Consider the following 57,671-nt stretch of genomic DNA (forward strand, 5'->3'; position numbering starts at 1 on the left):
AGTCTATATACAAAAAGAGCGTGAGAGTCTGTATCTGTTACTCGTCCCACGAATCGAGGCTCTGGCATGTGCCCATCACAGTAGAACGAGCAACGCGGAGCCTCACGCTGTATGATATGATGAGGAGGAGTATGTATCGCTACATGCTCCTACATAGGTATATCATACCCCGAAAGGCGCCTATCGTTGCCTCATTCCCGACTGTGATTTTGAAACTGCCAGATTTCGATCCGTCAAGAACAAGCGCTGATAAACGCTCTTATATTATGTCTGCATCCCGCCACGCTTACCCCATATCGGGACTCCGCGGACGATATGCGTCGGTAAAGTTACAAAATCTTTTGATAACGTCCAATAGATTTTTCACTTCGAAGAGAAAAAATTTGATACTTATACCACGTTTAGGCACTAAAACGATTTTCAAAATCTTAGTGCATGGTTAGTGCCCAAGCTCGGTCTGGAGTGGTCTTTTGGGGGTCTTATTTCGGTCCTGAAACGAAAGGATTAGATACAAAAAAACCTCTGAACTACTTGATAGTCCGAGGTTTCTTTGTGGTCAAAGCGCCCATAGGGCGATAAGTCTTCTTTAGTCCGAACCTTTAGCTCGCTGTAACTTGTTTGCAGCAATAAGTTCGGTAGTACTTGGTGGAGCTGGAGGGATTTGAACCCTCGTCCAAACGTGGAACTAATGAGCTTTCTACATGCTTAGTTTCTACTTGGTTTTCGTGTCAAGACAGGCAAGAAACGACCAATCTCGACCTTATCCTCTAAAAATCTCGGCGATTATCGAGGCTTTCCTCGCCATATTTCCGATTTACCTGCACCACCTTGTCGATCCGTCTCGGAAAAAGGACAATCGGGTGATGTCTCGTTTCCGCAACTGTTGCGGAAATAAAGCTAATCTACTGTACTTCGATTAAGCAGCGAGAGCGTAGTTGTTTTCGCCATTTGAAATTTTGATGTCCCTGATTAAAGAGCGTAGCCATCATTGCTCTGCATGCTTACCCACCACCTCTACACGCTGTCAAAACCGGTCAGCCCCGTAGGATAAGTGAGCATGGACGTACTGTCAAAAAAAGAACTCTTTCTTTAGATGCCGTTCATGATTTTAGCTTACAAATATAGTGAGTTTGGGCGATAAAACAAAATATTAGCTCGTAATTATAGAATATTAACATTTGGGTCGTCTAACGGGCCTGTACATTTGTGTCAGAGCCCTCTCTGCGCAAGCCATTGAAATATGTAGCGGTAAAGTGGTTCGCGGACTGATTTTGCAGAGAGTACGAGGTCATGCAGTCCGCCATCGACACGCACACACGTGACATTCGGGCCGAGTCCGAGACCATATTTCTTAATATCCTTAACATCGAGCACACCGTCTGCCCGATTATGTTCGGGAGACCATTGCGACCCGCTTACGCTTGCCGAGGAATACATCAGGAGGATGGGTACGCGTATGTCGGCCTTCCCGCCGCGCAGGGCTTTCTGGGCGAGGGTGATCGCACGAATCCATCCGGCCGTCACCGGAGGCGACTGGATGAGCTTCCAGTCAGTGCGGTAATCCCATTCGCCGTGATAGCGTTTCAGCAGGCTTTCAGCGTAGGCGTCAGACATTCCCTGACTTATCTTGAAGCTCGGCCATACTTTTCCGAGGAGAGTGATGGCTGGTATCAGCTTCTCTTTCCATCCGAGATTCCAGTCGAGGAAGGGACTGTTGAGTATCAGTGCCTTGACGGCTTCCGGATGGCAACGGCTTTCAAAATAGGCTGTCGTCAGTCCGCCCGTAGAATGGCCGATGAGGATGACTTCGGTGATGCCCTGACGCGCCATGATTACGAGAGCCGAGTCAATGTCCTGAAAATATGTGGTCATGTCGCGGACGTCAAACAGCTTGTCGCCTTCGCGGAGCGAACGCCCGTAGCGACGCAGATCTACTGCATAGAAATCATAACCGTGCTCTACGAAGCGGTTGCCCATCTCGGACTGGAAGAAATAGTCGTTGAAACCGTGGACATAGAGCGCACCGCGTGTCACGGGTGAGCCATCGATATGCTTGGGGGCAAGTTTGCGGATGACGGTCGATACGACCGGTCCGGTATAATCGTCGGGCTGCTTGACCTGACACATTTCGTAGCCGTCGCCCAGAATGTCCGGAAGCCATTTGCCGGTATCCTGACCGAACAGATGGGAATAGAATGTGAGATATATGAGCAGGAAGCAGACGAGTATCCTTGGGATCCTCGTGGTAGAGTTATGGGAATGTATTTCCATAAGGTGATCGTGTGTGTGATTCGGTTGTAAGGTGGAGATGGCCGTAGATGGATATATATTACTCCGGTCAGATCCCTGTCGGCGACAAGGCATCGGGCCGGAGTAGGTTATGGGGGACATCGGATGTTCGTCCTCCATACAGATATGGAGGACGGTAGGACCTACCGATTAATTTGACGTTTCAAGTTCAGGAGCGATAAGCTTGTAGCCTTTGCCGTGGATGTTGATGATCTCGATTGACGGATCGTCCTTCAGGTGCTTGCGGAGCTTGGTGATATAGACGTCCATCGAACGTGCGTTGAAGTAATTATCGTCGATCCAGATGGTCTTGAGCGCGAAGTTACGTTCAAGGATCTCGTTGACATGGGCACATAGCAGACTGAGGAGCTCGGATTCCTTGGTGGTAAGTTTGGTCACCTTATCGTCGATCAGGAGCACCTGCTTCTGAGTATCGAATGTGAACTTACCGATCTTGTACATTGTGATTTCCTTGCCCTTCTTGCCCTTCACGCGGCGAAGAATGGCTTCGATACGGAACACGAGTTCCTCCATCGAGAACGGTTTGGTGATATAGTCGTCAGCTCCGATCTTGAAGCCTTCGAGGATATCTTCCTTGAGTGATTTCGCCGTAAGGAAAATGATGGGTACTTCCGAGTTTACGGTCCTTATTTCCTGAGCGAGTGCGAAACCGTCCTTCTTGGGCATCATTACGTCGAGGACGCAAAGATCATATTTCCCTTTGAGGAAGGCTTTGTAGCCGCTTTCACCGTCGGCAAAAAGGTCAGCATTGAACCCCTTGGCCTGAAGATACTCGCGGAGGAGCATGCCGAGATTCTCGTCATCCTCGCAAAGCAGTATGCGCAAACGATCTTCCATAGTTTCTTAGTTTTTAGTTATTGGTAATGTAATTATGAATTTTGTTCCTACATTGAGCTCGCTATCCACGCTGATCTCGCCTCCGAGTTCGCCCACCATCTTCTTGACGTATGCGAGTCCGAGTCCGAAGCCCTTCACGTCGTGACGGTTGCCGGTGGATACACGATAAAATTTTTCAAAAATCTTCTTGAGATCCTCACGCTTCATGCCGATGCCGTTGTCGCGGATGGTGATCTCTATCTTTTCGCCGTTATGACTGACGTTGCGTGTGCTCACAGTCAGCTGCAGCGGTTCTTCCTCGCGGCGATACTTGACTGCATTGTCGAGCAGGTTGAAGATCACGTTGGTGAAGTGCATCTCATCCACGTTGACGGTCGAGTCGTCAGCATCAAGGACTGCCTCGATGTGACCTCCGTATTTTTCGACTTTAAGTTTGAACGTCGATGTGATGTTTGCTATCAGGACATTGGCATCCACGTGCTGAAGACGGAGAGTGGCTTTCTGACGGTCAAACATTGACATCTGCAACACCTTCTCAACCTGAAAGCGCAGGCGTTTGGTCTCGTCGTTGATCACGGTGGATATGTGGCTGAGCATAGCCGGCGATTTCAGCACCGCTCCGTCATTGAGCATCTGGGCCGCGAGTGATATTGTCGAGATCGGAGTCTTGAACTCGTGGGTCATATTGTTGATGAAGTCATTTTTCATCTCTGTCAGTTTCTTCTGGCGGAAAGCAAGAATGATTGTGCAGAGGAATGTCACTAACAGTATGAACGTGAAGATGAACGACGGGATCATGAAGCGGATCGATCCGAAAATGTAGTCACTCTTGGTCGGGAAATATACCTTGAGGTAATACATCTTGTTTTTCGGATCATTCGGGAAGAGTGTCTGTATGAACATCGAGTTCTCGTCGCTGAGGGTAGGGTGGTAGCCGGCGGAGCGATAGACGATGCCACCGACGCGGTTGACCACCGCGAACTCGAAGGGTATTGTCAGTCCATTGTTGTCAAGTTCCGAGCGCAGATAGCTGCTCACTTCCGCCGAGTCAGCGCGTTCGCTTATCGGGCGGTTGCTTGATTGGGTGATGATATTGAAGATGACTTCATCGAGCAGACCTTTCTGATAAAGATATTTACCGCGCATGATCTCGCGCATTGAACTGCTTGCCTTGGGCTTGTCAATGCTGCCTTTGAGTGTGAGGTCATAGTTGGTGCCGTCGGAAGTGGTGAAGTTGTAATTCATGTCAACCGAGCCGTCGGCATTGGTCCGCGGTATGAACTGAGTGGCCATCGTGGCCATGTCCTCTTCAAGATAATGCTTTGTCTCATCCTGTTCCAGACGGGTGCTGACAGCGTAGAGGGAGCGTTTCACACCCTCGGCGAATTGGTCGTCACGCATCTTCTTCATGTTGTTCATGTACATGATCTGTACATAAAGCAACCCGATGAAGGTGAGGGCCATTATTATAGTCAGGAACCAGATAGTCGATTTTTTCATTATTATATAAAAATATGTGTCCGTGTGTGTAGGCTTTAAGCTTCTTGGCCTCAAGTCTGAACTCTTGTCGGATATTTAATATCTTAACAATTGCGAAGTATAATTGTTGTGAAATTTTTCAAATAAGTTTCAATCGTATTAACAATTTGCGTCAAAATTAACATAAAAATGTGAATAAAACAACGGTTGTTTAGATATATATTGTCTTTAAACCACGGTTGTTGCGCCTTTTAACTATTTATAATATTTTGGATTCCAATAAATTTAAGTAAAATGAGTGAAAATGTCCGTCCGAACCATTACGGTCAGACCTGCGTTCTAATACCGTAAACTAAATATGTAATAGAAATATCAAAAACATAAAAACAACTTATATTATTATGCAAACAATCATCAATCAGGAAATCCCCCAGTTCGCAGTCGATGCATTTGTTGACGGCGACTTCAAGACAGTGACCGATGCCGATCTCAAAGGCAAGTGGTCCATCCTTTTCTTCTATCCTGCGGACTTCACTTTCGTGTGTCCGACCGAGCTTGTGGATATGGCCGAGAACTATGACAAGTTCAAGGAACTCGGAGCTGAGGTCTATAGCGTCAGCACCGACAGCAAATTTACCCACAAGGCTTGGCATGATGCCAGCGATTCCATCAAGAAAGTGAAGTTCCCGATGCTTGCCGATAAGACCGGAGTCCTGTCCGAATATTTCGGTGTGCTCAATCCCGATGACTTCATGTCATATCGCGGTACGTTCGTGATAAATCCTGAGGGAAGGATCAAGATTGCCGAGGTTCAGGACAACGGTATCGGACGTAATGCCGAGGAGCTTCTCCGTAAGCTTGAGGCAGCGCAGTTCGTGGCCGAGCACGGCGATCAGGTATGCCCCGCCCGCTGGAAACCGGGCAAGGATACCCTCAAGCCCGGTATTGAGCTCGTAGGCAAGATCTAAAGCATTTTGTAGAAAGCTTTTACTTGGAATTTATTGGTAAAACGAATCTTCCGGTTATATCACTCATCCGGCATCATGCTTGGTCAGGTCCAAGAGTGCCGTATGTGAAAAGTGCTCAGCGGTCGTGCTCCTTTCGTCAGGGGCATGGCCGCTGATTCCTTTTGGCAGGTCGGGTGGGGTGGCTTATTGTCAAAACTTTAATGTCGAATAATAGCGGATTATTTTTGATGCTTATGCCTAAATTTGTAACTTTGCACAATGGATGACCGTAAATCTGTCACCACTCACCTTGAATAAAAATTACAATATTTATTATGGAATATCATGAAATAGGCAAAACCGGCATGAAGGTGTCGGCCCTGAGTTTCGGAGCGTCGTCGCTCGGCGCAGTGTTTCACGACATCAACGAACCCCGTGCGCTTGAGGCAGTCCACGCTGCTGTGGATGGAGGTATGAACTTCATAGACGTGTCGCCTTACTATGGACATTACAAGGCGGAGACTGTGCTCGGCAAGGCATTGCGTGAAATCCCCCGTGATAAATATTACCTCTCGACGAAGGTCGGACGCTATGGCAAGGATGGTGTCAACACGTGGGACTATTCGGCCAAGCGTGCCAAGGAGAGCGTCTATGAAAGCATGGAGCGTCTCGGCATTGACCATATCGATCTCATCAACGTCCACGATATCGAGTTCGCCGATCTCAATCAGGTTGTTAACGAGACACTCCCCGCGCTTGTCGAACTCAAGGAGAAAGGTGTCGTGAGTCACGTCGGCATCACTGATCTCCAGCCTGAGAACATAAAATGGGTGGTGGAACATACGCCCGACGGCATGGTGGAGACCATCATGAATTTCTGTCACTATACGCTCAACGATACGCTTCTGCTCGACTATCTCGACATGTTTGAGGAGAAAGGTATCGGTGTCATAAGCGCGTCGCCACTCTCTATGGGACTTCTGTCGCAGCGCGGTGTTCCCGCATGGCATCCGGCCCCCAAGGGACTTGTCGAAGCTTGCAAAAAGGCTGCCGAACACTGTGCCGCCAAGGGGTATCCGATCGAAAAACTGGCCGTGCAATATGCCATCAGTAATCCTCGTATCGCAACCACTCTCTTCAGTTCAGCCAATCCGGACAATGTGCGCCGTAATCTTCAGTATGCCGAAGAACCGATGGACGAGACTCTTGTAAAGGAAGTCCGCGAGATTATCGGTGACCAGATGGGCGCACGCTGGAAAAATTCATAATCAAGATCAGCAATAAGATATATGGAGCACTTCATTATAGACGCTCATGCCCATCTGTGGCTGCGTCAGGACACCGTGGTCAACGGTCGCCCGATCCGTCCGCTACCCAACGGACGTGCCGACTTCATGGGGGAGGAGCGTCAGATGCTTCCGCCGTTCATGATCGACGGACGAAACACCGTGGAAGTCTTTCTCTCCAATATGGATTATGCGCAGGTGGCCGGTGCGGTCATCGTGCAGGAGTTTATCGACGGAGAGCAGAATGAGTATCTTGCGGAGGTGGCCCGGAAGCATCCTGACCGATTCTTTGTCAACGGTATGTGTGAGTTTCGTGAGCCGGGTTTTCTTCCCAAGGCCAAAGAGCTGATGGATGCCGGATTCCGTGGTCTCGCCATTCCCGCCCATCGTCTTCCGCTTGAAGGAGAGAAAAGAGTATGGCTCAACTCCGAGGAGATGATGCAGCTTTTCAAGGAGATGGAACGCCGAGGTGTCATTCTCTCGATCACTCTTGCCGACGGCGATATGCAGGTCGGTGAGATGAAGGAAGTCATTGAGGAATGTCCGGATCTGAAGGTGGCCATCGGCCATTTCGGCATGGTCACCACTGATGGCTGGATGGAGCAGATCAAGCTTGTGCGTGCTAAAAACGTGATGGTGGAATCGGGAGGTATCACATGGCTCTTCAACTCTGAATTTTATCCCTTCCCCTCGGCTGTCAGAGCCATCAAGGAGGCGGCCGATGAGGTGGGTATGGATAAATTGATGTGGGGTTCGGACTATCCACGTACCATCACGGCTATCACATACCGTATGTCCTACGATTTCATTACCAAATCGACAGAGCTGACCGATGAGGAAAAGTATCTGTTCTTGGGCGATAACGCTGTAAGGTTCTACGGCTTTAAGAATCTTCCCGTATTGCCTTACGTCAAGAACATGTCGGAGTAATCTCTCTCCAGATTATAATATTTCTAAAGCATAATCCAACGAATTAAAAATAAAAGAACTAAAATGCAGTCAGTAAAAATTGTAGCTCCCGGTCGTGTAGTTGTCGAGGAGCAGGCAATCCCGGTTCTCGGTCCGGATGAAGTATTGGTCAAGATTCACTACGTGGGTTTCTGCGGTTCGGATCTCAATACTTTCCGTGGCAAGAATCCTATGGCTATTGATCAGGTGATCCCCGGTCATGAGATCGGAGGTACGGTAGAGGAGGTCGGTGCGGCAGTTCCCGCCGGACTCTTCGAGAAGGGAATGAGTGTTACGGTGAATCCCTACACCGCATGCGGTAAGTGCTCTTCATGCCGTCGCGGCCGCCCCAATGCATGTCGTCACAACGAGACTCTCGGAGTGCAGCGTCACGGTGCCATGTCGGATTATATCGCCGTACCTTGGACAAAGATCATCCCTGCGCAGGGACTCACTCCGCGCGAATGCGCGCTTGTCGAGCCGATGAGCGTAGGTTTCCATGCTGTTGATCGCGGTCAGGTTACAGATATCGACACTGTAGCCGTGATCGGTTGCGGTATGATCGGTCTTGGAGCTATCGTGCGTGCTTCGCTCCGTGGAGCTACCGTAATTGCTATCGACCTTGATGATGAGAAGCTTGCTCTTGCGCGTGAACTCGGTGCGACATACTCCATCAACTCTGCAACCTCAAATCTTGCTGATGAACTTGCCCGCCTCACTGACGGAAATGGTCCTGATGTAGTGATCGAGGCTGTAGGTTCACCGTTCACCTATGTTGCAGCGGTCGATAATGTGGCTTTCTGCGGTCGTGTGGTCTGCATCGGTTATGCCAAGGATGACGTATCGTTCCATACCAAACTTTTCGTTCAGAAAGAACTCGACATCCGTGGTTCGCGCAACGCTATGCCCAATGACTTTGCAGCCGTCATCCGCTACTTCCTCGCTGGAGGCCGTGAGAATGCCGAGAAGCTCATCTCTGCGACAGTCACTCCCGATGAGGCCGGTGAGGCCCTCAAGCAGTGGGATGCCAATCCCGGAAAAGTATTCCGCATTCTTGTGAAATTCGCCTGAACCGACGGATTAATATTGCACATATTAGCTTGAAATATAAGAAGATCATGTCAGAAAAACACTTTTGGCATGATCTTCTTTTGTTTATCATAGGGGTAAAAGTCACACTACTTTCAAGCTGATGTTTTCATATTCCGAAAAATGCTTGTAACTTTGTGTTGATGTCCGGCTTTACGGGCAGAGTATCCAAATTGATCTAAAAATCTTATTACCAATGAAAAAATCGATGAAGTCCTTGCTTTTGGCCGCGTGTCTGGTGACATCCGGAACGGCAAACGCGACTACCGAAAACACGGCAAACAGAATTGATGTCTATAAGCAACTCTGCAAGGAGAATATAGGGAAGGACTATAAACAGATGTTTCGTGATGCATCCGGTGGAGCATTAGTTTATCCGTATATAACTCCCGGAAGTCAGGGCTATGCCAATGTGCTTTGGGACTGGGATTCATGGACTTCCGACATTGCACTGCGTCAGATTCTCGAAGAGCGCGGGTCAGCCGAGGATAAGGAGAAAGCCCTCGTTTATGAGCAGGGATGTATCCTTAATTTCCTGCATCATACAGGAGAGGATGGCTATATGCCCATGTGCATTGACAAGGACAGTGATCCTGCCAAGATAAAACCGGCAGATATATATTCGACAAATATGCACAAGCCAGTGCTTGCTCAGCATGCAGCCTTCCTGACCCGTATCAACGGCGGTGATGCCTCGTGGCTCTCGGAAAAGTTCCATGCAATGCAGGGTTTCATTGACAACTATCAGAACCACCACCGCCATGCGGAGACCGGATTGTATTACTGGCAGGATGATCTCGCCATAGGTGTCGATAACGATCCGTCAACATTTTTCCGCCCCAAAGGTAGTTCCGCATCTATTTTCCTGAACTGTCTGATGTATAAAGAGCTTGAGGCGATGGCTTATCTGGCCGGACAGCTCGGCCGAGATGCTGACGCGCAGCGTTACGCGGCAGATGCTGACGCATTGAAAGCCGCCGTGCAGGAGCATTGCTGGGATGAGAAGGATGGGTTCTACTACTCTGTGGATCTGAATCTGCTTCCGGTGACCAACGAGCCTTCTATCATTTTCGGAACAGAAATGGTGCTCCATAGCGGAATGCCACGTAATTATCCCTGCCTGATACAGCGTATAGGTGTTTGGTCCGGTTTCATGACCATGTGGGCGGGAATTGCTACTGAGGAGCAGGCACGACGTATGGTGGCCGAGAATTACAGTGATCCGCGCACGTTCGGTGCCCCTTACGGAGTCCGCACGCTCTCGAAGCTCGAAAAAATGTATAATATGAACGCTACCCACAATCCCTCCAATTGGCAGGGGCCTATATGGGGCATATCCAATTATCTCGTTTTCCGCGGATTGGTCAATTACGGTTTTAATGACGAGGCCCGTGAACTGGCTGATAAGACCGTGACACTTTTCGGTATGGATTATGAGAAAGAGGGAGCATTGCATGAATACTATAATCCCGACACCGGCGAACCTATAATCAACAAGGGATTCCAGAACTGGAATTATCTTGTCCTCAATATGATTGCATGGCTCGAAGGTCGTGAACCTGTGGCCGAATTCTGATTTGAAGTAAAAAATGCCGGGCCGATGATTACAGTTTCATTGGCCCGGCATTTTGTGTGGATATGCAATAATATGTATTATTCCTTAGCTCTGCGCATTCCATAGACGATGATCACGAGGAAGCAGATGAGGGGGAGCACAAACGAGATGTTGACAGCGGGGAAGTCTGCGATCGTACCGCAGTCGATTATGCGTGCCTGAATCGGAGGCAGTACGGATCCGCCGAGAATAGCCATGATCAGACCTGCCGCACCGAATTTGGCATCATCACCGAGGCCGTTGAGAGCGATACCGTAGATGGTCGGGAACATGAGTGACATGCAGGCAGAGACGCCTACGAGACAATAGACTCCCATGCGGTCTTGGAACATGATGACACCGACTGTGAGGATAGCGGCGGCAGTGGCAAGCACAGCGAGCAGACGTCCTGCGTTGATGTAGCGGAGAAGATAGGTGCAGACGAAACGGCTGCAGCAGAAGATGGCCATTGCAATTATGTTGTACTTCTGCGAGAGGACTTCCGCACTCTTTTCATCAAGACCTTCGAGCATGAAAACGCGTGTGCCGTACTGAATGATGAATGTCCAGCACATGATCTGTGCGCCTACATAGAAGAACTGTGCGATCACGCCTTCGCGGTAACGGCTCAGTGAGAAGATGCGGCGAAGCGTACTGAAAAAGTTGATGGAGTGCGACTGATCGCCGTTCTTGGGCATTCGTGTCACCGCAATCACCACAAACATCAGCAATACGACAAGTCCGATGAAGATATAAGGAGTGATGAGCGTGAGAAGATCGGCGTCACGCACGGCTTCAAATTCGGCATCGCTCAACTGTGCGCGTGCCTCGGTCTCCATCGGGTTGAGCTTGGCCTGAATGAAAGTCATGGCTACCCACATGCCCATCAGTGATCCGACAGGATTGAATGACTGGGCCATGTTGAGACGGCGGGTGGCTGTTGCCTCCGATCCCATTGACAGGATGTAAGGGTTACAGCTCGTCTCAAGGAATGACAGACCGCAGGTCAGTATGAAATAGGCGATGAGGAATGGATAGTAGCTTCCGGTAAGCATGGCCGGATAGAAGAGGAATGCCCCGCAGGCATAGAGGCCGAGTCCGAGAAGGACACCTGCCTTGTAGGAGAAGCGGCGTATGAAAATAGCGGCAGGGAAAGCCATGGCGAAGTAGCCGCCGTAGAATGCCACCTGTACGAGAGTGCCGTCGGTCACACTCATGCGGAAGATCTTTGAAAAAGCTTTGACCATCGGGTTGGTGATGTCATTGGCGAAGCCCCACAAAGCAAAGCAACTTGTAATAAGGATAAACGGTACGAGGTAATTGATGCCGTTGGATCGCAGGAGCGACTGCGATTCGGACGATTGAGATTCTTTCATTTATGATATGTTTGTTTTCAGGTGCGGTTAAGGTGAATGAGAAAAGGTAGGTAGAGGCTGGTGGATCAGTCGTAGAGATGAAACACTCTCTCCATCGGCTGCCATTTTTCTGCAGAGGACGCGCCGGGTTCTGCCTGCTGGAATATCGACATGTAGTCTTCCCATTCCTGTTGGCGCGGGAGTGTTGCCAGACGGGTCATGGCTTCGTCAAGGTCAAGATCGGCCGGGACTTCGAGTATCATCATCAGGCGCGTGCCGCGCAGATAGATATCCATTTCAAGTATGCCCACCTCCTTGATTCCGGCGAGTATTTCAGGCCAGAAATTTTCTTCAGCATGACGTTTGCGGTACTCGGCTATGAGCTCCGGATCATCTTTCAGGTCAAGAGTGCGGCAGAAACGTTTCACCGGCACTTTATATTCCTTCATAGGATAACCGGTTTCCTTCTTTTGCATAATCTGGGTGTTGGGGGAAAAAAGAGGTTGTGTCAGAATAATTAAATTTTGCTGGACCTGCGCTTACGTAGGCCGGAATTCATGAATTTAATCCTGACACAACCTCCTTTTATTGTTTGCTTAATGAAAAATTTTTATTTGTAGATAGGACCGTAAGCGGCACATGCGCGGTAGTCCGAACCTTCCTTATCCATGCCGAATGCATTCCAAGCAGCGGGACGGAAGATCTTGTCCTCTTCGACGTTGTGCATGCAGACGGGGATACGCAGGATCGATGCGAGTGTGATGAGGTCCTGACCGATGTGACCGTAGGAAATAGCACCGTGGTTTGCACCCCAGTTGTTCATCACTGAATATACATCCTTGAATGCGTCGCGGTCGGGGCAGAGACGGGGAACGAACCAAGTGGTGGGCCAAGTGGGGTCTGTACGCATGTCGAGCACCTTGTTGATTTCGGGATCGACGTCAGCTGTCCATCCTTCGGCGATCTGGAGAACCGGACCGAGACCTTTGACGAGGTTGAGACGCATCATGGTCACAGGCATACCGCCCTTGGTGAGGAAGTTTGATGAGAAACCGCCGCCACGGAAGTAGTCACGGTCGGCAGGATACCAAGTGGTGGCACCGAGACAGTTTTCAACATCCTTCTCATCCATCTCCCAGTGGGGTTTCATGGTGGGAACACCTTCGGCATCCACTGACTGGCCTGTACCGTCGAGTGTGGTTGCACCGGAGTTGATGAGGTGGATCATACCGCCTGCGGCACGGCCGGTGAGTTCCTTGCCTGTCACACGATATACGGCTTCAGGACTCCAGTAAGTGCGGACATCGCTGAAGAACTGTGCACGGTTAGTGAGGAGGTGACCGAAGAGCATTGCCACTCCGTTGCATGCGTCATTTTCTGTTGCGAATACGAATGCCTCACGGATGCCGTTCCAGTCGAACGAGGTGTTGAGGAGGGCTTCAGTGAAGTCACCGTTGGGATAGAAGTCGGTCCACTGACGCTGACCTTGGAAACCGCCGGCGATAGCATTGTGGCCGAGAGCTTCTTCCTTGAAGCCCATTTCGCGGAGTTTGGGATTGCCTTTGAGGAGGTCGCGCACGATGAGGGTCATCTTAACGACAAATTCCCAGTCAGCTTCCTTCTCCTCGCGGGTCTTTTTCTTTTCGGGACGATTCTTGAAGTCCTCGCCTTCACGGGGCTTGCAGTACTTTTCAGTCCATGCCATCGCCTTGGCGTATTCTTCCTGATCATAGATGCCGAGGGTCATGCGGCGCATGATTTCGGTAGCATCGACTGATTCGGTGCGCATACCGAGATATTCTTGGAAGAAATCAGGGTTGACAATAGAACCTGCGATACCCATTGACACTGAGCCGATGGAAAGGTATGATTTGCCACGCATGAGTGCCACAGCGAGGGCGGCGCGGGTGAAGCGGAGAAGTTTTTCAGCTACATCAGCGGGGATGCTGTTGTCATCGAGATCCTGCACGTTGTGTCCGTAGATACCGAATGCGGGGAGGCCTTTCTGAGCGTGAGCTGCGAGAACAGCTGCAAGATATACCGCACCGGGACGCTCAGTTCCGTTGAAACCCCATACGGCCTTGGGCCAGTGGGGATTCATGTCCATAGTCTCTGAACCGTAGCACCAGCATGAAGTGACGGTGATGGTTGCGCCTACACCTTCGCGCTCGAACTTCTCGGCGCAAGCTGCTGTCTCAGGTACGCGGCCGATAGTGCCGTCAGCGATCACGCACTGCACGGGGCTTCCATCGGGGTAGCGGAGGTTGGCCGCTATAAGGTCGGCCACTGCTTTGGCAAGATTCATGGTCTTGTCTTCAAGACTTTCGCGGATACCACCCTGACGTGCGTCGATTACCGGACGGATACCGATTTTAGGATAAGTGTTCATGATACTGAATAATATGAAATTAAGTGTATTGTAAATTTACTTTATAGATAATATGCCTATTTAGAGGGTTTTATCTTACGTTTGTAACATTGACGGTAGTCACACAGACCGCAGGAATATTCGAGTTTCCTGACATTCTCTCCAAGACCGATGACACCGCTGACTGATTTTATCGGGGTCATGAGACTGGAAGGGGATAGTCTGACCCCGCAGGGTTCTTCTTCCGGAAAGAGTCGGAAGAGCTGCTGCTGTTCCGAGACATGCCATCCGCAGTAACCGGGACTGAAACGGTTGGTGTGATGCCATCCGGCTTTATCGAGAAGCTCCTGCAGTGCTTCCTCCATTCGGTCGGCAGCTTTTTCGGCTATCACGCTTCCGATGGCGTCGGTGATGAAAACTTTCACCATGTCACCATCGGCCATGAGATCGTGTTGCAACTGTTCGAATTCCATTCCGGCCGTTGCGACAAAGAATGCGTATCGTTGCGAGCCACGGAGCTGACGGGAGATTATGCGTCCGATCGAAAAGTCACGTCCCATAGCCGAAAGGATCTTCGAATCAATGTCAAGAGATCCGTCGGTAATGAATACGCAGAAACGCGGGCGGAGCATCGGACGTATCTGGTCGAGCATGCTCATGGTCTCGCCGACGGTCATATCGTCAGGGACAGCCTTGCCGTAGCCCATCTGCTCGTAGATATCCTCCGGCGTGATTCCGAGCTCATCGAAAGTCAGCTCCTTACTGATCATCCGTTGAACTCCTTGAGGGTTTCAAAGAATGCGTCGATGTTGGCAGCCGGAGTGTGGGGCGGAGTGTCGCAACCGCTTGAAAGAACGAAGTTGGGATGACCGCTCATGCGTTCGAGCAGATCGCGTGTGGCTTCCTTCATCTGATCGGGTGTAGCGTCCTTGAACACTGACACCGGATCGAGATTGCCCATTGCGAGAGCGTCAGCAGGGATGTCGCGTATCACCTCGGCCATGTCACACTTATTTCCGAAGTGGTATGCAGCCGATCCTGTAGCAGCCATAGCTCCGGTGCAGTGACCGGTGTTGCCGCAGTTGTGGAGCACGACGGTGAAATAGTCATCCTGAACGGCATCTACAATTCTCTTCACATAATCGGAAGAGAAACGGCGGCAATCCTCGTCGGACATGAGTCCTGCGGCCGGTTCAGCCATGACCACGCCGTTGACACCTGTCTCTTTCAGAGCCTTACAGTAACGGAGGATGTATTCCGTGCATTTTTCGAGTAGCTTGTGAGCCGCTTCGGTATCCTGATAGATGAGGATCATGATCTCCGACATGTCGTAGAGACGACCGGCAAGCGAGAATGGGCCGATACAGCCTCCGAGCACCGGACGGTCAGTGATGGATCGTGCGGCGAGAAGGTTGGCCTTGAGATATTGGGGGACGCGACCGGCTTTGAGCGAGGGGACTTCCAGACGGTCTATGTCATCAGGCGTGTTGAGCAGATGACCGATCACTGCAGGCACTTCATTCTCCGGAAATGAGATCTCAGCTCCGAAAGCCTCAGCCTCGACAGTGAGATCCATGATGACGGTTGCAGCGGCCGTCGGATATTTTTCGGCAAGAGCCATAATGGCTTTGTGGTGGGTATCACCGTCGCTCACAGCTTTGAGGACAGTCTCACCGATTATCTCTATTCCCGGATGGGTCATCACAGGGATGGCCGTCACATCTTTGCGTGCAATTATGTCACGCATCCACCGGGTCATATTAATTTTCATGGTTAGTTACAATATGAAGTGATTGTAAAATCGTAAAACTTGAATGCAAAGATACTCCTTTTCAGCTTAATTCTATATAAATATTTTCCATTTTCAGTGAGAATTTGTACTTTTGCTATACATTATGAGTGCAGTGACACTATTTTTCTGCATGATTAAGAGGATTAAAAATACATTTTTCACCATAAGTTGATACCATGAGAGTTGTAGCAGTGCTTGCCGCCATGATAATTGCATCGGGCATCACTTCAAATTCAGGAAACATATATGTATCGGCTACCGGAGGCAATGACAAGGCCGACGGCAGTGCCGGGCATCCGTTGCAGACGGTCGGAGAAGCTTTGAAGCGTGCCCGCGAATGGCGCAGGTTGAAAGCTCCGGAAGCTTCGGAGGATATACGCATTATCCTCGACGGCGGAATCTACAGGCAGACTTCGCCTCTTTTTCTGCGCCCGGAGGACAGCGGTACGGAAACGTCGGCAACAATTATATGTGCTCCCGAAGGGACGGATGCTGTCATCAGCGGAGGTGTCGAGGTCAAAGGCTGGACACGTGGTTGCGATGACCCGCGAATCTCACCCGAACTGCGCGACAAGATATGGGTGGCGGATGCTCCCCTCGACGGCAACCGTTTGGTGGAGACGCGTCAGCTCTATGTGGATGGTGCGAAAGCTCAACGGGCCTCGCAATTCGCTCCGGGAGTGATGGAGCGCATGGTCGATTTCAATACTTCGGACCGCACGATCACTGTACCCGATCCCAAAACAGATCTTTCGAAGGCCGGTCAACTCGAAATGTTCGTTCATCAGCGTTGGGCCATAGCCATACTCCGCGTGAAGGATATCCGTGAGGATGGCAAGGGTAATGTGATCGTTTCGTTCCATGATCCCGAAAGCAAACTTGAGTTTGATCATCCGTGGCCGCAGCCGGTGATTGACGGAGAGCGCGGCAACTCGTCATACTTCTTTGCCAATGCGCTTGAACTCCTCGATGAGCCGGGAGAATGGTATCAGGATTATCCTTCGGGCCGTATCTACTATTATCCCGAATCGGAAACCGACATGAATGACCGCGAGGTGGTGATACCCCTCCTTGAGACACTTGTCACTGTCGATGGTAGCCGCGAACGACCGGTTAGCAACATCCGTTTCGAGAACGTTGGGTTTGAACATGCCTCATGGCTTCGGCCGTCGCGTGAGGGACATGTCACACTTCAGGGCGGTTTCCGTCTGCTTGATGCCTATAAACTACAGATCCCCGGCCTGCCTGAGAAAGCCGAACTTGAAAATCAGGCATGGATAGTGCGTCCGGAAGCAGCCGTGACCGTGCGCCATGCCGACGGGATAGATTTCACTGACTGCGACTTCCGTCATTTGGGAGCCACAGGGCTTGACTACATTACTGCCGTGAGCAATTCAAAGGTTGAAGGATGTCTTTTTGAGGACATAGGCGGCACGGCCATTCAGATGGGCACTTTCCCCGACGGCGGTTTTGAGACTCATGTTCCTTATATTCCCGCTGTCGGTAGCGATATATGCCATGACATCACGGTGAAATCCAATGTGATCCGCAATGCCACCAACGAGGACTGGGGCTGCGTGGGTATCGGTGCGGGCTACGTGCGCGACGTGGATATTGCCGATAACGAAGTCTCTGATCTCAACTACTCAGGTATATGTGTAGGGTGGGGGTGGACTCCTCTTGAAAGCGGTATGTGCAACAACCGTATCACGGGTAACTATGTCCATCACTTTGCCGGACAGCTCTATGACGCGGGCGGTATCTATACGCTTTCCAATCAGCCCGGATCAGTGATCACAGGTAACCGTATCGACAATCTGATTGATGCACCTTACGCCACCAACAACCGTGCGTTCTACATCTATTTCGATGAGGCTACGGATGGTTATACCGTCACCGGCAACCAGTGTCCCGATCCCGAATTCGGCTATAACCGTCCCGGTCCGAAGCTCATCGTCGGTGACAACGGCCCGGATGTGAAACTGAATCTCAATCTCCCCAAGAAATAATCATTTTCTATCATCATATCTTCTCCTCGACATTTCATGAAATAAATAAGTAAACAACGATAATCATCACAGATGAAACCAACAAATTATCATTTATTCGATTTTCTTGATTTCGATATAGACTTGAAGCGCGACGAGTCGCTGTGGAAAGCCTGTTCACCGACGGCTGTCGAGTGTGTGGATGGCGATATTCACATAACGGTACCTTTCCAGAAGCAGATGCTTGCCAACGATATGGCGGCAGATGAATCGGCTCCCCGTGAAAACCATACTCTCATTCTCCGTCAGTACGGACCTAAGATCACCCGCATTTTCATGGGCTTCGGCGAACTCTCAATGACCGATAAGTCAGAAATGCTCATGCTCAGCGACCGAGTGGGCAAAATGCCGCTCAAGGCAGAATTTGCTGATGGCGAGTGGATCATCTCGACTGAGGCCGACGGTGTGCGTCGTGCTGTCATCAACCTCCGCGAACCGCTCTTAGATCGCTGGAGCGACCTTCTGCCTGATCCGCAGGAGACACTTGACCTCCGTCTTTTCCCCGACGGCAAGCGCGAGATCCGTCTTGCAGCCTACGACCATTTTTCACCTCCCCGTTATGATGCTCTCCCCGTGGCTTACTGTAAGCTTGACGGTGAGAAGGAGCGCGCCACACTGTCGTTCGAATGTAAGCCGGACGAATGTTTCGGCGGTACGGGCGAACGTTTTGCGAAAATGGACCTGAGCGGACGCACCTTCTTCCTTAAAAATCAGGACGGACAGGGTGTCAATAACTGCCGCACCTATAAGAACATTCCGTTTTATGTGTCGAACCGCATGTACGGTACATTCTATCACACTACCTCACACTGCAAACTCTCGCTTGCCGGCCACTCCACCCGTTCCGTACAGTTCATGAGCGATCAGGCTCTGGTCGATGCGTTCGTTATCGGTGGTGACACTGTCGAGGAGATCATTCGTGGCTACCGCGATCTGACCGGCTACCCGACCATGCCTCCTCTGTGGAGTTTCGGTGTATGGATGAGCCGTATGACATACTTCAGTGCCGATGAGGTCAATGGAATCTGTGACCGCCTGCGCGATGAGCACTATCCTTGTGACGTCATTCATCTCGACACCGGATGGTTCCGTACCGACTGGCTCTGCGAATGGAAATTCAATCCTGAGCGTTTCCCCGATCCCGAAGGTTTCATCCGAGGACTTAAGGATAAAGGTTTCCGGGTGTCGCTCTGGCAGCTTCCGTATGTCGCGAAGGATGCCGAGCAGATTGATGAGGCTCGTGAGAACGAGTACATAGCACCTCTGACCAAGGAACAGGCATCGGAAGGCTCAAACTTCTCGGCTCTTGACTATGCCGGAACTATCGACTTCACCTATCCTGCCGCCACCGAGTGGTACAAGGGGCTGCTGAAGGATCTGCTTGACATGGGAGTTGTGTGCATCAAGACCGATTTCGGTGAAAATATTCACATGGATGCGCTCTACAAGGGCATGAAACCGGAACTCCTCAACAATCTCTATGCGCTACTCTACCAGAAAGCCGCCTACGAGATCACCAAGGACGTGACCGGCGACGGTATCGTATGGGCACGTGCGGCATGGGCCGGATGTCAGCGTTACCCCTTGCATTGGGGTGGTGACTCATGCAGCTCGTGGGATGGCATGGCCGGTTCGCTGAAAGGCGGTCTGCATTTCGGCCTTTCAGGTTTCGCGTTCTGGAGTCACGACGTGCCGGGTTTCCACACGTTGCCCAACTTCATGAATTCAGTCGTGCGCGACGATGTCTATGTACGCTGGACGCAGTTCGGAGTATTCTCATCTCATATCCGTTATCACGGCACGGGTAAGCGTGAGCCGTGGCATTATCCTGCGATCGCTCCGATCGTCAAGAAATGGTGGAAACTCCGCTATGCCCTCATACCTTATATATATGCCGAGAGCGAGCGGGCCACTGTCAGCGGATCGACACTCGTTCAGGCTATGGTCTTCCAGAATCCGGCGGACAAGACCGTGCTTCATATTGATGATCAGTATTATTTCGGCGAAAACTTCCTCGTATGTCCTGTAATGAACTCTGAGAACCGCCGTGACATCTATCTCCCCGAAGGGAAGTGGGTCAACTTCTTTACCGGAGAGGTGCTTGACGGTGCGCGCTGGCTCAAAGATGTTGAAGTGCCCCTTGAGGATATGCCTGTCTATGTGAAATACGGCGCACAAATCCCGTTCTACCCTGAAGCGGTTGACTGCACAGACCAGATGGATCTTTCCAAGACAGTTACGATAACGGTCGATGACGATTTCAAAGGCATCTGGAACGAAAAATTGTTTAACGACTAATTTCCCCATGAAAATGAATACTTGGAAGGAAAATCTTGAAGAGACCAAACGTCACTACATGGATTGGTGGAACCACAAAGGTATCGTCCTCAATATGTGGGAACACTTTCAGGACGGAGTGAAACCTCACGCCGATATTCCGGCTCCGGCTGCACCTGTTGATCTTAATCAGAAGTGGTTCGATCCTAAGTGGCGAGCTGACTATCTGGACTGGTACGTGGCTCACAGTTCGTTGAAAGCCGACATGCTCCCGGTTGCGAATACCCAGCTTGGTCCGGGCTCGCTCGCTGCCATACTCGGCGGTGTGTTTGAGGGTGGGCCGGATACGATATGGATTCACCCCGATCCGAATTATACGGATGAAATCAAGTTTGATGAGAATCATCCCAATTGGCTTCTCCACAAGGAGCTGCTGAAGGCATGCAAGGCCAAGGCGCAGGGGCATTACTATGTCGGTATGCCCGATCTCATGGAGGGCCTTGATGTGCTTGCGGCCATTAAGGGTACCGACAAGGTGCTTCTCGACACCGTCATGCAGCCCGAAGTGCTTGAACGCCAGATGCAGCAGATCAATGATATATATTTCAAGGTCTATGATGAACTTTACGACATAATCCGTGAGGGTGATGAGATGGCTTTCTGCTACTTCTCCTCATGGGCTCCCGGAAAGATGTCGAAACTCCAGAGCGACATCTCAACCATGATCAGCGTGGAGGACTACCGCCGTTTCGTGCAGCCGTTCATCCGTCAGCAGTGTCAGAAGATCGACTACACCCTCTATCACCTTGATGGAGTCGGTGCGCTCCATCATCTTCCCGCACTTCTCGAAATCGAGGAGCTCAATGCCATCCAGTGGACTCCCGGAGTCGGTGAGCCTCAGGGTGGATCACCGAAATGGTATGATCTCTACCGCCGCATACTTGACGGTGGCAAGAGCATAATGGCCTGCTGGGTTACTCTTGACGAGCTAAAACCGCTGCTCGACAATATCGGCGGAAACGGTGTGCATCTCGAAATGGATTTCCATAATGAGGATGAGGTCGAACAGGCCATGAAGATCGTCGAGGAGTACCGTTACCGTCCCGCGAAGCCTCGTGAGGAGAGTGATGTGATCACCATAAAGACAGCCGATGTTAAGGACGAGGAATTTGATGCGGATGCGGAAGTTGCACGCATTATTGAAAAGGTCGAGAGTGAGGCTGTGGCTGCCGTTGCGGCAGTAGAGCCTGTCAAGTTGACACTCGACCGTGAATCAACTCTCTTCAAGGCTATGGAGCGCAGGGTGCTCGTGCTCGACGGTGCTATGGGAACCATGATTCAGACTTACCGTCTTTCAGAAGAGGATTTCCGTGGTGACCGCTTCAAGAATCATGACACAGCCCTGCGTGGCAACAACGATCTTCTTGCCATCACGCGCCCGGATGTGGTCCGTGAGATCCACCGTAAGTATCTTGAGGCCGGAGCTGACATTATCAGCACCGACACTTTTAATGCCCAGCGCATATCGATGGCCGATTTCCGTCTTGAAGGTTCTGTCAAGGAAATCAATCTTGCCGCGTGTCGCATTGCGCGTGAGCTTGCCGATGAATATACGCGTAAAGATCCGTCGAAACCGCGTTTCGTGGCCGGTTCGGTCGGCCCGACAAGCAAGACTTGTTCTCTCTCGTCTGAAAGTCTTCAGCCGGGGTGGGGTACATTCAATTACTCTACCCTTATGGGAGCATACGAGGAACAGGCAGCGGCTCTGATAGAGGGCGGTGTCGATATACTGCTCATCGAGACAATTTTTGACGTGAAGAATGCCGAGGCTGCAATCAAGGCGGCGACTGCTGCAATGGTCAAGGCCGGTAAGCAACTTCCCATCATGCTCAGCTTCTCGGTCAAGACACCTGACGGTCACAATATGCTCGGACAGTCCATTGCGGAATTTATCGCCGGTGTCGGTGACTATCCAGTGCTGTCGGTAGGTATCAACTGCTTTACAGACATCCGTGAACTTACTCCGCTGCTTGTCAATCTGGGTGCTGAGACTGATTACTGTATCTCGGCCTATCCCAATGCCGGTCTTCCCGCCGATGACGGAAGCTATTCGCTTTCGCCAGAAATGTTTCAGAAAGCCGTGTGGCCTCTTCTTGACGGACATGTTGTCAACATCATCGGCGGTTGTTGCGGCACTACCGATGAACATATACGGAAACTCGCGCAGATTGTCGAGCCTGTCAGCGGCCTGTGGCTGTCGCCTCACCGTCCCGGAGTCGGTTCGGCAATAATGGAGACCGCTCCTGTGGCTGATGAAAGCTCGGACGGTGATGTACTCCGTGCACCGTTCCGCAAAGTTGTTCCGCAGATCCACGGAGTGGAATGTGATTGCTGTCCGCCTCTGGTAAAACCGGCAGAGGAGGAAATTGTGGATGACAATGGCGTATTTGATGCCATCGTGGCCGGAAAGGCTGCTGATGCGGCTGAAGCTACCCGCCGTTTTGTCGATCGCGGAGTAGCACCGCAGGAGATAATCAACGGTCAGATGATACGTGCCATGGCCGAGGTAGGTCAACGTTTTCAGGATGGCAAGGCGTTTGTGCCCCAGCTTCTGATGGCCGGACGTGCCATGAAGGCCGCGCTTGAACTTCTCAAACCGATGCTTGCCGGAGGTGCGGCCACTACGCTCGGTAAGGTAGTCATCGGTACAGTGAAGGGTGACCTCCACGACATCGGTAAAAATCTTGTCGCTTCCATGCTCGAAGGCTGTGGCTTCGAGGTAATAAATATAGGTATCGATGTCCCTGCCGAGACCTTTGTTGAGGAGGTGCGTAAGTCAGATGCCGACATTCTCTGCATGAGTGCGCTGCTTACCACAACCATGACCTACATGAAGGACGTGATCGAAGCTCTCGAAGCTGCCGGTCTGCGCGACAAGGTGAAAGTGATGGTCGGTGGTGCGCCTGTAAGCCAGCATTTTGCCGATGAGATCGGTGCTGACGGTTACAGCGACAACGCCAACACGGCTGTGGCTCTCGCCCGCCGTCTGGTCGGTGCTTCGGAATGAATCATGAATAAACTTTAAGAGTAACTTACCTAAAATCTAATTGAATAGTAGTAATGAATGATCTTTCAATGCGACCTACGGACTGGATTGTCCTGATCGCTTACTTTGTGATCCTTCTCGGTATCGGTCTATGGGCCAGCTCCAAGACAAAGAAAGGTTCTCACAAATTCCTTGCGAGCAATTCGCTTAAATGGCATCACATCGGTTTCTCAATGTGGGGAACCAATGTGGGCCCTTCAATGCTCATTGCCTCGGCGAGTGCCGGTTTTGCCGCCGGTATTGTGTCGGGTAACTATGCTTGGTATGCCTTCGTGTTCATCGCCTTGCTTGCCTTTGTTTTCGCTCCGCGCTATCTCGGTGAGAAGATTACCACTCTGCCGGAGTTTATGGGAAAGCGTTTCGGTGAATCGACACGCAACATGCTTGCGTGGTACACGATTGTGACCGTGCTCATCTCATGGCTTGCGCTTACGCTTTTTGCAGGCGGAATCATCATCCGTCAGGTCTTTGGCATCCCGATGTGGCTTTCAGCATTCATCCTGCTTGCAATCTCGGCGTTCTTCACCATTCTTGGCGGTCTCAGGGCCATCGCCTATACCAATGTCTATCAGATGGTGCTGCTTATCCTTGTTTCGGCCACGCTGACCATTGTCGGTATCTGGCATCTTGGCGATCATTCTGTAGTCGGAGGTATCAACACCCTTGCCAATCCCGATGTGGTTCCGTCGCATTACTGGAATCTGTTCCAGCCTAACGACCATAAGGAATTCCCTTGGCTTCCGATTCTCCTCGGTTATCCGATTTCTGGCCTTTGGTTCTGGTGTACGGATCAGTCGATGGTGCAGCCTGTGCTTGCCGCCCGTAATCTTAATGAGGGACAGAAGGGTGCTAATTTCACCGGATGGCTCAAGATCCTCGATGTGGCTATCTACATCATTCCCGGCGTTGTCTGCTTCGCCCTTTGGAAGAAAGGTTTCTTCGGAGATGCACTCATCGAGCCGGATCAGGCCTATATGACACTTGTCTCCAGTCTGTTCCCCACAGGTATGGTCGGACTTGTGATCGCAGTCCTTACGGCGGCTCTCATAAGCACGATCGGTTCGGCCCTCAATGCTCTCAGCACTGTGTTCACTATGGATATATATTTGAAGAATATCCGTAAGGATGCCACTCCGCAGGAAATCGTAAGGACCGGTCATATAGTGACCATTGTCGGTGCTCTCGTGTCGATCCTGATTACGATTGCCGTCGATAACATCAAGGGCATGGATCTTTTCAACGTATTCCAGTCAGTGTTGAGCTTCATCGCTCCCCCTATGGCCGCCGTTTTCGTGGTAGGTGTGTTCTGGAAGCGTTGCACCACTCTTGCGGCCAATATCGTCCTGACCTTCGGCACGATTTTCAGTATCGGATGCGGAGTCCTGTATCTGTGGGTGATACCGAATGCGGCTGACCATGTTCATTTCATGATGCTCTCGTTCTTGATCTTCGTGGTTCTCATTATAAGCATGGTTGCCATAAGTCTTATGGATAAGGCTTCGGAAGAGCGTGCGTCCATGAATGTCATCAAGAGCAAGATGTCAGTCAGCGTGCAGCTTGCTTGGCTTGCTCTCGCCATAGTCATGATCAGTCTCTACATCTTCTTCAACGGACATTGATCGGTGTTTTGGTGTAATTGTACTATTGCGCTAAAAATCATGGACAAGAAAATGCAGCCTCCAAAACGGGGGCTACATTTTCTTGTCTATATTCTGACATTGTGAAGTATCAGACGTGGATTATTCGTTCCGTTTATCCGGTTAACGTGCCCGGTTCAGTCAAACACTTTGTCCCAGTCTTTCCAGACGGCTTCATAGCCGAGGCGGCGGATATCGGCGGCGACAGCTTCCGGAGAGCGCGGATCAGAGACCTCGAATTGCTCCAATGCATCAGGTGTGGATACGTAGCCTCCCGGTTCGGTCTTGCTTCCGGCACTCATGGATGTCACTCCGAGTTTCATCATGTTGGCTCTGAATGCCGGATCTTCACGGGTGGAGTAGGAGATATCTACGTCATGATCAAAGATTCGGAAAGCAAAGGTCACTTGGGCAAGTTCGCGGTCGGTCATGACCACTTTCGGCTGATAGCCTCCCTCGGCGGGACACATGCGCGGGAAGTTGACGCTATAGCGTGTACGCCAATAATTTTTCCTCAAATAGCGCAGATGACGGGCGAGCATGGTCAGATCTGTACGCCAGTCTTCCAGTCCGATGAGCACACCCATACCGATCTTGTGGACACCGGCCTGACCCATGCGGTCGAAACCGTTGACACGCCAGTCGAATATGGATTTCATTCCCTTGGGGTGATAGTTCCTGTAGTTCGCCGCATTGTATGTCTCCTGAAAACATACCACACCGTTGAGGCCGCTTTTGACGAGGCGCGCATAGTTCTCGGTTTTCATAGGCATGACCTCGATGGTGAGATTGTTGAAGTAAGGACGGCATACGTGGAGCACTTCCTCAAGATAATCCACACCGTTGAGCGTTGGAAACTCACCGGAAACTATGAGAAGATTCTCGAATGGTCCAAGCCTGCGGATGGCCTCACACTCGGCTTTGACCTGATCCATTGTCAGAGTGACGCGTTCGAGAGGATTACTGTGGTTGAATCCGCAATAGACGCAGTGGTTTGTGCAGGCATTGGAGACATACATGGGGATGTACATGGATATCGTTTTGCCGAAGCGTTCGAGAGTGTAGCGGTGGCTCAGTTGCGCCATTTCTTCAAGAAACGGAGCCGCTGCCGGAGAGACGAGAGCCATGAAATCCTCAATGCTGAGGTGGTCTTTCCTCAAAGCTGCGCGGACATGGGACGCGTTGCGCGACAGAATGAAATCTGTAGTCTCATCCCAGTTATATTTTTTCAGTTCGTCTGAAAACATAGTCGTGTAGGGTTGGATATTGAAACCGTAGGCCGATGATATTCGATAACCGGCCGCCGTTATTTAGCGCAGTCATCAACGAGTTTCTGAGTAATGCGCATTGCACAGAAATTCGGACCGCACATTGTGCAGAAGTGATCATCGTCATCCTTGTGGCTCTCGACGTAGTACTGACGTGCACGTGCGGGATCGAGCGAAAGGTTGAATTGATCCTTCCAGCGGAATTCGAAGCGGGCTTTGCTCATGGCGTCGTCGCGCACCTGCGCACCGGGATGTCCTTTGGCTAAGTCAGCTGCATGGGCCGCTATCTTATATGTGATGACACCGTTACGGACATCCTCAAGATTTGGGAGTGCAAGATGTTCTTTCGGGGTGACATAGCAGATCATGGCTGTGCCCATCCATGCAATCTGAGCCGCACCGATGGCTGATGTGATGTGGTCATAGCCGGGAGCGATGTCCGTGGTCAGAGGACCGAGGGTATAGAAGGGAGCTTCATGACACTTCTCGATCTGACGGTCCATATTCTCGCGGATCTTGTGCATGGGCACATGACCCGGACCTTCGATAAGTACCTGAACATTGTGTCTCCATGCTATCTCTGTCAGCTCTCCGAGCACATCGAGTTCAAGGAACTGCGAGCGGTCATTGGCATCATGGATAGATCCGGGACGCAGGCCGTCGCCGAGCGATACGGCAACGTCGTAGGCGGCAAGGATCTCGCATATCTCATCAAAATGAGTGTAGAGGAAGTTCTCGCAGTCATGTATCACTGCCCAACGGGTCATGATGGATCCACCGCGCGACACGATTCCGGTCAGACGTTCCTGCACCATTTCTGCATGAGCGCGGAGCGCACCGGCATGGATCGTGAAGTAATCCACACCCTGCTCGGCCTGCTCTATGAGGGTGTCACGATAGATTTCCCATGTCAGATCTTCCACACGGCCATTGACTTTTTCAAGAGCCTGATATACCGGTACAGTGCCGACCGGGACGGGACAGTTGCGGATGATCCACTCGCGTGTCTCGTGGATGTTGTCGCCTGTCGAGAGGTCCATGAGTGTATCACCTCCCCAGTAGCAGCTCCAGACAGCTTTGCTGACCTCCTCTTCGATTCCCGACGAGAGGGCGGAATTTCCGATGTTGGTGTTGAGCTTCACTAGGAAGTTACGTCCGATGATCATGGGTTCGGCCTCCGGGTGATTTATATTGGCCGGAATTACCGCGCGTCCGGCAGCCACTTCCTCGCGTACGAATTCAGGAGTGATATGAGTCTTTATGCCGAGAGCTTCGGCATTGTTGTTCTCACGGATGGCCACATATTCCATCTCAGGAGTGATGATACCTTGACGTGCGAGAGCCATTTGCGTTATCTTACGTCCATCAGCTGCACGGCGGGGTGAGTAGCGGTGGGCGAAACGGATCGGATCAAGGGTCGCGTCAGCCTCGCGCATACGTCCGTAGTCCGAGGTAATGTGAGGTAATTGTTCGAGATCGTCGCGGCGGCTGATCCACTCCTCGCGTAGGCGCGGGAGGCCACGGTTGATGTCGATTTCAACGTCAGGATCGGTATAAACGCCGCTTGTATCATATACATAGACAGGTGCGTTCTGACGGGTCATGCGTTCGCCGTCGATCACTTTGACAGTTGGTGTGAGATTGACACGTCGCATGGCCACGCGGATTGGATGAAGCTGACCGTCGATATATACTTTTTCTGAACCCGGATAGGAGTTCACGTCAATATTTTCAATTTTCATGTGAAAAATGTGATAGGATTGGAGAAAAATGTGTGGTGAGGAATGGTGAGGAGTGGAGTTATGGAAGGGTATGAGCCGTTCTGTCCGTAGGGTAGGGCAGATTTTATTGCGGCTGCTTAGAGATTCAGAAATTCAGTAAGAGGACTTGTTGCAGATGCTGAATCGGAAACCGTACCCAGTCCGGCGAGATAGGCTTTGCGTCCGGCTTCGACTGCAAGACGGAAGGCTACGGCCATCTCCACCGGATCACCTGCTACCGCGATTGCTGTGTTGACAAGCACGGCATCAGCACCCATTTCCATGGCTTCAGCTGCGTGGGATGGTGCGCCGAGTCCTGCATCGATCACCACCGGTACACGACTCTCACGGATAATGATCTCGATGAAATCGCGTGTGCGGAGACCTTTGTTTGTTCCTATTGGTGCTCCGAGAGGCATGACGGCGGCAGTACCGACTTCTTCGAGTCGCTTACAGAGCACGGGATCTGCCTGAATGTAAGGAAGAACCTTGAAGCCTTGTCTGGCAAGAATCTCGGTAGCCTTCAGTGTCTCGACCGGGTCGGGCAGAAGATACTTCGGATCAGGATGAATTTCAAGTTTTATGAAATCAGTCCCGAAACAGTCACGGGCGAGATTGGCTGCGAGGACTGCTTCGTCGGCGGTGCGGACGCCCGACGTGTTGGGGAGAAACTGGACATGATCACGGTTGATGTGTCGGAGCATATCGTCCTCCTCCTCGTTCTGCATGTCGATGCGTTTCATTGCCACTGTGATCATTTCGGACCCCGATGCAAGGATAGATTCGAGCATAAGGGGGTTGGAGGAAAATTTTCCCGTTCCTACAAAGAGGCGTGACGTGAATGATTTTCCTCCGATGGTTAAAAGGTCTTTCATCTAAATTTTATATGAGGGGTTAACTTTCTTTTCGTTTCTGGAATGCCTCATGCAGCCGTGCCAGCACCTGCCGGGTATAGTCAACCGGATCTGGAGCGTTTATGATCGCACCGCTCATCGCAACTCCGTTGATTCCGGTAGCCATGAGGTCATCAATATCATCAATGGTTATTCCACCGATGGCTACTATCGGGAGGAGGATGTCGGCATCGCGGGTCTCTTTCACGATCTGTCTGTAGCCATCAAGCCCGATCACAGGCGACAGTTTGGCCTTGGTGGAGGTGTAGCGGAACGGACCGAGGCCGACGTAATCGACATCCCAGCCTTTGAAAGCCTTTATGTCGGCAGCAGTGTTGGCCGTACATCCTATGATGGCCTCTGCCCCCATTGTCTCGCGTGCGAGGAGTGGATTCATGTCATCCTTCCCAAGATGCACACCGTGGACTGACATTTCCATGGCAAGCTCAACACGGTCGTCGAACACGAGAAAAGCTTCGTGTTCCTGACACATAGGTATGATTTCGAGTGCAGTCTGGCGAAATTCCTCATCGGTCGCATCTTTCAAGCGGAGTTGAATCCATTTGCAGCCGCCTTCGAGAGCCATCTGCACTTCTTCTGCTATCGAATACTTTTCAGAAGGGTGGGTTATGAATTGAAGCATAGTAATTAAAGATTTTTCAATTGTTTGACAAAGCGTGACATTTCGCTTGCCCCCGCGCTCCACGGGAGAGCTCCGAGCATAGCAAAACCACTGAAATTGTAACGTTTCAGCTCCCCGATGCGTTCAGGTGTCACGCCTCCAAGTGCGATGACAGGCATTTCTATGCCCGAAAGTCCTGCAAGATCATCTCCGGTAAAGGCCGATGAGTAACCCCGCTTTGAGATACTGTCGAAAATCGGACTGAGCGTCACATAAGCATAAGTCTGATCGGACTTGATTTCGGCGATAGAATGACACGACCGGCTCAACGGGCCTGAGTAGGAGTCAGGCGCAGCCGGACAGCGATGGTTCAGGTGCAGACATCCAAGGGTGAAAACGTTCGTAAGATCAAAATGGCTGTGAAGCACTATACGGCCATGCAGATCCGAAGGTAGAGCCTCGATTAAGCCGAGTAGCTCATCACGCGTCGCGGAAGGGTGCCGGAGATGGACTCGGTCCCATCCGCCATCAAGTATGGCACGGATCTCGCCGACCTCGTTGCGTGGATCGGAAATTTCAGGTGTTATTGCTATTTTCAGCATGGCGGATGGAAGATCTGGGGTTATAATTTGGTTTAGACCGGAGAGACTCGTGGCGTTCAGCCTCCGTAGAAGGCTTTGATGATCACAATGCGGTCACCGTCGGCGAGCGGTGTTGCCGGACGGGCGGCTACCGGGATGACTGTGCCGTTGAGTGCCGTGGCTATACCTTGCGGAGAGATGTTCCTTAGTTCAAGCGCGTTCTGGAGCGTCGAATTTTCAGGAAGTTCAAAAATCACATCGTTTATAGAAATTTTCATGATTTCGGACGGTTAGGGTTGAAATTTTTCAGGCGACGGGGTGAGAAGAAATGATTCAGTGGACCGTGGCCCTTTCCAGTGCTTACGAATGATCCCTCTTTGAGGGCATTGGTGACATAGAGTTTTGCCAGACGCACAGAATCCGTGAGACTATTGCCGACAGCAAGATAAGAGGCTACGGCCGACGAGAGGGTACAGCCTGTTCCGTGGGTGTTGCGGGTGCTGACTGCATCCGCACGGAGTTCAAGCAGGTTCTTGCGACCGTCTGTGGAAAGAATATCAGTCTTGAAGTCAGTCGCTTGACTGTCACCGCCGGTGATGAGTACGTTGCGGCATCCCATTTCGTGAAGGATCTCGATCTGCTTTACCGGATCATTCTCACCTGTAAGCTCACGCGCTTCGTCGAGGTTGGGAGTGACGAGAGTGGTAATGGGGAATATCCGTTTCACAATAATGTCGATAGCCTCTCTTTCAAGGAGCGATGTACCTGATGAGGAAAGCATTACCGGATCGAGGACAATGTTGTCAGGATGGTATCTGTCGAGGCTGTCGGCCACCGTGGAAGCTATCTCTGCGCTACACAGCATCCCGATTTTCACTGCGAGTGGAGGGATATCGGTCATTACCATATCGATCTGTTCGGCAACCATAGCGGTTGGGACGGGCATAACGGCTCGGACACCGGTGGTGTTCTGTGCGGTTATGGCTGTTATAGCCGACATGGCGTAGCATCCGATGGCCGATATTGTCTTGATGTCGGCTTGTATGCCTGCTCCACCGGAAGGATCAGAGCCTGCTATTGTGAGTACCGGATAGTAAGTTCGCATTGGTTTCAGATAATGATGGTTTTGATTCGGTCATGACAGGTGACTGCATGACGGAAGATTGCCGGAAAATATGGTTGAGACGGAGTCTGTGCCATATCCGACAAAGCGATACATGAATGAAATGCAGAATTGAAATGTATAGTCCTCACGAAAAACTGACCGCCCTTTTCTCAGAATGGAAAGTCATTAGACCTACAGGATCGTAATGACTGTCGGATGAATTGCCGGCCACATAAATGAAAGTGCCGGATTCAGCAAGGACTTGTGCAATCCCTTCGGCGGTACTAACCGCATCAGGTTCGGAGGGTATCATCTCAGCGTCCACATCATACGGTGTACGCACCCCTTTGTCGCTGCAAAGATAAAGCTTAAAATTTTAAAAAGCAAATGAACTGATGCAAACTTATCACTTATCACGGAACATTGAAACATTTGTTATTAAACACCCTCCTGATCTTTTGATCTTTTTTGGATGTTTCGGAGTGATATGGATGTAGTTTAGACGACTGTCAGGAATAAAGTGCCGCGAATGCTTTTTCGAGCCTTGGGATGGGATCTGAGTAATGATTACCCGGCACGCTCTGAAATTCGGTTGTGATTCCTGCCTTACGAAGTATGGCGACAATCTCCTGTGTGTCCGTCCCGACGGACTGGAATGCCTTTACTTTTGATTTTGGCTCCTGATCACCCAGCAGGAAATATCCTTTGCCGGTTTTTTCGGGAATGGGTCTGTTTTTCATCCAGTCAAGGAAGCCTTCGTACCAGAACGAGCCTGAAAGGGAGGCGATGTTTACGAACGTGTCGCACAGCATCCACTGCCACAGGGCGAATAAACCTGACATGGAGACACCAACCAGACTACGCTCAACGCTTCCGTTCATTCCTAACGCGGATTCCACTCGTGGAATGACAGTCTGCTGCAATAACCGGAGAAATTCAGGCGATTCACCTTTGAAATCAGGACTTCCTTTCGGGACACCTTTAGCCGGCCACGGACTGAACACATTCTGCCAGTCCATTCCGGTTACCGCGACGATGGTTGTGCCGTATATTCCGGAGGCAGGTTCAATCCATCCGGCAAGCATATCCATCGGATAAAGTATGTAGGCAATTTTGTCCTTGCTGTGCGGAGTGCTGCAAAGACAATGCAAGTCGTTTATATCAATTGTCTGTGTCATAATATTTCATCATATCTGGCATATCTTTGAAACCAAGTGACGTATAGACTGGTTTACCGTCGGCCGTCGATTCAAGATAGATCTTTCCACAGCCGCGTCTCTTGGCTTCTTCAATCAGATGGGTTACAATGAGGTGGGCAACACCTCTGTTGCGGAACGCCTCACGGACATAGATGTTCATGAGGTACGCGCATCGTCCGGATGGATTGTCCGGTGATGGAAGCTCATCCGTCAGGCATACACCCCCGCATCCGTATTCTTCTCCGTCACATTCCGCCACGAAAGCGAGATGTGAATCATCAGCGATGTGCTTACGGTAATACTGCCGGTTGGCCACGAGGAGTCGCGGATGAGCTTCCTCTCCGAATACATTCCGGATCACCTCTATGCGCCAACGCATGAGGGAGGGCAGGGCTTTTATCTGCTTCAAGGTAATGCCCATCACACACCGCCTTCCTTCATCACTACCGGAAGAGCCTCGACATCAACCTTACCGCGCTTGGTGACAGGTATGCTGTGGATCCTGATAAAGAATTCAGGGATCATGAAGTCTGTCAGACGGTCGGCAAGCCATTTCCTGACATCGTGAAGTTTACAATTTTCCTTGGGGATGATGTAGGCCGTCAGATAATGCAGGCCGTTGTCGTCAAGGAAAGCACGTACGACTCCACGCTCTACTTCAGGGCAAGTGTTGAGCACGTTCTCGACCTCCTCCGGTTCTACTCGCTTTCCGAGGATCATCACCTGATTGTCGCGCCGGTGGAGGAAGGCGAGATTGCCGTCGGGGAGCACATAGCCGAGGTCACCGCTGCGATACATGCGTGTGCCGTCAGGGAGAGTGACAAAGTTTTTCTGTTCGGGCGGGTTTCCGAGGTAACCTCGGCTCACACCCTCGCCGAAAATACATATTTCACCGATCTGTCCTTGGGGGAGTTCGTTCATGTCCTTATCCATGATCTTGACCTCGACACCTTTCACCGCCTTGCCTACCGGGAAAGTGCCGTCGTCAAGCGGTTCGGCATTGTCAACACGGAAGTAGTTGGAGCAGACGGTTGTTTCCGACGGACCGTAAGTGTTGTAGATCTTCACGCCTTTGTCGCGCAGATTGGTGATATAACTGCCGCGGATCACGTCGCCGCCGCTGATTATCAGCTTGATCGATTTCGGTATCTCAGGAAGTTTGTTCATCTCGGCGATCAGGTAAGGGAAGCCGTCAATGATCGTCACCCCATGACGCTCTACAAATTTCATTAGTCCTTGAAGCGAACCGTTATGGATCGGAGATGAGGGTATGCAGACGGCAGCTCCGTTGAGCAGCGTGGTATAGACCTCCTCAACAAATATGTCAAACGAACATACTGAATACTGGAGCATAATGTCGCCCGGCCCTGTATGAAATTCAGCCTCGAAAGCCTCGGAATAATTGACGACTGAGTGATTCTCGACAACGACTCCTTTAGGCTTGCCGGATGTGCCGGAGGTATAGAGCACGTAGGCAACGCCATCGGGCGTAGAGCGGTCAGTCATTTCATGCTGTGCGGGTTTGAGATGGCGACAATAGTTGTCTGTTATGATCAGATCCACTCCTGCTGTCTGCATCATGTAGTCGATACGTTCCTGCGGGAGCGACGGTTCGGCGGGAATGTAGGCCGCTCCGCTTTTGAGTACGGCAAGCATGGCGGCGATCTGTTCCGCACCGTGGTGCATCACGATTCCGACAAAGGCCGGTCTGCGGTCATAGAATTTGGCGAGTATGGCATCCGTCATGGCGTCGAGTTCTGAAAATGTAAGCGTCCGGTCATCTTCTATGATAGCTGGGGCGGAGGGGTATTTCTCCACCATGTCCCTGAATCGGGAGTAGATTGTTCGTTTGTTATCCATGTATAATAGTCTGTTTTTATATAATAAGGTCTTGATGGGAGGACTTGTTCATCTGCTTGCGTAGATGTCTGACTTTGGGGTGATGTGGTTTATGAGTCAGGGTAGGGGAGAGGGATTGTCAATATAATAATTATAATATAATAAGGTGGTACAGTTTCGGTCGGCAGAAAGCTGTCCTGATTATAAATTGATGGTAATAAAGGCGTTGGTGTTTCGAGGAGAAATTTTTATCTTTTGGCCTTTGCTTGTTCGGACAAAAAATACTAATTTTGTAATCCGTTATGAAATACGGTTTTGACAACGAGAAATATCTCAAAATTCAGTCCGAACACATCAAGGAGCGCATAGCTCAGTTCGGCAACAAGCTTTATCTTGAACTTGGAGGAAAATTGTTTGATGACCACCACGCCAGTCGTGTCCTCCCCGGTTTTCAGCCTGACAGTAAGCTGCGTATGCTAAGCCAGCTCAGCGATCAGGCAGAAATAGTAATCGTCATCAGTGCTCTCGATATCGAGAAAAATAAGGTTCGCAACGATCTCGGTATCACCTACGACATGGATGTCCTGCGTCTGCGCGAAGAATTTCAGAAGCGCGGGTTTCTTGTAGGATCAGTCGTGATTACGCATTACAACGGCCAGAGCAGTGCCGATGCTTTCCGTCAGAGACTTGAGCGTATGGGTATCACCACCTATTATCACTATACTATCGAGGGTTATCCTACCAACGTGGCTCTGATTGATTCAGATGAAGGTTTCGGACGTAACGACTATGTGGAGACCTCCCGTCCGCTCGTGATCGTGACTGCGCCCGGTCCGGGTAGCGGCAAGATGGCTGTTTGTCTCAGCCAGCTATACAATGAACACAAGCGTGGTGTCGAGGCTGGATATGCCAAATTCGAGACATTCCCGGTGTGGAGTCTTCCGCTCAAACATCCGGTAAATATCGCCTACGAAGCTGCTACGGCTGACCTCAATGATGTCAATATGATCGATCCCTTCCATCTGGAGGCTTACGGAAAGACAGCTATCAACTACAACCGTGACATAGAGATCTTCCCTGTGCTCAACGCACTTTTCGAAGGAATCTATGGTAAGAACCCCTATAAATCTCCTACGGATATGGGTGTTAATATGGTTGGATTCTGTATCAATGATGATGAAGTGTGTTGCCGTGCCTCAAAGGATGAGATCATCCGTCGCTACTACACAGCTCTCAATCATTTTGCCCAAGGCGAGGACAACGAGGGTGAGGTCAATAAGATCGCTTTGCTGTTCAAGCAGGCTAAGATCGACACGTCATACCGCAAGCCGACTGTGGCTGCACGTGAGCGTGCCGAGCGCAGTGGTGTACCCTGTTCGGCCATAGAACTTGCCGACGGAACCATCATCACTGCCGAAACCAGTGCGCTTCTCGGTCCGAGCGCGGCTCTGATCCTTAACGCCGTGAAGTATCTTGCTGGAATCGATCATTCGATCAAGCTGATCCCTCAGGCAATGATCGAGCCGATACAGAACACGAAAATCAATTATCTGCGCAGCGTCAACCCGCGTCTTCATACGGATGAGGTGCTCGTGGCTCTTTCGGTGTTGAGCACCCGCGATGAAAATTGCCGCCGGGCGCTCGAAAAACTCCCTGAGCTGAACGGCTGTCAGGTTCATTCGACTGTGATGCTCGGCGAGGTCGATCACAAAATATTCAAGAAACTCGGTGTGGGTCTGACCTGTGACCCTGCAAAAAAGAAAAAATAGAAATTTCCAAGGTTAAAAACTCCTGAGGAATCCCAAAAGACCGTCTAATGTCAGTATAGCTTATCGTGAGGCAGCTATACTGACATTTTTTTACATGTACCTCTGAAACGGGGTGGGAATCTGCATGCTTTTGGATTTTGTCATTATTAACATGCGTCTGATTTTTAATAAATGTAGCATATTCAAAGAATTTTGTTGTTAAAAAACATATACTTATTGTAATTATTAAATTAAAATCAACTGAAAGTTGGAAGTATGGTATTATTTCTTTAACTTTGTAATCTAAATTCCTATATCTAATCCCAACTGATTATGTTTCAAAGATTTAATACCATTGTTTCCTGTGCATTGATTTCGCTTGGCGCGTTTGCGCAGGGAGGAGGACTTACCGACACATCGGACAGCCGTCATGCAGTCATGACAAATACCCCGCTCGGTGCTGTGAAATGGACCGGAGGTTTCTGGGGTGACCGCTTCGATGTATATAGCGGAACTTCACTTCAAAGCATGTGGGACACATGGTGTAATCCCGACGTGTCACACGGTTTCAGAAACTTCGAGATTGCAGCCGGAACTAAGGAAGGAGAGCATTGGGGACCTCCGTTCCACGACGGTGATATGTACAAGTGGCTTGAGGCTGTCGCAGCCGTGTATGCTGTCAATAAAGATCCGAAACTTGATGCCATAATGGATCAGTTCATCGAGCAGGTTGTGAAAGCGCAGCGTGCCGACGGCTATATCCATACTCCCGTGATTATCGACGAGCGCAACAGAGGTGTCGATACGCATGCTCACCACAAGGAGCAGACCGTCATCGGTACGAAAGTTGGTGGCGAGGATGAGAAAGGTGCTTTCGCCAACCGTCTGAACTTCGAGACCTACAACCTCGGTCACCTGATGATGGCCGGTATCGTCCATAAGAGAGCCACGGGCAAGACCACGCTTTTCGATGCTGCCGTAAAGGCCACAGACTTCCTCTGTGAATTTTACGAGACAGCTTCCGCCGAGCTTGCACGCAATGCCATCTGCCCCTCGCACTATATGGGCGTGGTGGAGATGTATCGTGAGACCGGTAATCCCCGCTATCTCGATCTCGCAAACAATCTTATAAATATCCGCGGTCTGGTGGAGAACGGTACGGATGACAATCAGGACCGTATCCCGTTCCGCGATCAGTATAATGCAATGGGCCATGCTGTCCGTGCCAACTATCTCTATGCAGGCGTGGCAGACCTCTATGCCGAGACTGGCGAGGAGCAGCTCATGAAGAACCTGACGAGCATCTGGGACGACATCGTGAACCGTAAGATGTATGTCACCGGTGCATGTGGCGCGCTCTATGACGGAACTTCGCCAGACGGAACTAACTATGAGCCTGACAGCATTCAGAAAGTTCATCAGAGCTATGGCCGTCCCTATCAGCTCCCCAACAGCACGGCTCACAATGAGACATGTGCCAACATCGGCAACATGCTTTTCAACTGGCGCATGCTTGAGGCTACAGGCGAGGCTAAATATGCCGATATCGTCGAAACCGCACTCTATAACAGTGTGCTCAGCGGTGTCAGTCTTGACGGCAAGCGGTATTTCTACACTAACCCGCTCCGTATGAGCGATGATCTGCCTTACACACTCCGCTGGCCCAAGACACGCGAAGAGTACATCAGCTGTTTCTGCTGTCCGCCCAACACACTGCGTACTATTTGCGAAGCTCAGAACTATGCCTACACCGTGAATGACAGCACTCTCTGGTGTAACCTTTACGGTGACAGTGAACTCCGCACCTCACTAGGTAAAAAGCGTCCTCTTGTAGTGACCCAGCGCACCGGCTATCCCTACGACGGTAAAGTGGTGCTTACGATGGTAGAAGTTCCCAAGAAAGAGAAACTCGCGTTGAAACTTCGCGTGCCCTCTTGGTGTGACAATGCCACTGTGGCCATCAACGGTGTGCCTGAAAATGTCAAGGTCGTTCCTGACAGCTATATCACGCTTGACCGCACTTGGAAATCAGGCGATGAGGTGACATTCGACATGGAGATGAAAACCAAACTCCTTGAATCCAATCCTCTCGTTGAGGAGACGCGCAACCATACAGCTGTCAAGCGCGGTCCGCTGGTATATTGTCTTGAAAGCATAGACATTGAAGATGGAAAGGCTATCGACGATGTCCTCATTCCCGCCGATGCGCAGTTTACCACAAAGGATATCACGATAGACGGTAGCCGCATGACAGCTCTTGAGACCGAAGCCCGTCTCGTCGATGGCGGTGACTGGACCGGTAAGCTCTATCGTGAGGTCGGAAGTGCCGACAAGAAGGTCAAGGTCACCCTCATTCCTTATTTCGCATGGGGCAACCGTGACAAAGCCGAGATGAGTGTCTGGCTTCCTCTCGCACGTTAATCCACACTTACATTCTCTTGTAGATGAAAAGATTTTTTCTGACAGGGGGGCTTTTGCTCTCCCTCCTTCAGGTTCTTGCCGCGGATGTCTATGTAGCTCCTTCCGGTAAGGATTCTAATGACGGTAGTCAGGGTGCCCCGAAGGCCACCCTGACTTCGGCGTTGCGTCAGGCGCGTGAAATGCGTCGTCTTTCAGCACCCGGAACGGAGTCGGGGATAACCATACATCTGGCTTCAGGTATATATAATGTGTATGAGCCGGTCTTTGTCCGTCCGGAGGATAGCGGTGCGCCGTCATCGCCGACCGTCATCACTTCCGATGGCGGTGCTTGGCTGAGTGGTGGTGTGAGCATCGATGGCTGGAAGCGTCAGGGAAAACTGATGGTGGCTGATGTCCCGCAGTTCAACGGTCGTCCTCTTGATTTCCGTCAGCTCTATGTCAACGGTCGAAAGGCTGTAAGAGCACGCGATGTGGAGGATTTTGAAAAAATGTACAGGATAATCAGCAATGATCCTGCTAACGAGATCCTCTGGGTACCCGCCGAGGCTGTCAAGAAGATTGTCGATGCACCTTACCCTGAAATGGTGCTTCATGAGATGTGGTGTGTGGCCAATCTCCGTATCAAGTCGATCGACATTCAGGGTGACAGCGCAGCCGTGCGTTTTCATAACCCCGAAAGCCGTATCCAGTTCGAACATCCGTGGCCGCAACCGATGGTGACGACCGACGGCCATAATTCAGCATTCTATCTTACTAATGCCAAGGAACTTCTTGATGTTCCGGGTGAATGGTATCACGATATAGATGCCCGCAAGCTTTACTACTATCCGCTTCCCGGTGAGAAGATGGAGAGCGCGGTCGTGCCCGCAGTGGAGACACTTATGACTATCGAAGGTACGCTTGACCGCCGTGTGGAGAATGTCAGGATCGAGAATATAGGATTTGAATACACCACATGGATGCGTCCGTCACTCATGGGACATGTGCCTCTGCAAGCAGGCATGTATATGACTGACGGTTATAAGATCAATCCTAAGATGGAACGTCCGCAAAACCATAAGCTTGACAATCAGGGCTGGCTTGGCCGTCCGGCTTCGGCTGTCGTTGTCAAGGGTGCTGCTGACGTTGATTTCCTCAAATGCCGTTTCGAGCATCTCGGCTCATCCGGCCTTGACTATGAGTGGGGTACGGAGGGCGGTCTGATTGAAGGTTGTCTTTTCCGCGATATTGCCGGCAACGGCATCGTGGTTGGTAACTTCAGCCCGGCTGCGCATGAGACGCACCTGCCATACGATCCGAGTGATGAGCGTGAGGTCTGCTCCGGTCTTACCATAGCCAACAATCTGATCACTGACGTGACAAATGAGGACTGGGGTACGCTCGGTATCTGTGCAGGCTATGTCAAGAACATCAATATAGAGCATAATGAGATCAACGATGTCTCTTACAGCGGTATTAATCTCGGTTGGGGATGGACACGCACGGTCAACTGTATGCGCAACAACCGTGTCCACGCCAATCTGATCCACCATTATGCCCGCCACATGTATGACGTGGCCGGAGTCTATACTCTTGGCTCACAGCCCCACAGTTGGGTGACAGAAAACTGTGTGCGTGACATTTACGTTCCCGGTTATGCCCATGATCCCAACCATTGGTTCTATCTCTACACGGACGAAGGTTCATCGTTCATCAACGTCAAGGACAACTGGACGGAAGGGGAGAAGTATCTCCAGAACGCCAACGGTCCGGGTAACGTGTGGGAGAACAACGGTCCGGGTGTGGATGAAAGCATAAAGAACAATGCGGGTCTTACAAAAGATTTTGAATACCTTAAATCACTGTAAAACATCCCGAAAAGCGTAATCGTCAATCAAAACAATCATCAGTCTAACAAACCACTTGCAATTCCATACTTAGCTCATTAATGAATATGAAAAAAAGAGTGTCTATCCTGTTTGCCACAGCTGCACTTGGGCTGGCCGCCTCCGCGCAGACTTGGATCTGGTATCCCGGCGACTATGAAATATGGCTCGGTAACCGAATGAACAACAACCGCACCGAGCGCGGGGCATTTTTCCCTCCATTCTGGAAAACAGACAGTCATTTCGTGACCGTCGAGTTCAGTAAGGATCTGGATCTGCCGCAGGACGAGGAGATCACCATCGTGGCCGAGGGTAAATATAATGTGAAGCTCGACGGAAAGCTCCAGTTCGGACAGCCTTCGAAGTTTACCATTCCTGCCGGAAAGCATAAGCTTAATATAAAGGTATGGAATCAGGAGACACCCCCCGCACTTTATGTGAAGGGCAATAACGTGAATACCGACCCTACGTGGAAGGTCACCAATGAGGATAAGGAGTGGATCGATGAGAGCGGTAAGGCCAGCGATACGTCAGCAACCATCTATGCACCTGCCGGTTATTGGAATTTCGATAATATTCAGAATCCGCCTTCGACCTATCATCTCAATCTTGAGCCGATGAGCTATGTGGCTGTTGAGGAGAAGACTGCCGACGGTGGCAAGCTCTATGACTTCGGCAAGGAGACATTCGGACGCATAGTGCTCAAGAACCCTGTCGGCAACGGTATCGTAAATATATATTATGGTGAGAGTCCGGAAGAGGCTCTTGACATTGACCACTGCGAGACACTTGATAAAATCGGTTTTTCTGAAGGTATGGTCGTCGATCTTGCCACTAACGAGGTTTGCCAGCAGGCCGGTGACTATACCCTTGACAATACCAAGGCGTTCCGCTATGTTTATGTCGCTCCGGAGGAGGGTATAAACATAGGTGACGTAGGTATGCTTTATGAATATGCTCCCGTGGAGTATCGCGGAAAGTTCAAGTGCAGCGATCCGGAACTCAACAAGATATGGGATGTCGGTGCATACACCATGCATCTCACCACACGCGAATTTTTCATCGACGGTATCAAGCGTGACCGTTGGGTGTGGAGCGGGGATGCGGTGCAGAGTTATCTGATGAACTATTATCTCTTCTTTGACAGCCCTACTGTTAAGCGTACCACCCGTCTCCTGCGTGGCAAAGACCCTGTGACGGCACATATCAACACCATCATGGACTATACGCTTTACTGGTTCAACGGCATCTATGACTACTATCTCTATACCGGCGACAAGGAATTTGTCAAGGAAATCTATCCCAAGATGCAGAGCCTCATGGATTACGTGCTCGGACGTACCAACAAGGACGGTATGCTCGAGGGCATGACAGGTGACTGGGTCTTTGTCGATTGGGCCGATTTCCCCATGAGCAAGCAGGGTGCGCTCTCATTCGAGCAGGTACTTTTCTGCAAGAGTCTCGAAACCATGAAGCTCTGTGCCGAGATTGTCGGAGACAAATCGGATGCCGAAAAGTACGGCCGCCTTGCCACGGATCTTCGTGACAAACTCGTGCCCACATTCTGGGATGAGAAGAAGCAGGCTCTTGTACACAATGTCGAGAACGGGAAACAGAGCGATCAGGTCAATAAGTTTGCAAATATGTTTGCCATCACCTACGGCTATTTTGACGAACCGACCACTGAATCAGTGATGAAGAATGTCATGCTCAATCCTGAAGTGCCCGCGATAACCACCCCCTATATGCGTTTTTATGAACTTGAGGCTCTCTGTGATCAAGGAATGCAGGCTCAGGTGCTGAAGGAGATGAAGGACTATTGGGGCGGTATGCTCAACGAGGGTGCGACATCTTTCTGGGAAAAGTATAATCCCGAAGATTCAGGCACACAGCATCTCGCCATGTATGGCCGTCCCTACGGAAAGAGCCTCTGCCATGCGTGGGGTGCGAGTCCTATCTATCTGATCGGTAAATACTACCTCGGTGTGAAACCTCTCTCGCCCGGCTATAAGGAATTTTCGATCACTCCCGATCTCGGTGGTCTGAAATGGATGGAAGGCACAGTCCCGACCCCCAATGGCGAAATCTCGCTCTACGTCAATGACAAGGAGATTAAAGTCAAGGCTACCGAAGGCAAGGGCTACATTAACTTCAAGTCAAAGACTCAGCCTAAATCCGATTACGGAACGGTCGAGAAGACCGGTGACAAGACTTATCGTCTGTTCATTGATACCGATAAGCAGATCACCATCAAATATAAGGAAGTGGGTTGAGCTGTAATTTAAAGATATTCTCCAATACAAAACCTTGAATACTAACAGACGGACAATATGAAGAAGTGTCTGAAATATATAATAGTAGCCGTCGCGGCAATGATGGTCTGGAGTTGCGGTAGCCGCAAGAGTATCGCGCTCTACTGTCCGGCCGATGGATCTAACCGTGTAAAATTTGCCGCCGAACATCTCACCGGTGTGCTCGAAAGCAAAGGATATGACGTGATCCTTGATTCCGTCGCTCCTGAAGGCGTTAAACTGATCCGCCTTTCCGAGGCTACCGACAGCATAGGGCCGAAGGAAGGATTCACGATCACATCCGCTGATAATATTATCGAAGTCAAGGGTAACGACGGTTCAGGTGTGATCTATGGTTGCCGCGAGCTTGCCGACCGTCTGGAAACCGAAGGCAATCTTGATGCACTTCCGGTTGAGTTCACCGATTCGCCTGAAATGGTGCTTCGCGGAGCTTGTGTCGGTGTGCAGAAGCCTTATCTTCTCCCCGGTCGCAGTGTGTATGAGTATCCCTATACACCTGAAAATTTCCCTTGGTTCTATGACAAAGAGCTGTGGATCAAATATCTCGATATGCTTGTCGAGAACCGTATGAACTCGCTCTATCTCTGGAACGGACACCCGTTTGCATCCCTCGTCAAACTGGAGGATTATCCTTTCGCTGTCGAGGTCGATGACGAGACGTTCAAGAAAAACGAGGATATGTATGCATTCCTCACCGCTGAAGCTGACAAGCGCGGTATCTTCGTCATTCAGATGTTCTACAACATTCTGCTTTCCAAGCCTTTTGCAGAGCACTATGGCATGAAGACTCAGGACCGCAACCGCCCCATCACTCCGCTTGTAAGCGATTACACCCGCAAGAGCGTGGCTGCATTTATCGAGAAATATCCCAATGTGGGCCTTCTCGTCTGCCTCGGCGAAGCAATGGATACCTATGAGGATGACGTGGTCTGGTTCACCGAGACCATTATTCCCGGTGTGAAGGACGGTCTTGCCAAGCTTGGCCGCACTGACGAGCCGCCGTTGCTCCTGCGCGCTCACGATACCGACTGCAAGGCTGTGATGGATGCGGCTCTTCCGCTTTACAAGAACCTCTACACCATGCATAAGTATAATGGTGAATCGCTGACTACATACGAACCGCGCGGTCCGTGGACCGAAATCCACCGTGGTCTCAGTTCGCTCGGCAGTGTCCACATCAGTAATGTCCACATCCTCGCCAACCTCGAACCGTGGCGATGGAGTTCACCTGATTTCACTCAAAAGGCAGTCAAGGCCATGCACGACGTTCATGGTGCCAATGCACTCCACCTTTATCCGCAGGCATCTTACTGGGATTGGCCTTACTCGGCTGACAGTATTGCCGGCGGTGGCCGCGAACTGCAGCTTGTCCGCGACAGTACATGGTACGAAGGCTGGGGACGCTATGCTTGGAACTGCCGCCGTGACCGCGACGATGAGATCAAGTACTGGAATCACCGCTTCGCGCGTACCTATGGTCTTGATGACAGCAAGGGTGCTGACATCCGCGAGGCTTTCGAGGAATCCGGTGAGATCGCGCCCAAGCTTCTCCGTCGTTTCGGCATCACTGAGGGCAACCGTCAGACTCTCCTGCTCGGTATGTTCATGAGCCAGCTCGTCAACCCTTACAAATACACCATCTATCCCGGTTTCTATGAGAGCTGTGGCCCGGAGGGTGAAAAGCTTATCGAATTTGTCGAGAAGGAGTACAAGGGTGAGCCTCATGTAGGTGAGCTTCCGCTTGATATAACAGCCCAGTGCGTCGATCACGGCGACAAGGCAGTGGCTGCTATCAAGAGCGTCGGTAATGTCAAGGCCAATAAGGAGGAATTTGAGCGTCTGACCAACGATATGGAATGCTATCGTCTTTTCGCTTACTTCTTTGACCGTAAGGTCAAGGCTGCGCAGCAGGTGCTCAACTATCAGTGGACCAAGGATCTCAAATATCTTGATGCCGCTGTCCCGCTGCTTGAGGAAAGCCTTGATTACTACACTCAGCTTGTGGATCGCACGAAAGACACTTATCGCTACGCCAACAGTATGCAGACCACCATGCGCCGCATTCCTATTGCCGGTGACGGAGGAAAGAACAAGACATGGGAAGAGCTCCTTGTTCACTATCAGGCTGAGCTTGGCAATTTCAAGAACAACATAGCCATGCTCAAGGATAAGGCTGCCGGAAAGATCTCCGATAATGATGAGAGCATCAAGCCGCTCACTGCAGCAAAGGTGAAACTTGGCGGCGGATGGAAGACTGTCGGGCTCAACGACGGTGCATCACTCCTTGAAAATATGCCCGATGCTAAGGTTGTAGGGCTTGCTCCGGAGCTTCGTGGTCTCACAGCTATCAAGGTCAACGGTGATACTCAGCGTAAGGAAGGTACGAATATTGAATTTGAATGTTCAGAGCCTGTCAAGCTTCTTGTCGCCTATTTCAAGGATGATCAGAAGAAGTATGCCAAAGCTCCGAAACTTGAGACTGATGCGACGGCAAACGAGTATGGACAGGCAGAACCGGTTCTGACAAATGCCATCCATCTTGACAAAATGCCTTTGGCCAATATCCATGCCTACAATTTCGCTCCCGGCAAGCATTCTTTGAATCTCCCCAAAGGCTATGCGCTTGTGCTCGGTTTCACTTCCGATGAGATCACTCCGCGCAATGCAGCCCTCGCCGGTGCGGACGAAACTATGGACTGGCTTTTCTATTGATCGAAATCTATAAAATTTGAATCCAAGTGTATGCGTCGGGAAAAATCGGCGCATACACTTTGGATCAAATCATGTATATACCCCCCAGAACATGAAACGAATCTTCTTAGCATTGACTGTGGCTGTGGCCGGATGGTCAGGAATTGACGCTCAGCGTCACGTCAGTCAGGAGCGTATGGCCGAAGTCTATAAGGAAGCGCGTACACCTTATAAATATGGTCTTGTAGTGGCGCCTGATGACAATAATCATAAAATTGACTGTCCGACAGTGTTCCGCGAAGGTGATAAATGGTATATGACTTACGTTGTCTATAACGGACGCGGAGGTCAGGACGGACGCGGCTATGAGACATGGATCGCAGAGAGTGACAACCTGCTCGAATGGACCACATTGGGTCGGATACTCGCTTATTCCGACACCGGTTGGGACAGGAATCAGCGAGGTGGCTTCCCCGGACTGATCGACATGCAGTGGGACGGCTCTTATGCCATCAACCGTTACAAAGGTAAATGCTGGATGACATATATCGGAGGAGAGGGCACGGGCTATGAGGCCGTGAATGCACCTCTTGCTGTCGGATTGGCTTGGACAAAGGGCAATCCCGCGACGGCTCACCTCTGGGAGACACTTGATCATCCGATCATCTCGATCACTGACAAGGATGTCCAGTGGTGGGAGGCGTTGACCGAATATAAGAGCACTGTCTATGAAGATCCCGGAAAGACGCTTGGATCACGTTTCATGATGTATTACAACGCCGGAGGTGTCAATCCTGAAACCGGCATGAAGGGTGAGCGTATAGGCATCGCCCTGTCCGACAACATGACAAAGTGGCGTAGATACGAGGGAAACCCTGTGTTCACTCATGAAGCGCAGGGCACCATCACAGGTGACGCGCAGATAGTAAAGATGGGCGATGTGTATGTGATGTTCTACTTCTCGGCTTTCAATCCCTCGCGTAGCTATAAGGCATTCAATACTTTTGCTTGTAGTTACGACCTCGTGACATGGGATGACTGGGAAGGCAGTGATCTTATCTATCCCACAAAGGATTTCGATGAGATGTTTGCCCATAAAAGTTATCTTGTCAAGCATGACGGTGTGGTCTATCATTTCTATTGTGCCGTCAATAATGCCGAGCAGAGAGGTATCGCGGTTGCCACGAGCAAGCCGATGGGTCGCTCGGCAGTGAGATTTCCCGAACGTCCGGCCACCGGCCGACGCACACATGTAAGCCTCAATGATGGCTGGAACACATGGCTCGGTGATGACCGCACGAGTATGCGGAGTGTCAACGTCCCCCACAACTGGGATGATTACTACGGTTACCGTCAGCTCACCCACGGAAATCTCCACGGTAATGCTACCTATGTGCGGGATTTCGATATGCCGGCACGTGTCGATGGCAAACGCTATTTTGTAAACTTCGAGGGAGTTGGCACATACGCCGACATCCGTCTTAACGGTCATGATTTCGGTCGTCGGCCGTCAGGCCGCACGTCGATGACTCTCGATGTGACCGATTATCTGAATTTCGACGGCAAAAATACGATTGAAGTGCTTGCAGAGCATCCTGAAATGATAGCCGACATGCCGTGGGTATGTGGTGGGTGCTCGTCGGAATGGGGATTCAGCGAAGGTTCCCAACCGCTGGGTATTTTCCGTCCAGTAGAGCTTGAGATCACTGATGAAGTGCGTGTCGAGCCGTTCGGAGTCCATGTATGGAACAATGCCGCCTGTGACTCGGTGTTTATCGAAACAGAGTTGAAAAATTATGGCACTAAGCCTGCTGAATTTGATTTTATAAGCAAATTCAGCAATGCAGATGGCCGGCAGATATTCCGCCTGACCGAGACTACGACTCTTGCACCCGGCGAGACAAAAATTGTCAAGCAGGCCTCTCCGATAACCGATGCAAAGCTGTGGAGCACGGAAGATCCTTATCTCTACAAGCTTTCAACAATGGTGAAGCGCAACGGTAAGACTACCGAGGAGGTCACGACCCCCTACGGTATCCGTAATTTCTCATGGCCTGTCAAGCGTAATGATGGCGACGGACGCTTTTTCCTGAACGGAAAACCGGTATTTGTCAACGGAGTGTGTGAGTATGAGCATCAGTTCGGAGCTTCCCACGCTTTCAGCGATGAGCAGGTGGCTGCACGCGTCAAGCAGATAAAAAATGCTGGTTTCAACGCCGTGCGCGATGCCCATCAGCCTCACAATCTCCGCTATCAGGACTATTGGGACAAGGAAGGCATACTTTTCTGGCCGCAGTTCTCTGCCCATGTATGGTATGATACCCCTGAATTCCGTGAGAACTTCAAGACACTCCTGCGCCAGTGGATAAAGGAGCGTCGCAACTCACCCTCTGTCGTGATGTGGGGACTCCAGAATGAGAGCACGCTCCCGCGTGATTTTGCCGAGGAATGTGCCGAGATCATCCGTGAAATGGATCCGATGGCCCGTGACATGCGCGTGATCACCACCTGCAACGGCGGTGAGGGAACGGATTGGAATGTCATTCAGAACTGGAGCGGTACATACGGTGGCGATGTGAACAAGTATAACGAAGAACTTGCACGACCGAATCAGCTTCTTAACGGTGAATATGGAGCATGGCGTACACTCGGATTCCATACCGAGCCCGGCGAATTTGATCCCAACGGTCCTTGGAGTGAGGAACGCATGACGCAACTCATGGAGACTAAGGTTCGTTTAGCCGAACAGGCCCGCGATAGCGTCAGCGGTCACTATCAGTGGATATTCAGCAGTCACGACAATCCCGGCCGCCGTCAGCCCGACGAGGCTTACCGCACGATTGATAAGGTCGGTCCTTTCAATTACAAGGGACTTGTCAGTCCGTGGGAAGAACCTGCCGACGTATATTATATGTATAAGTCAAACTATGTCGATGCGGCTAAAGATCCGTTTGTCTATATCGCGTCGCATACATGGTCTGACCGATTCAAAGGACCGCGCAATGCTACCATAGAGGTGTATAGCAACTGTGATTCCGTGCAGCTTTTCAATGATGCCGTTGATTCGGCCTCGTTCGGCACGCAGGTCAAGGGCGGTATCGGTACACACTTCGTGTGGAAGGATGTGCCTGTACGCTACAATGTCCTGCGGGCTGTGGCCTATCAGGGTGGTGAACCTGTGGCTGAGGATCTGATTGTGCTTGATAATCTTGAGCAAGCACCGGGCTTCGCCTCACTGCGTTCACCGGGTTCTGTTGCACTCAAGGGTGCCGACGGTTACAATTATCTTTACCGTATAAACTGTGGCGGCGATGCTTATACCGACGGTTTCGGTCAGAAATGGCTTGCGGACGACACGGTCTATTCACGCTCATGGGCCGAGGATTTCAAAGGTCTGTCACCCTATCTTGCCAGTCAGCGTGTGACCTACGACCCGATAGCCGGGACTGATGACTGGGCACTCATGCAGAGTTTCCGTTTCGGACGTCACAAGCTGTCATATAATCTTCCCGTGCCTGACGGCCGCTATCGTGTCGAGCTGTATTTCATCGAGCCGTGGCATGGCACAGGCGGTGGCGAGGGTACTGACTGTGAGGGTCTGCGTATATTCGATGTCGCTGTCAATGATTCGACTGTGATCGATGACCTTGACATCTGGGCCGAGGCCGGACATGACAAATTGTTGAAGAAAGTGGTTGACTGCGATGTCCGTGGAGGTATGCTTACCGTCAGCTTCCCGGAAGTGAAAGCGGGGCAGGCCGTGCTTTCAGCGATTGCTGTGGCATCGCTTGACTCTGAGGCTAAACCTCTTGTCGCTCCTCATGCTTCGGACTGGAGCTGGAGCAAGGCTGACAAGGATGTGATAGAAAAAATGCCTGCCGAAATGCTTCCTAAGGATGAAAATGCACGTGCAGCCGTGACATACGAGGCCGAGGATGCCAAGTGTGAGGGTAAATTCCAGAAAAAAGAATGGAAAAAGCAGACAGGTGTGTTCTTCTCAGGTAAGGGCAGCGTCGAATGGACTATTTCGACAGGTCTCGCACAGGTCTATGCACTGCGTTTCAAATTCATGAATCTTAACAAGGATGCTGTGGCAGTTAATTTGAAACTCATCGCTCCTAACGGTGCCGTCCTGAAAGATGATACCATCAATCTCCCCGACACACCTGAAAAATGGAGAATGCTGAGCACAACGACCGGCGGTTACATCAATGCCGGAACTTACAAGGTGATACTCTCGGCTGACAATCTCGATGGAGTTGCATTTGACTCTCTTGAAGTGCAGTAATCCGGCTCTCGCCTTAATGAAACAAACATGCAAATAAAGTAGTCATCATGTATAGAAAACTGACATTGGCTCTTCTGATCGGTTCGTTAGTCGTCGCTGCGGTCGCTGGATCGCGTCCGGCTCATGATTGGGAGAACCACCATATACTTCAGATCAACCGTGAGCCTGCGCGGGCAGCGTTCATGCCTTACGGTGAGCTGAAAGGTGACCGTTCGATCTCGCTCAACGGTGACTGGCGTTTCCATTGGTCACCTACGCCTGACGGACGTATCGCAGGGTTTGAAAAGACCGGTTTCGATGATTCAGGCTGGGCGACTCTTGCTGTGCCGGCCGTATGGGAAGTCAACGGCTACGGAACGCCCATCTATGCCTCTGCCGGCTACACTTTCAAAATCAATCCTCCGTTCGTTACCGATACGCCTAAAGAAAACTATACGGCTTACGTTGAGCGCAATCCTACAGGCCAGTATCGCCGTAGCTTTGAAGTCCCGGCTGATTGGGTGAAATCCGGTCAGACTTTCCTGCGTTTCGACGGAGCTATGAGTGCGTTCTACGTGTGGATCAACGGTGAGAGGGTGGGTTACACCCAAGGCAGTATGGAACCGTCGGAGTTCAATGTGACTCCCTATATCCATGCTGGAAAGAATGAGATTGCGATCGAGCTTTACAAATATAGCGATGGTTCGTATCTTGAGGATCAGGATTTCTGGCGTTTTGCCGGCATACATCGTGATGTCACACTGTTCCACACCCCCGATGTCCGACTTCGTGATTTCACCGTCAGGACTCTTCCTGATTCCGATTACAAGGATTTCACTCTTCAGATAGATCCGCTGTTTTCCGTATATAACGGTGAGCGCGGGACGGACTACAAACTTCGCGTGAGCGTGGGCGAGGATGGAAAGGATATGTTTGACACCGCTGTAGTGATCAACGAGATCCTTGATCTTGACCATAAGGCTTCAGTGATGAACGAGTGGTATCCACAGCGCGGTCCGCGCAAACTCGGACGACTCACTCATACGTTTGAGAATCCAAAGACATGGACTGCCGAGACTCCTGATCTCTATGATCTTACGCTCGAACTTTGCGATGCGTCGGGTAAGGTGATCGAGAGAGCCGACAGTAAGATCGGATTCCGATGTGTCGAGGTAAAGGACGGTCAGGTGCTCGTCAACGGAAAGCCTATCCGTTTCCGTGGTGTGAATCGTCATGAACATGACCCGAAAACAGCGCGCGTGATGACTGACGAACGCATGATCGAGGATATAAAACTCATGAAGCAGGCCAATGTCAATGCGGTTCGTACAAGCCACTATCCCAACACTCCGAGATGGTATGAGCTTTGTGACTCACTCGGCCTCTATGTGATGGATGAGGCCGATATCGAGGAGCATGGTCTGCGCGGCACGCTTGCAAGCACCCCCGACTGGCACGCCGCCTTCCTTGACCGCGCGGTGCGCATGGCCGAGAGGGATAAGAACCATCCTTCAGTGGTGTTCTGGAGCATGGGCAACGAGAGTGGCTATGGACCGAACTTTGCGGCGATCTCCGCTTGGCTTCATGACTTCGACCCGACACGTCCCGTCCACTATGAGGGTGCACAGGGAGTCGATGGCGAGCCTGATCCTGCAACGGTCGATATAATCAGCCGCTTCTATCCGCGAGTGCAGGCTGAATATCTCAATCCCGGAATCAAGGAGGGTGACGACAAGGAACGTGCTGAAAACGCCCGTTGGGAACGTCTCCTTTCCATTGCTCAGCGTGATAATGACAATCGCCCCGTGCTCACAAGCGAGTATGCTCACGCAATGGGTAACGCAATGGGTAATTTCGGAGAGTATTGGGACGAGATCTACAGCAATCCCCGCATGGCAGGAGGATTTATCTGGGACTGGGTCGATCAGGGTATCGAACGGGTGCGTCCCGACGGCAAGGTCGAGATGTCGTATGGCGGTGACTTCGGTGACAAGCCTAATCTGAAGGCATTCTGCATGAACGGCGTGATTTTCGCTGATCGTTCGCTCAACCCGAAGTATTATGAGGTTAAGACTGTCTATAGTCCTGTGGCCATATCGTTGAAATCTTACGATCCTGCCACCGGAACAGCCGTCATTGAATTCATAAACCGTAATCATCATGTAAATCTCTCGGCCTACGGTTGCACGTGGACTCCCGTGGTCAACGGCGTGGCCGGAAAGCCCGAAACGCTCACGCTTCCCGATCTTGCACCCGGTCAGAGCGGTGATGTGACAGTGAAGGTCGGCAAACAGAAAAATGCTGAGGCAGATCTGCGTCTCAACATATCGGTAACTCTCAAAAAAGCTACTGACTGGGCCGATGCCGGACATGAGATCGTGAAACGTCAGCTTGAGCTGAATGACGGCATGATCAATGCGGTGAAGCGTCCGGCGGCAACCGGCGGTAAGCTTGATCTTGCTGTTGCGGATGGTCAACTGACGGTCAACGGAAAGAATTTCACTGCTGCGTGGAGTCGGCTGACGGGCGATCTTACCGATCTTAGCTATAATGGGAAAAAGATCGTGACTGGATCATATTTTCAGGCGTTCCGTGCTCCGACCGATAATGACAAGAGCTTCGGAAACTGGCTTGCGAAGGACTGGACCAAAAACAAGATTGATTCGCCTGAAATCAAATGCCTGAAATTTGAATGGCAGGAGATAGGACGCAAGGTTGAAGTGACCTCGGTGCAGACATACGGTTACCTCGCCGGATCAATAGATGTCAAGAGCGAATATACGGTCTATCCCGACGGAACTATGGATCTCCGTCAGACATATACCCGTGGCGGTGAGCTTCCCGAACTTCCGCGTCTGGGATCGGCATTTGTCATCAATGATGCTTACGATAGGGTAGAGTGGTTCGGCTATGGTCCTTACGAGACCTATCCCGACCGTCTGGAATCTGCTTCGATCGGTCGCTGGAGCAGGAGTGTGGATGAACAGTATGTGCATTATCCCCGTCCGCAGGATTCCGGCAATCTTGAATCCGTTGCCGAAATAGCCCTGCTTGACAAGGCCGGAAAGGGTCTGCGCGTGACTGCACTTGATTCTGTAATCTCCGCTTCCGCTCTTCCTTATTCCGTAGCTGACATTTATGCCGTCAGTCATGACTGCGATCTGACCGATAGCGGTAATGTCTATCTCAATCTTGATGCGGCAGTCATGGGACTCGGCAACAGCAGTTGCGGTCCGGGTGTGTTGAAAAAATATGCCATCGCTCCCGGTGAGCATGAGCTTCATGTGAGGTTCTCTCCTGTGAAATAGTAGTAATGAAAAAAATATAAATCTAACGATACAATGAAAAAATCAGTAGTAACTATCTGCTCCATACTCGCAGGCATGTCGTTGATGGCGCAGTCAGTCACCACCGAGCGTCAGTATCTTTCAGGTACTGGCAGTGACGACATGGTCGAGTGGGACTTTATGTGTACCGACGGTAACAATTCCGGCGAATGGAAGAAAATCGGAGTGCCCTCATGCTGGGAGCTTCAGGGATTCGGTACGTATCAGTACGGTATGAAATTCTATGGCAAAGCCTTCCCTGAAGGAGTAGCCGATGAAAAAGGTATGTATAAGTACGAATTCGAGCTTCCCGAATCGTGGCGTGGCAAGCAGATCGAACTTGTGTTTGAAGCGGCCATGACTGATACTGACGTGCTTATCAACGGACGTAAAGCCGGTTCGAAGCATCAGGGAGGTTTCTATCGTTTCATCTATGATGTCAGTGACCGTGTGTTTTTCGGCCCCGGTAAGAAAAACCGTCTTGAAGTGACGGTGGCCAAGGAAAGCGAGAACGCAGGTGTGAATCTCGCCGAACGCCGTGCCGACTACTGGAATTTCGGCGGTATCTGGCGTCCGGTGTTCATGCAGGGCCGTCCGGCACTCAACATGAAACAGATAGCCATCGACGCCAAAGCTGACGGAACTTTCAAGGCTGACTACACTTTGAGCATGCCGGTCGAAGGGGGCAAGATCACCACTGTCATCACTGATAAGAACGGCAAGAAGGTAGGCGAGTCAGTCACAGCTATCCGTTCCGGGGCTGGCGACGGTCAGGTGGAAGTCAAGGTCAACAATCCCGCTACATGGAGCGCGGAAACCCCCGAACTTTACAAGGCTGAATTTACGCTCGCCGATGCTTCAGGCAAGGTTCTTCATAAGGAAAATAAGAAATTCGGTTTCCGCACGATCGAGGTGCGCGAAAGCGACGGTCTTTATATCAACGGTAAGAAAATCAACATCCGCGGTGTCAACCGTCATAGTTTCCGTCCGGAGAGTGGCCGTACACTCAGCCGTAAGGAGAATCTTGAGGATGTAGAGCTTATCAAATCAATGAATATGAACGCCGTGCGTCTCTCTCACTATCCCGCTGACCCTGAATTCTATGAGATCTGTGACTCGCTCGGTCTCTACGTGATGGATGAACTTACCGGCTGGCATGGCAAACATGAGACCATCAACGGTCAGAAGCTTGTACGTGAGATGGTGGAACGCGATGTAAACCATCCCTCCATCATCTGGTGGAGCAACGGTAACGAGAAGGGTTGGAACGACGAACTCAACGGTGAATTCCACAAATATGATCCGCAGAAGCGTCCGGTGCTTCATCCGCAGGGTAATTTCGGCGGATTCGAGACCATGCACTATCGTTCGTATGGCGAGAGTCAGGACTACATGCGTCTGCCCGAAATCTTTATGCCTACCGAGTTCCTCCACGGTCTCTATGACGGCGGTCATGGCGCAGGTCTCTATGATTACTGGGAAATGATGCGCAATCATCCCCGTTGTGCCGGCGGTTTCCTCTGGGTACTTGCCGATGAGGGTGTAAAGCGTGTGGATATGGACGGTTTCATTGATAACTGCGGCAACTATGGTGCGGACGGTATCGTCGGCCCTCATCATGAGAAAGAGGGTAGCTACTGGACTGTCAAGGAAGTGTGGTGTCCCATACAGATCATGAATACCGGCATTACCCCTGATTTTGACGGTGTGCTCGATGTCGAGAATCGTTACGATTTCACCAATCTCAACGGTTGCTCGCTTAAATGGCGTCAGCTTGAAATGCCTGCGCAGGGATCATCGGCAAATGCCAAGGTTGTGGCCGAGGGCACTGTGAAATTCCCCGATATTCCCGCACGTGAATCAGGTAAGGTCAGCATACCCAAGCTTCGTCCTGAAACCGATGCACTTGAACTCACTGTCATTGACAACAACGGTAAGGATCTCTTCACTTGGTCACATCAGGTGACAGGTAAGCAGACTCCTGCGTCTGTAGCCAAGAGCGGTGCTGCTCCCGTGGTCAGCGAGACTGCCGATGAGATCACTGTTTCAGCCAACGGCCGTACATATCATTTCAGCAAGAAAAACGGTCAGCTGATGGGTGTTGAGGTCAAGGGCCGCATGATAGAGCTTACCGATGGCCCTCGCGTCATCGTAGCCAAGCGTTCTGACCGCTCGATGGACGGTTTCTATAATCATGATGACAAGCAGGCTGAAAAGAAAAAGACACAATACACCGAATTTGAGGATCTTGGCAAGTTTGTAGGAATTAAGGCCGAGAAGGAGGGTAACGATGTTGTCGTAACTGCCGATTATAAACTTGGAAACTTCGACAGCGCACGCTGGACCATCATGCCTGACGGTAGCGCGGCTCTCGATTTCACATATAATTTCAACGGTGTCATCGACCTCATGGGTGTCAAATTCGATTTCCCTGAAAACAAGGTAATCAGCAAGCGTTGGGTAGGCGATGGTCCTTACCGCGTATGGCAGAACCGTCTCCACGGTCCGCAGTACGGTGTATGGGAGAATGATTACAATGACCCGATTCCGGCTGAAAGCTTCACGTATCCCGAATTCAAGGGCTATTTCGCCAATGTGGATTGGATGGATATCAAGACTCAGGACGGCACTATCGGTATCATCAACGAGACTCCCGGTAGCTATATCGGTGTCTATGAGCCTCGTGACGGTCGTGACCATATCCTCTATAATCTTCCCAAAACCGGTATCGCTGTCATGGAGGTTATTCCTCCCGTGCGCAACAAGGTGAATACTACCGACCTCGTTGGTCCGTCGTCACAACCCAAGTGGGTCAACGGACAGCGCACAGGCCGTATCATCCTTAACTTTAATTAAGTTGAAGTATAGAGGTTTAAGTATAGAGGATAGAGATTACTTCGTGAAACCTCGATACTGAAATGATCTGAATAATAAAGGAATAGAATGAAATTACGCAATATACTATTCTCTGCGGCGGCTATGCTTTCGCTCAATGTGTCGGCTCAGTCGGCACTTGAGCAGGCATTTGCCACACCTCCTGCCGAAGCTCATCCGTGGTGCTTCTGGTACTGGATGTATGGAGCAGTCACTGAGGAGGGGATCAAAGCTGATCTTGAAGCCATGAAGCAGGCCGGTCTCGGTGGTACCTATCTGATGCCGATCAAGGCCGTGGAGACTGCACCGCAGTACGAAGGTAAAGCCCCGCAGCTGTCACCCGAATGGTGGCGGTTGGTAGGACGCAGTATGGAGATTGCCGATAGCCTTGGCCTTAAAATCGGTATGCATATCTGTGATGGTTTTGCGCTTGCCGGAGGTCCGTGGATCACTCCTGCGGAGTCAATGCAAAAGGTAGTCACAGCCGATACCATAGTCAATGGTGGAGTGATTGAGAACATTCTTTTGCCCGTCCCGGAAAACTATAAGGGCTACTACGAGGACATCGCACTTCTGGCCATGCCGGTCAAGGGACGGAAAATCACGGAGAAGCCCAAGATTACTGTAGGAAATATTGGTTCAAATGTTCCCGACGGCAAGGGTGTCAGCATTGATGATAAAGGCGTAATTCGTTCGTCCGTCCCATGTTGGATTCAGTATGAATATGACCAACCTGTCAATGTCAGCAACGTTGAGATCATACTTGCCGGTAACAACTATCAGGCTCATCGACTCAAAGTGCTTGCGAGCAATGATGGTGTTGATTTCAAGGAAGTGAAGCAGCTGCAGCCTGCTCGTCAGGGTTGGCAGAATACCGATGAGCAGAGCACACATGCCATACCTCCGACCACCGCTAAATATTTCCGTTTCACTTGGACTCCCGAAGGCAGCGAACCCGGAAGCGAGGATATGGATGCCGCGAAGTGGAAGCCAAATCTCAAGATCAATGATATAGTTCTCAGCGGTGAACCCAAAATCAATCAGTGGGAAGGTAAGGCCGGACTTGTCTGGCGTGTCGCTCCCGAAACCACTGAGACCGAGATTCCGCAGGAACTATGCGTAAGGGCTGACGAGATCATCGACCTGACGCCGCAGATGCGTGGCGGAGCTTTGTCCGCTTCGCTTCCGGAAGGGGAGTGGCGCATCATGCGCATAGGTCACACTGCTACCGGCCACACCAATGCCACCGGTGGAGCCGGTCAGGGACTTGAGGCCGATAAGTTCAGTCGCGAGGCCGTAGCCAAGCAGGCTGACAATTGGTTCGGTCGCGTGTTCAAGGAAGTAAGCAACAAAGAAGCTGTCAACAATGCCCTCAAATACATGCATGTGGATAGCTGGGAGTGTGGCAGTCAGAACTGGAGCGATAATTTTGCTTCGGAATTCAAACGTCGTCGCGGTTATGACCTCATGCCTTATCTTCCGCTATTTGCCGGTGTGCCCGTCGATGACGTGAAGACTTCTGAAAAAGTGCTCCGCGATGTGCGTACTACTGCCGCCGAACTGGTGGTCGATGTGTTCTATGACGTGCTTGCCGACAAAGCCAAGGACTATGACTGCTATTTCTCGGCTGAATGTGTGTCACCCACAATGGTGAGCGACGGTATGCTCCACTATCAGGCCGTTGATTTCCCGATGGGTGAATTTTGGCTTCGCAGTCCGACTCATGACAAACCTAACGATATGCTCGACGCCATCCACGGCGGGCATGTCTATGGCAAGAATATAATTCAGGCTGAAGGTTTCACGGAAGTACGCGGTACGTGGGAT

36 protein-coding genes, 1 other RNA gene and 1 riboswitch (1 of these 38 running past the window's edge) are annotated in these 57,671 nt (G+C 50.9%); of the genes, 18 read left to right on the forward strand and 19 right to left on the reverse strand.

Annotated features, from left to right (window positions below):
• Positions 1 to 643 precede the first annotated feature (643 nt).
• From ssrA to K2G41_RS02110, 4 genes are all read right to left on the reverse strand, one after another.
• Positions 644 to 1,042: a transfer-messenger RNA gene (gene ssrA, locus K2G41_RS02095) on the reverse strand.
• A 167-nt stretch (positions 1,043 to 1,209) separates the two neighbouring features.
• Entirely contained in the window at positions 1,210 to 2,271 is a 1,062-nt protein-coding gene (locus K2G41_RS02100; protein WP_300113761.1) for an alpha/beta hydrolase, read from the reverse strand.
• A 168-nt stretch (positions 2,272 to 2,439) separates the two neighbouring features.
• Complete coding sequence (locus K2G41_RS02105; RefSeq protein WP_300113764.1) at positions 2,440 to 3,147, reverse strand: response regulator transcription factor; 708 nt, start codon at positions 3,145 to 3,147, stop codon at positions 2,440 to 2,442.
• A 6-nt stretch (positions 3,148 to 3,153) separates the two neighbouring features.
• Positions 3,154 to 4,647, reverse strand: a complete 1,494-nt coding sequence (locus K2G41_RS02110) for a HAMP domain-containing sensor histidine kinase (protein WP_300113767.1) — start codon at positions 4,645 to 4,647, stop codon at positions 3,154 to 3,156.
• Positions 4,648 to 5,027: 380 nt separating this feature from the next.
• Here K2G41_RS02110 and ahpC point away from each other — a divergent pair, with 380 nt between their 5' ends.
• From ahpC to K2G41_RS02135, 5 genes are all read left to right on the forward strand, one after another.
• Positions 5,028 to 5,594 carry an alkyl hydroperoxide reductase subunit C gene (gene ahpC, locus K2G41_RS02115; RefSeq protein ID WP_300113770.1) on the forward strand — a complete coding sequence of 189 codons (567 nt, stop codon included), beginning with the start codon at positions 5,028 to 5,030 and terminating at the stop codon, positions 5,592 to 5,594.
• Between the two features lie 314 nt (positions 5,595 to 5,908).
• Positions 5,909 to 6,841 carry an aldo/keto reductase gene (locus K2G41_RS02120; protein WP_300113773.1) on the forward strand — a complete coding sequence of 311 codons (933 nt, stop codon included), beginning with the start codon at positions 5,909 to 5,911 and terminating at the stop codon, positions 6,839 to 6,841.
• A gap of 21 nt (positions 6,842 to 6,862) precedes the next feature.
• Positions 6,863 to 7,789, forward strand: a complete 927-nt coding sequence (locus tag K2G41_RS02125; protein ID WP_300113775.1) for an amidohydrolase family protein — start codon at positions 6,863 to 6,865, stop codon at positions 7,787 to 7,789.
• Between the two features lie 63 nt (positions 7,790 to 7,852).
• The gene (locus K2G41_RS02130; RefSeq protein ID WP_300113778.1) at positions 7,853 to 8,878 is read left to right on the forward strand and encodes a zinc-binding alcohol dehydrogenase family protein; all 1,026 of its coding nucleotides are present in this window, start codon (positions 7,853 to 7,855) and stop codon (positions 8,876 to 8,878) included.
• Positions 8,879 to 9,236: 358 nt separating this feature from the next.
• Positions 9,237 to 10,472 carry a trehalase family glycosidase gene (locus K2G41_RS02135; protein WP_300114558.1) on the forward strand — a complete coding sequence of 412 codons (1,236 nt, stop codon included), beginning with the start codon at positions 9,237 to 9,239 and terminating at the stop codon, positions 10,470 to 10,472.
• Positions 10,473 to 10,549: 77 nt separating this feature from the next.
• Here the strand turns inward: K2G41_RS02135 and fucP are convergent, their stop codons facing one another.
• The 5 genes from fucP to K2G41_RS02160 all read right to left on the reverse strand — a co-directional run bounded on the left by fucP (position 10,550) and on the right by K2G41_RS02160 (position 15,984).
• Positions 10,550 to 11,866: an L-fucose:H+ symporter permease gene (fucP, locus tag K2G41_RS02140; RefSeq protein ID WP_300113781.1), complete on the reverse strand. Its 1,317-nt coding sequence runs from the start codon at positions 11,864 to 11,866 to the stop codon at positions 10,550 to 10,552.
• Positions 11,867 to 11,931: 65 nt separating this feature from the next.
• The gene (locus K2G41_RS02145) at positions 11,932 to 12,321 is read right to left on the reverse strand and encodes an L-rhamnose mutarotase (RefSeq protein WP_300113784.1); all 390 of its coding nucleotides are present in this window, start codon (positions 12,319 to 12,321) and stop codon (positions 11,932 to 11,934) included.
• A gap of 134 nt (positions 12,322 to 12,455) precedes the next feature.
• Positions 12,456 to 14,234, reverse strand: coding sequence for an L-fucose isomerase (fucI, locus tag K2G41_RS02150; RefSeq protein WP_300113786.1), 1,779 nt, complete (start codon positions 14,232 to 14,234; stop codon positions 12,456 to 12,458).
• Positions 14,235 to 14,290: 56 nt separating this feature from the next.
• A complete protein-coding gene (locus K2G41_RS02155; RefSeq protein ID WP_300113788.1) occupies positions 14,291 to 14,983 on the reverse strand; it encodes a vitamin B12 dependent-methionine synthase activation domain-containing protein in 693 nt (230 codons plus the stop codon).
• The gene (locus K2G41_RS02160) at positions 14,980 to 15,984 is read right to left on the reverse strand and encodes a uroporphyrinogen decarboxylase family protein (RefSeq protein WP_300113792.1); all 1,005 of its coding nucleotides are present in this window, start codon (positions 15,982 to 15,984) and stop codon (positions 14,980 to 14,982) included. Before K2G41_RS02160 ends, K2G41_RS02155 begins: the two co-directional genes overlap by 4 nt.
• A 197-nt stretch (positions 15,985 to 16,181) precedes the next feature.
• Between K2G41_RS02160 and K2G41_RS02165 the strand changes: the two genes are divergently transcribed.
• The 4 genes from K2G41_RS02165 to K2G41_RS02180 all read left to right on the forward strand — a co-directional run bounded on the left by K2G41_RS02165 (position 16,182) and on the right by K2G41_RS02180 (position 25,055).
• Entirely contained in the window at positions 16,182 to 18,014 is a 1,833-nt protein-coding gene (locus K2G41_RS02165) for a right-handed parallel beta-helix repeat-containing protein (protein WP_300113794.1), read from the forward strand.
• 72 nt (positions 18,015 to 18,086) lie between these two features.
• Positions 18,087 to 20,351, forward strand: a complete 2,265-nt coding sequence (locus tag K2G41_RS02170; protein WP_300113797.1) for an alpha-xylosidase — start codon at positions 18,087 to 18,089, stop codon at positions 20,349 to 20,351.
• 13 nt (positions 20,352 to 20,364) lie between these two features.
• Positions 20,365 to 23,397 (forward strand): homocysteine S-methyltransferase family protein, encoded by a 3,033-nt coding sequence (locus tag K2G41_RS02175; protein ID WP_300114561.1) that lies wholly within the window; start codon positions 20,365 to 20,367, stop codon positions 23,395 to 23,397.
• 53 nt (positions 23,398 to 23,450) lie between these two features.
• Positions 23,451 to 25,055 (forward strand): sodium/solute symporter, encoded by a 1,605-nt coding sequence (locus K2G41_RS02180; RefSeq protein ID WP_300113800.1) that lies wholly within the window; start codon positions 23,451 to 23,453, stop codon positions 25,053 to 25,055.
• 155 nt (positions 25,056 to 25,210) lie between these two features.
• On the opposite strand, the gene thiH is transcribed toward K2G41_RS02180, so the two are convergent.
• From thiH to K2G41_RS02230, 10 genes are all read right to left on the reverse strand, one after another.
• Positions 25,211 to 26,320 carry a 2-iminoacetate synthase ThiH gene (thiH, locus tag K2G41_RS02185; protein WP_300113803.1) on the reverse strand — a complete coding sequence of 370 codons (1,110 nt, stop codon included), beginning with the start codon at positions 26,318 to 26,320 and terminating at the stop codon, positions 25,211 to 25,213.
• A 59-nt stretch (positions 26,321 to 26,379) separates the two neighbouring features.
• Positions 26,380 to 28,083: a phosphomethylpyrimidine synthase ThiC gene (gene thiC, locus K2G41_RS02190; protein WP_300113805.1), complete on the reverse strand. Its 1,704-nt coding sequence runs from the start codon at positions 28,081 to 28,083 to the stop codon at positions 26,380 to 26,382.
• 116 nt (positions 28,084 to 28,199) lie between these two features.
• Entirely contained in the window at positions 28,200 to 28,976 is a 777-nt protein-coding gene (locus K2G41_RS02195) for a thiazole synthase (protein ID WP_300113807.1), read from the reverse strand.
• Between the two features lie 19 nt (positions 28,977 to 28,995).
• On the reverse strand, positions 28,996 to 29,643 hold the full coding sequence (locus tag K2G41_RS02200) for a thiamine phosphate synthase (RefSeq protein ID WP_300114563.1): 648 nt from the start codon (positions 29,641 to 29,643) through the stop codon (positions 28,996 to 28,998).
• A complete protein-coding gene (locus K2G41_RS02205) occupies positions 29,643 to 30,218 on the reverse strand; it encodes a thiamine phosphate synthase (protein WP_300113809.1) in 576 nt (191 codons plus the stop codon). The genes K2G41_RS02200 and K2G41_RS02205 overlap by 1 nt, the downstream gene beginning before the upstream one ends.
• Before the next feature lie 56 nt (positions 30,219 to 30,274).
• Positions 30,275 to 30,475, reverse strand: coding sequence for a sulfur carrier protein ThiS (thiS, locus tag K2G41_RS02210; RefSeq protein WP_300113811.1), 201 nt, complete (start codon positions 30,473 to 30,475; stop codon positions 30,275 to 30,277).
• A complete protein-coding gene (thiD, locus tag K2G41_RS02215; protein ID WP_300113813.1) occupies positions 30,472 to 31,302 on the reverse strand; it encodes a bifunctional hydroxymethylpyrimidine kinase/phosphomethylpyrimidine kinase in 831 nt (276 codons plus the stop codon). Before thiD ends, thiS begins: the two co-directional genes overlap by 4 nt.
• A 253-nt stretch (positions 31,303 to 31,555) precedes the next feature.
• Positions 31,556 to 31,659, reverse strand: a riboswitch (TPP riboswitch).
• Positions 31,660 to 31,811: 152 nt separating this feature from the next.
• Positions 31,812 to 32,480, reverse strand: coding sequence for an alpha/beta hydrolase-fold protein (locus K2G41_RS02220; protein WP_300113815.1), 669 nt, complete (start codon positions 32,478 to 32,480; stop codon positions 31,812 to 31,814).
• The gene (locus K2G41_RS02225) at positions 32,464 to 32,910 is read right to left on the reverse strand and encodes a GNAT family N-acetyltransferase (protein WP_300113818.1); all 447 of its coding nucleotides are present in this window, start codon (positions 32,908 to 32,910) and stop codon (positions 32,464 to 32,466) included. Before K2G41_RS02225 ends, K2G41_RS02220 begins: the two co-directional genes overlap by 17 nt.
• A gap of 11 nt (positions 32,911 to 32,921) precedes the next feature.
• Positions 32,922 to 34,361, reverse strand: coding sequence for an amino acid adenylation domain-containing protein (locus tag K2G41_RS02230; protein ID WP_300113821.1), 1,440 nt, complete (start codon positions 34,359 to 34,361; stop codon positions 32,922 to 32,924).
• 281 nt (positions 34,362 to 34,642) lie between these two features.
• Between K2G41_RS02230 and K2G41_RS02235 the strand changes: the two genes are divergently transcribed.
• From K2G41_RS02235 to K2G41_RS02275, 9 genes are all read left to right on the forward strand, one after another.
• Positions 34,643 to 36,109, forward strand: coding sequence for a DUF1846 domain-containing protein (locus tag K2G41_RS02235; RefSeq protein WP_300113824.1), 1,467 nt, complete (start codon positions 34,643 to 34,645; stop codon positions 36,107 to 36,109).
• Positions 36,110 to 36,421: 312 nt separating this feature from the next.
• On the forward strand, positions 36,422 to 38,509 hold the full coding sequence (locus tag K2G41_RS02240) for a glycoside hydrolase family 127 protein (RefSeq protein WP_300113828.1): 2,088 nt from the start codon (positions 36,422 to 36,424) through the stop codon (positions 38,507 to 38,509).
• Positions 38,510 to 38,532: 23 nt separating this feature from the next.
• A complete protein-coding gene (locus K2G41_RS02245) occupies positions 38,533 to 40,356 on the forward strand; it encodes a right-handed parallel beta-helix repeat-containing protein (protein WP_300113831.1) in 1,824 nt (607 codons plus the stop codon).
• A gap of 86 nt (positions 40,357 to 40,442) precedes the next feature.
• Positions 40,443 to 42,647: an amylo-alpha-1,6-glucosidase gene (locus K2G41_RS02250; RefSeq protein ID WP_300113834.1), complete on the forward strand. Its 2,205-nt coding sequence runs from the start codon at positions 40,443 to 40,445 to the stop codon at positions 42,645 to 42,647.
• Between the two features lie 99 nt (positions 42,648 to 42,746).
• The gene (locus K2G41_RS02255; RefSeq protein WP_300114566.1) at positions 42,747 to 45,398 is read left to right on the forward strand and encodes a hypothetical protein; all 2,652 of its coding nucleotides are present in this window, start codon (positions 42,747 to 42,749) and stop codon (positions 45,396 to 45,398) included.
• Between the two features lie 91 nt (positions 45,399 to 45,489).
• Complete coding sequence (locus K2G41_RS02260) at positions 45,490 to 49,665, forward strand: malectin domain-containing carbohydrate-binding protein (protein WP_300113837.1); 4,176 nt, start codon at positions 45,490 to 45,492, stop codon at positions 49,663 to 49,665.
• A gap of 47 nt (positions 49,666 to 49,712) precedes the next feature.
• A complete protein-coding gene (locus K2G41_RS02265) occupies positions 49,713 to 52,952 on the forward strand; it encodes a glycoside hydrolase family 2 TIM barrel-domain containing protein (protein WP_300113839.1) in 3,240 nt (1,079 codons plus the stop codon).
• Positions 52,953 to 52,985: 33 nt separating this feature from the next.
• Positions 52,986 to 55,826 (forward strand): glycoside hydrolase family 2 TIM barrel-domain containing protein, encoded by a 2,841-nt coding sequence (locus tag K2G41_RS02270; protein WP_300113842.1) that lies wholly within the window; start codon positions 52,986 to 52,988, stop codon positions 55,824 to 55,826.
• Positions 55,827 to 55,949: 123 nt separating this feature from the next.
• A protein-coding gene (locus K2G41_RS02275) for a glycosyl hydrolase (protein ID WP_300114569.1) crosses the window boundary here: on the forward strand, positions 55,950 to 57,671 show its 5' portion. The gene runs 1,479 nt beyond the window's last position; only the first 1,722 of its 3,201 coding nucleotides appear in the window; its start codon is at positions 55,950 to 55,952; the stop codon falls past the right edge of the window.

The organism is Duncaniella sp. (genome assembly GCF_029056165.1).
GTDB lineage: Bacteria > Bacteroidota > Bacteroidia > Bacteroidales > Muribaculaceae > Duncaniella.

Coding starts and splice junctions, on each gene's coding strand:
- K2G41_RS02100 (WP_300113761.1), bottom strand. CDS start 2,271: ATGGAAATACATTCCCATAACTCTACCACGAGGATCCCAAGGATACTC.
- K2G41_RS02105 (WP_300113764.1), bottom strand. CDS start 3,147: ATGGAAGATCGTTTGCGCATACTGCTTTGCGAGGATGACGAGAATCTC.
- K2G41_RS02110 (WP_300113767.1), bottom strand. CDS start 4,647: ATGAAAAAATCGACTATCTGGTTCCTGACTATAATAATGGCCCTCACC.
- ahpC (WP_300113770.1), top strand. CDS start 5,028: ATGCAAACAATCATCAATCAGGAAATCCCCCAGTTCGCAGTCGATGCA.
- K2G41_RS02120 (WP_300113773.1), top strand. CDS start 5,909: ATGGAATATCATGAAATAGGCAAAACCGGCATGAAGGTGTCGGCCCTG.
- K2G41_RS02125 (WP_300113775.1), top strand. CDS start 6,863: ATGGAGCACTTCATTATAGACGCTCATGCCCATCTGTGGCTGCGTCAG.
- K2G41_RS02130 (WP_300113778.1), top strand. CDS start 7,853: ATGCAGTCAGTAAAAATTGTAGCTCCCGGTCGTGTAGTTGTCGAGGAG.
- K2G41_RS02135 (WP_300114558.1), top strand. CDS start 9,237: ATGTTTCGTGATGCATCCGGTGGAGCATTAGTTTATCCGTATATAACT.
- fucP (WP_300113781.1), bottom strand. CDS start 11,866: ATGAAAGAATCTCAATCGTCCGAATCGCAGTCGCTCCTGCGATCCAAC.
- K2G41_RS02145 (WP_300113784.1), bottom strand. CDS start 12,321: ATGCAAAAGAAGGAAACCGGTTATCCTATGAAGGAATATAAAGTGCCG.
- fucI (WP_300113786.1), bottom strand. CDS start 14,234: ATGAACACTTATCCTAAAATCGGTATCCGTCCGGTAATCGACGCACGT.
- K2G41_RS02155 (WP_300113788.1), bottom strand. CDS start 14,983: ATGATCAGTAAGGAGCTGACTTTCGATGAGCTCGGAATCACGCCGGAG.
- K2G41_RS02160 (WP_300113792.1), bottom strand. CDS start 15,984: ATGAAAATTAATATGACCCGGTGGATGCGTGACATAATTGCACGCAAA.
- K2G41_RS02165 (WP_300113794.1), top strand. CDS start 16,182: ATGAGAGTTGTAGCAGTGCTTGCCGCCATGATAATTGCATCGGGCATC.
- K2G41_RS02170 (WP_300113797.1), top strand. CDS start 18,087: ATGAAACCAACAAATTATCATTTATTCGATTTTCTTGATTTCGATATA.
- K2G41_RS02175 (WP_300114561.1), top strand. CDS start 20,365: ATGAATACTTGGAAGGAAAATCTTGAAGAGACCAAACGTCACTACATG.
- K2G41_RS02180 (WP_300113800.1), top strand. CDS start 23,451: ATGAATGATCTTTCAATGCGACCTACGGACTGGATTGTCCTGATCGCT.
- thiH (WP_300113803.1), bottom strand. CDS start 26,320: ATGTTTTCAGACGAACTGAAAAAATATAACTGGGATGAGACTACAGAT.
- thiC (WP_300113805.1), bottom strand. CDS start 28,083: ATGAAAATTGAAAATATTGACGTGAACTCCTATCCGGGTTCAGAAAAA.
- K2G41_RS02195 (WP_300113807.1), bottom strand. CDS start 28,976: ATGAAAGACCTTTTAACCATCGGAGGAAAATCATTCACGTCACGCCTC.
- K2G41_RS02205 (WP_300113809.1), bottom strand. CDS start 30,218: ATGCTGAAAATAGCAATAACACCTGAAATTTCCGATCCACGCAACGAG.
- thiS (WP_300113811.1), bottom strand. CDS start 30,475: ATGAAAATTTCTATAAACGATGTGATTTTTGAACTTCCTGAAAATTCG.
- thiD (WP_300113813.1), bottom strand. CDS start 31,302: ATGCGAACTTACTATCCGGTACTCACAATAGCAGGCTCTGATCCTTCC.
- K2G41_RS02220 (WP_300113815.1), bottom strand. CDS start 32,480: ATGACACAGACAATTGATATAAACGACTTGCATTGTCTTTGCAGCACT.
- K2G41_RS02230 (WP_300113821.1), bottom strand. CDS start 34,361: ATGGATAACAAACGAACAATCTACTCCCGATTCAGGGACATGGTGGAG.
- K2G41_RS02235 (WP_300113824.1), top strand. CDS start 34,643: ATGAAATACGGTTTTGACAACGAGAAATATCTCAAAATTCAGTCCGAA.
- K2G41_RS02240 (WP_300113828.1), top strand. CDS start 36,422: ATGTTTCAAAGATTTAATACCATTGTTTCCTGTGCATTGATTTCGCTT.
- K2G41_RS02245 (WP_300113831.1), top strand. CDS start 38,533: ATGAAAAGATTTTTTCTGACAGGGGGGCTTTTGCTCTCCCTCCTTCAG.
- K2G41_RS02250 (WP_300113834.1), top strand. CDS start 40,443: ATGAAAAAAAGAGTGTCTATCCTGTTTGCCACAGCTGCACTTGGGCTG.
- K2G41_RS02255 (WP_300114566.1), top strand. CDS start 42,747: ATGATGGTCTGGAGTTGCGGTAGCCGCAAGAGTATCGCGCTCTACTGT.
- K2G41_RS02260 (WP_300113837.1), top strand. CDS start 45,490: ATGAAACGAATCTTCTTAGCATTGACTGTGGCTGTGGCCGGATGGTCA.
- K2G41_RS02265 (WP_300113839.1), top strand. CDS start 49,713: ATGTATAGAAAACTGACATTGGCTCTTCTGATCGGTTCGTTAGTCGTC.
- K2G41_RS02270 (WP_300113842.1), top strand. CDS start 52,986: ATGAAAAAATCAGTAGTAACTATCTGCTCCATACTCGCAGGCATGTCG.